This is a genomic window from Streptomyces sp. NPDC001852 (assembly GCF_042891825.1).
GTDB lineage: Bacteria > Actinomycetota > Actinomycetes > Streptomycetales > Streptomycetaceae > Streptomyces.
Map to the genome: position 1 here is coordinate 56469 of NZ_JBIATN010000012.1, position 56851 is coordinate 113319.

General features: G+C 72.4%; 50 protein-coding genes (2 of these 50 only partly in view). 26 read left to right on the forward strand and 24 right to left on the reverse strand.

Annotated features, from left to right (window positions below; genetic code table 11):
• A protein-coding gene (locus ACFYZB_RS21710) for a helix-turn-helix domain-containing protein (RefSeq protein WP_388760975.1) crosses the window boundary here: on the forward strand, nucleotides 1-545 show its 3' portion. It extends 253 nt beyond the left edge of the window; only the last 545 of its 798 coding nucleotides appear in the window; its start codon lies off the left edge, out of view; the stop codon is at nucleotides 543-545.
• 44 nt (nucleotides 546-589) lie between these two features.
• A complete protein-coding gene (locus tag ACFYZB_RS21715) occupies nucleotides 590-1189 on the forward strand; it encodes a 3'-5' exoribonuclease domain-containing protein (RefSeq protein WP_388760977.1) in 600 nt (199 codons plus the stop codon).
• Nucleotides 1190-1252: 63 nt separating this feature from the next.
• Here the strand turns inward: ACFYZB_RS21715 and ACFYZB_RS21720 are convergent, their stop codons facing one another.
• The 8 genes from ACFYZB_RS21720 to ACFYZB_RS21755 all read right to left on the reverse strand — a co-directional run bounded on the left by ACFYZB_RS21720 (nucleotide 1253) and on the right by ACFYZB_RS21755 (nucleotide 7522).
• Entirely contained in the window at nucleotides 1253-2620 is a 1368-nt protein-coding gene (locus ACFYZB_RS21720; RefSeq protein WP_388760980.1) for a nucleobase:cation symporter-2 family protein, read from the reverse strand.
• Between the two features lie 658 nt (nucleotides 2621-3278).
• Nucleotides 3279-4664, reverse strand: coding sequence for an 8-oxoguanine deaminase (locus tag ACFYZB_RS21725; RefSeq protein ID WP_388760983.1), 1386 nt, complete (start codon nucleotides 4662-4664; stop codon nucleotides 3279-3281).
• A gap of 75 nt (nucleotides 4665-4739) precedes the next feature.
• Nucleotides 4740-4868 (reverse strand): hypothetical protein, encoded by a 129-nt coding sequence (locus tag ACFYZB_RS21730; protein WP_351204620.1) that lies wholly within the window; start codon nucleotides 4866-4868, stop codon nucleotides 4740-4742.
• Between the two features lie 64 nt (nucleotides 4869-4932).
• Nucleotides 4933-5856 (reverse strand): factor-independent urate hydroxylase, encoded by a 924-nt coding sequence (pucL, locus tag ACFYZB_RS21735; RefSeq protein WP_388760986.1) that lies wholly within the window; start codon nucleotides 5854-5856, stop codon nucleotides 4933-4935.
• Nucleotides 5857-5860: 4 nt separating this feature from the next.
• Complete coding sequence (uraH, locus tag ACFYZB_RS21740) at nucleotides 5861-6265, reverse strand: hydroxyisourate hydrolase (RefSeq protein WP_388760989.1); 405 nt, start codon at nucleotides 6263-6265, stop codon at nucleotides 5861-5863.
• Nucleotides 6266-6269: 4 nt separating this feature from the next.
• Entirely contained in the window at nucleotides 6270-6782 is a 513-nt protein-coding gene (gene uraD, locus ACFYZB_RS21745; RefSeq protein ID WP_388760992.1) for a 2-oxo-4-hydroxy-4-carboxy-5-ureidoimidazoline decarboxylase, read from the reverse strand.
• Nucleotides 6783-6899: 117 nt separating this feature from the next.
• Complete coding sequence (locus ACFYZB_RS21750) at nucleotides 6900-7211, reverse strand: helix-turn-helix domain-containing protein (protein WP_351204604.1); 312 nt, start codon at nucleotides 7209-7211, stop codon at nucleotides 6900-6902.
• Between the two features lie 47 nt (nucleotides 7212-7258).
• Nucleotides 7259-7522 carry a hypothetical protein gene (locus ACFYZB_RS21755; RefSeq protein WP_351204275.1) on the reverse strand — a complete coding sequence of 88 codons (264 nt, stop codon included), beginning with the start codon at nucleotides 7520-7522 and terminating at the stop codon, nucleotides 7259-7261.
• Nucleotides 7523-7729: 207 nt separating this feature from the next.
• Here ACFYZB_RS21755 and ACFYZB_RS21760 point away from each other — a divergent pair, with 207 nt between their 5' ends.
• The 17 genes from ACFYZB_RS21760 (at nucleotide 7730) to ACFYZB_RS21840 (ending at nucleotide 25219) form a co-directional block, all read left to right on the forward strand.
• Nucleotides 7730-8770, forward strand: coding sequence for a lytic transglycosylase domain-containing protein (locus ACFYZB_RS21760; RefSeq protein WP_388760996.1), 1041 nt, complete (start codon nucleotides 7730-7732; stop codon nucleotides 8768-8770).
• Between the two features lie 117 nt (nucleotides 8771-8887).
• Nucleotides 8888-9886, forward strand: a complete 999-nt coding sequence (locus tag ACFYZB_RS21765; RefSeq protein WP_388760999.1) for an RNA polymerase sigma factor — start codon at nucleotides 8888-8890, stop codon at nucleotides 9884-9886.
• A 109-nt stretch (nucleotides 9887-9995) separates the two neighbouring features.
• A complete protein-coding gene (locus ACFYZB_RS21770; protein ID WP_388761002.1) occupies nucleotides 9996-10925 on the forward strand; it encodes an ABC transporter ATP-binding protein in 930 nt (309 codons plus the stop codon).
• Entirely contained in the window at nucleotides 10922-11692 is a 771-nt protein-coding gene (locus ACFYZB_RS21775; RefSeq protein WP_351204219.1) for an ABC transporter permease, read from the forward strand. Before ACFYZB_RS21770 ends, ACFYZB_RS21775 begins: the two co-directional genes overlap by 4 nt.
• A 3-nt stretch (nucleotides 11693-11695) precedes the next feature.
• On the forward strand, nucleotides 11696-12511 hold the full coding sequence (locus tag ACFYZB_RS21780) for an ABC transporter permease (RefSeq protein ID WP_351204217.1): 816 nt from the start codon (nucleotides 11696-11698) through the stop codon (nucleotides 12509-12511).
• A 5-nt stretch (nucleotides 12512-12516) separates the two neighbouring features.
• Nucleotides 12517-13764, forward strand: a complete 1248-nt coding sequence (locus ACFYZB_RS21785; protein ID WP_388761006.1) for an MCE family protein — start codon at nucleotides 12517-12519, stop codon at nucleotides 13762-13764.
• A complete protein-coding gene (locus tag ACFYZB_RS21790; RefSeq protein ID WP_388761009.1) occupies nucleotides 13761-14801 on the forward strand; it encodes an MCE family protein in 1041 nt (346 codons plus the stop codon). Before ACFYZB_RS21785 ends, ACFYZB_RS21790 begins: the two co-directional genes overlap by 4 nt.
• A gap of 233 nt (nucleotides 14802-15034) precedes the next feature.
• Nucleotides 15035-16036 (forward strand): MCE family protein, encoded by a 1002-nt coding sequence (locus ACFYZB_RS21795; RefSeq protein ID WP_388761451.1) that lies wholly within the window; start codon nucleotides 15035-15037, stop codon nucleotides 16034-16036.
• Complete coding sequence (locus tag ACFYZB_RS21800; RefSeq protein WP_388761012.1) at nucleotides 16033-17142, forward strand: MCE family protein; 1110 nt, start codon at nucleotides 16033-16035, stop codon at nucleotides 17140-17142. Before ACFYZB_RS21795 ends, ACFYZB_RS21800 begins: the two co-directional genes overlap by 4 nt.
• Nucleotides 17139-18413: an MCE family protein gene (locus ACFYZB_RS21805; RefSeq protein ID WP_388761015.1), complete on the forward strand. Its 1275-nt coding sequence runs from the start codon at nucleotides 17139-17141 to the stop codon at nucleotides 18411-18413. The genes ACFYZB_RS21800 and ACFYZB_RS21805 overlap by 4 nt, the downstream gene beginning before the upstream one ends.
• Complete coding sequence (locus tag ACFYZB_RS21810) at nucleotides 18410-19699, forward strand: MCE family protein (RefSeq protein WP_388761018.1); 1290 nt, start codon at nucleotides 18410-18412, stop codon at nucleotides 19697-19699. Before ACFYZB_RS21805 ends, ACFYZB_RS21810 begins: the two co-directional genes overlap by 4 nt.
• Nucleotides 19696-20169, forward strand: a complete 474-nt coding sequence (locus ACFYZB_RS21815; protein WP_388761021.1) for a hypothetical protein — start codon at nucleotides 19696-19698, stop codon at nucleotides 20167-20169. Before ACFYZB_RS21810 ends, ACFYZB_RS21815 begins: the two co-directional genes overlap by 4 nt.
• A 53-nt stretch (nucleotides 20170-20222) precedes the next feature.
• A complete protein-coding gene (locus tag ACFYZB_RS21820; RefSeq protein WP_388761024.1) occupies nucleotides 20223-21008 on the forward strand; it encodes a hypothetical protein in 786 nt (261 codons plus the stop codon).
• A 149-nt stretch (nucleotides 21009-21157) separates the two neighbouring features.
• On the forward strand, nucleotides 21158-21997 hold the full coding sequence (locus ACFYZB_RS21825; RefSeq protein WP_388761028.1) for a TIM barrel protein: 840 nt from the start codon (nucleotides 21158-21160) through the stop codon (nucleotides 21995-21997).
• Between the two features lie 43 nt (nucleotides 21998-22040).
• On the forward strand, nucleotides 22041-22934 hold the full coding sequence (locus ACFYZB_RS21830) for a 2-hydroxy-3-oxopropionate reductase (protein ID WP_388761030.1): 894 nt from the start codon (nucleotides 22041-22043) through the stop codon (nucleotides 22932-22934).
• Between the two features lie 172 nt (nucleotides 22935-23106).
• Complete coding sequence (locus ACFYZB_RS21835) at nucleotides 23107-24570, forward strand: catalase (protein ID WP_388761033.1); 1464 nt, start codon at nucleotides 23107-23109, stop codon at nucleotides 24568-24570.
• 418 nt (nucleotides 24571-24988) lie between these two features.
• On the forward strand, nucleotides 24989-25219 hold the full coding sequence (locus ACFYZB_RS21840; protein ID WP_208898006.1) for a hypothetical protein: 231 nt from the start codon (nucleotides 24989-24991) through the stop codon (nucleotides 25217-25219).
• Nucleotides 25220-25465: 246 nt separating this feature from the next.
• Here the strand turns inward: ACFYZB_RS21840 and gcl are convergent, their stop codons facing one another.
• Nucleotides 25466-27253 carry a glyoxylate carboligase gene (gene gcl / locus ACFYZB_RS21845; protein WP_388761036.1) on the reverse strand — a complete coding sequence of 596 codons (1788 nt, stop codon included), beginning with the start codon at nucleotides 27251-27253 and terminating at the stop codon, nucleotides 25466-25468.
• Nucleotides 27254-27452: 199 nt separating this feature from the next.
• On the opposite strand from gcl, the gene ACFYZB_RS21850 reads away from it, so the two are divergent.
• Nucleotides 27453-28295 carry a hypothetical protein gene (locus tag ACFYZB_RS21850; protein ID WP_388761039.1) on the forward strand — a complete coding sequence of 281 codons (843 nt, stop codon included), beginning with the start codon at nucleotides 27453-27455 and terminating at the stop codon, nucleotides 28293-28295.
• A gap of 334 nt (nucleotides 28296-28629) precedes the next feature.
• Here the strand turns inward: ACFYZB_RS21850 and ACFYZB_RS21855 are convergent, their stop codons facing one another.
• Nucleotides 28630-30222, reverse strand: coding sequence for an AMP-binding protein (locus ACFYZB_RS21855; RefSeq protein WP_388761041.1), 1593 nt, complete (start codon nucleotides 30220-30222; stop codon nucleotides 28630-28632).
• A complete protein-coding gene (locus ACFYZB_RS21860; RefSeq protein WP_388761043.1) occupies nucleotides 30219-31892 on the reverse strand; it encodes an AMP-binding protein in 1674 nt (557 codons plus the stop codon). The genes ACFYZB_RS21855 and ACFYZB_RS21860 overlap by 4 nt, the downstream gene beginning before the upstream one ends.
• A gap of 152 nt (nucleotides 31893-32044) precedes the next feature.
• Here ACFYZB_RS21860 and ACFYZB_RS21865 point away from each other — a divergent pair, with 152 nt between their 5' ends.
• The 3 genes from ACFYZB_RS21865 to ACFYZB_RS21875 all read left to right on the forward strand — a co-directional run bounded on the left by ACFYZB_RS21865 (nucleotide 32045) and on the right by ACFYZB_RS21875 (nucleotide 36849).
• Entirely contained in the window at nucleotides 32045-32875 is an 831-nt protein-coding gene (locus ACFYZB_RS21865; RefSeq protein ID WP_388761046.1) for a LuxR C-terminal-related transcriptional regulator, read from the forward strand.
• Between the two features lie 152 nt (nucleotides 32876-33027).
• The gene (locus ACFYZB_RS21870) at nucleotides 33028-35850 is read left to right on the forward strand and encodes an ATP-binding protein (protein ID WP_388761049.1); all 2823 of its coding nucleotides are present in this window, start codon (nucleotides 33028-33030) and stop codon (nucleotides 35848-35850) included.
• Nucleotides 35851-36057: 207 nt separating this feature from the next.
• Nucleotides 36058-36849 (forward strand): S1 family peptidase, encoded by a 792-nt coding sequence (locus ACFYZB_RS21875; protein WP_388761052.1) that lies wholly within the window; start codon nucleotides 36058-36060, stop codon nucleotides 36847-36849.
• Between the two features lie 150 nt (nucleotides 36850-36999).
• Here the strand turns inward: ACFYZB_RS21875 and dmpI are convergent, their stop codons facing one another.
• The 3 genes from dmpI to ACFYZB_RS21890 all read right to left on the reverse strand — a co-directional run bounded on the left by dmpI (nucleotide 37000) and on the right by ACFYZB_RS21890 (nucleotide 39274).
• Nucleotides 37000-37182: a 4-oxalocrotonate tautomerase DmpI gene (gene dmpI / locus ACFYZB_RS21880; protein ID WP_076090755.1), complete on the reverse strand. Its 183-nt coding sequence runs from the start codon at nucleotides 37180-37182 to the stop codon at nucleotides 37000-37002.
• A gap of 92 nt (nucleotides 37183-37274) precedes the next feature.
• Complete coding sequence (locus ACFYZB_RS21885; RefSeq protein WP_388761055.1) at nucleotides 37275-38141, reverse strand: LysR family transcriptional regulator; 867 nt, start codon at nucleotides 38139-38141, stop codon at nucleotides 37275-37277.
• Nucleotides 38142-38164: 23 nt separating this feature from the next.
• A complete protein-coding gene (locus ACFYZB_RS21890) occupies nucleotides 38165-39274 on the reverse strand; it encodes a winged helix DNA-binding domain-containing protein (protein ID WP_388761058.1) in 1110 nt (369 codons plus the stop codon).
• A gap of 165 nt (nucleotides 39275-39439) precedes the next feature.
• Between ACFYZB_RS21890 and ACFYZB_RS21895 the strand changes: the two genes are divergently transcribed.
• Nucleotides 39440-40288, forward strand: a complete 849-nt coding sequence (locus ACFYZB_RS21895) for a patatin-like phospholipase family protein (RefSeq protein WP_388761061.1) — start codon at nucleotides 39440-39442, stop codon at nucleotides 40286-40288.
• 202 nt (nucleotides 40289-40490) lie between these two features.
• On the opposite strand, the gene ACFYZB_RS21900 is transcribed toward ACFYZB_RS21895, so the two are convergent.
• From ACFYZB_RS21900 to ACFYZB_RS21925, 6 genes are all read right to left on the reverse strand, one after another.
• Nucleotides 40491-41777 carry an extracellular solute-binding protein gene (locus ACFYZB_RS21900; protein ID WP_388761064.1) on the reverse strand — a complete coding sequence of 429 codons (1287 nt, stop codon included), beginning with the start codon at nucleotides 41775-41777 and terminating at the stop codon, nucleotides 40491-40493.
• 23 nt (nucleotides 41778-41800) lie between these two features.
• Entirely contained in the window at nucleotides 41801-42943 is a 1143-nt protein-coding gene (locus ACFYZB_RS21905; RefSeq protein WP_388761067.1) for a hypothetical protein, read from the reverse strand.
• A gap of 197 nt (nucleotides 42944-43140) precedes the next feature.
• The gene (locus ACFYZB_RS21910) at nucleotides 43141-44655 is read right to left on the reverse strand and encodes a VWA domain-containing protein (RefSeq protein WP_388761070.1); all 1515 of its coding nucleotides are present in this window, start codon (nucleotides 44653-44655) and stop codon (nucleotides 43141-43143) included.
• 37 nt (nucleotides 44656-44692) lie between these two features.
• Entirely contained in the window at nucleotides 44693-46996 is a 2304-nt protein-coding gene (locus ACFYZB_RS21915) for a tetratricopeptide repeat protein (protein ID WP_388761073.1), read from the reverse strand.
• Nucleotides 46993-48729: a serine protease gene (locus ACFYZB_RS21920; protein ID WP_388761076.1), complete on the reverse strand. Its 1737-nt coding sequence runs from the start codon at nucleotides 48727-48729 to the stop codon at nucleotides 46993-46995. The genes ACFYZB_RS21915 and ACFYZB_RS21920 overlap by 4 nt, the downstream gene beginning before the upstream one ends.
• Nucleotides 48730-48953: 224 nt before the next feature.
• Complete coding sequence (locus ACFYZB_RS21925; RefSeq protein ID WP_388761077.1) at nucleotides 48954-49592, reverse strand: phosphoribosyltransferase; 639 nt, start codon at nucleotides 49590-49592, stop codon at nucleotides 48954-48956.
• A gap of 162 nt (nucleotides 49593-49754) precedes the next feature.
• On the opposite strand from ACFYZB_RS21925, the gene ACFYZB_RS21930 reads away from it, so the two are divergent.
• Together ACFYZB_RS21930 and ACFYZB_RS21935 are read left to right on the forward strand one after the other, a co-directional pair.
• Nucleotides 49755-50522, forward strand: a complete 768-nt coding sequence (locus ACFYZB_RS21930) for a polysaccharide deacetylase family protein (RefSeq protein ID WP_388761453.1) — start codon at nucleotides 49755-49757, stop codon at nucleotides 50520-50522.
• A gap of 82 nt (nucleotides 50523-50604) precedes the next feature.
• A complete protein-coding gene (locus ACFYZB_RS21935; RefSeq protein WP_388761079.1) occupies nucleotides 50605-51045 on the forward strand; it encodes an SRPBCC family protein in 441 nt (146 codons plus the stop codon).
• A 13-nt stretch (nucleotides 51046-51058) separates the two neighbouring features.
• On the opposite strand, the gene ACFYZB_RS21940 is transcribed toward ACFYZB_RS21935, so the two are convergent.
• From ACFYZB_RS21940 to ACFYZB_RS21955, 4 genes are all read right to left on the reverse strand, one after another.
• On the reverse strand, nucleotides 51059-52210 hold the full coding sequence (locus tag ACFYZB_RS21940; RefSeq protein ID WP_388761081.1) for an XdhC family protein: 1152 nt from the start codon (nucleotides 52208-52210) through the stop codon (nucleotides 51059-51061).
• Between the two features lie 47 nt (nucleotides 52211-52257).
• Nucleotides 52258-53715: an NCS2 family permease gene (locus ACFYZB_RS21945; RefSeq protein WP_351204157.1), complete on the reverse strand. Its 1458-nt coding sequence runs from the start codon at nucleotides 53713-53715 to the stop codon at nucleotides 52258-52260.
• Nucleotides 53716-53925: 210 nt separating this feature from the next.
• Complete coding sequence (locus ACFYZB_RS21950; RefSeq protein ID WP_388761084.1) at nucleotides 53926-56310, reverse strand: xanthine dehydrogenase family protein molybdopterin-binding subunit; 2385 nt, start codon at nucleotides 56308-56310, stop codon at nucleotides 53926-53928.
• Nucleotide 56311: 1 nt separating this feature from the next.
• A protein-coding gene (locus ACFYZB_RS21955; protein ID WP_388761087.1) for a (2Fe-2S)-binding protein crosses the window boundary here: on the reverse strand, nucleotides 56312-56851 show its 3' portion. 45 nt of this gene lie beyond the right edge of the window; the window shows 540 of its 585 coding nt (coding positions 46-585); its start codon lies beyond the right edge, outside the window; its stop codon occupies nucleotides 56312-56314.

Here is a 56851-nt window from a genome sequence, read left to right on the forward strand (position 1 = left end):
CGGGTACGGCCCGGCCCCTGCTGGGCGTTCCGGCCGCCGGGCTGGTCGGCCGGGTCGTGCCGCTGGACGACCTGCCGGGCGCGGCGGCACACCGGCTCGCGCGCGAGCTGCTCCGGCTGGACCCCGGGGAGGCGTTGCCGAGGCTCGCCGAGGTACTGCCCGGGCTGATGTCCGACGCCGTGGATCCGGCCCGGACGGCACTGCTGCGGGCGGGCGTGGCGGCGCTGTCGGTGCGGCTGGACCGGGCCCCCGCGCAGGTCCGGGAGGTCGCCCGGGAACTCGCCGTCAGCGAACGCCAGTTGCGGAACCTCTTCGCCGAGGGTGTCGGGGTCTCCCCCAAGCACTACGCCCGTATCGACCGCGTCCGTACGGTCGTCACCCGGGCCGGGAGCGCCCGCTGGTCCGAACTCGCCGCCGCCACGGGCTACTTCGACCAGTCGCACATGACGTCCGACTTCCGCGCCCTGATGGGGGTGCCGCCCCGGTCGTACGTCACCGGGCGGCTGCCCGCGGTCACACCCTGCCAGGTCGGCCCGCGCGCCTGAATTCGGATGCGCGGCCGTGCCCGTGGCTGCCATGCTGCGGGGCCATGCCCGTACGACGCGTCAGGCCCAGCCGCTGCATCTCCGTCGATGTCGAGGCCGACGGGCCGATCCCGGGGCCGTACTCCATGCTGAGCATCGGCGCGGCCGTGGCCGGCACCCAGGACGCCGAAGGCTTCACCCCGGCCGATCCGGAACAGCAGACCTTCTACCGTGAACTGCGGCCGATCTCCGAGGAGTTCGTTCCCGAGGCACTGGCGGTGGGCGGCCTGGACCGGAACCGGTTGCGGACGGAGGGCAGCGAACCGGCCGTCGCGCTCGCCGAGTTCAGCGCATGGGTGCGGGAGGTGAGCGCGGGCGCGCAGCCGGTGATGTGCGGCTATCCGGCGTCGTACGACTGGACGTTCCTGTACTGGTACCTGATCCGGTTCACCGGCGAGAGCCCCTTCGGGCACTCAGGCTGCCTGGACATGAAGACCCTGTACGCCACCAAGGCCGGGCTGCCGCTGCGGGCGGTGGCCAAGGGCACGATGCCACGCCATCTGCTGTCCCGGCGCCGGCACACCCACCACGCCCTCGACGACGCGATCGAGCAGGCGGAGCTGCTGGCCAACCTCATGGCGTGGGCTGGTCCCGCGACGGGTTGACGAGCTCGGACCGCCGCACGCGCCCGTGCGGGGCACGGTGATCGCCGTGCCCCGCAGGGATGTTCAGTGGGCGGGCGTGAGTTCCTCGCCCGCCTCCATCGGGTGCGTCACGTCCTCGGCCTCCTGGCCCTTGCCGATGTGGTTGAAGAGGAGGTTGAGGACGACGGCCGCCACACAGCCGGTGGAGATGCCGGAGTCCAGGACGATCTTCGCGGTGTCGGGGAAGGCGTGGTAGAAGTCCGGCGTGGTGATCGGGATGATGCCGACCGCGAGGGAGACGGCGACGATCAGGACGTTGTTGTCCTTCTCCAGCCCGGCCCGGACCAGGGTCTGGACGCCGCTCGCGGCGACCGAGCCGAACAGGACGACGCCGGCGCCGCCGAGGACCGGCCGGGGAACGGCCGCGATGAGCGAGGCCGCCATCGGGCACAGGCCCATCAGGACGAGGAAGCCGCCGCCGACGGCGACGACGAAGCGGCTGCGGATCCTCGTCATGGCGACGAGGCCGATGTTCTGGGCGAAGGCGCTGCACATGAAGCCGTTGAACAGGGGGCTGAGGGCGGAGCCGAGGGTGTCGGCGCGCAGGCCGGCCGCGATGACCTTCTCGTCGGAGGGGCGTTCGACGATCTCACCGAGCGCCAGCATGTCGGCGGTGGACTCCGTCATGGAGACGACCATCACCACGCACATCGACAGGATCGCCGCGATGTGGAAGGTCGGGGCGCCGAAGTGGAAGGGGGTCGGGAAGCCGACGGCATCGGCGTGTGCGACGGGGCTGAAGTCGGTGACGCCGAAGGGTATCGCGATGATCGTGCCGATGATCAGGCCGAGCAGGACCGCGATCTGCTTGACGAAGCCGCGGGTGAAGCGGCGCAGCAGCAGGACGATGAGGAGGGTGACGGCGGCCAGGGCGAGGTTCGTCGTCGAGCCGTAGTCGTGCGCGGCGGGGTTCGGCCCCTGGGCCCACCCGAACGCGACCGGGAGCAGGGAGACGCCGATCAGGGTGATGACCGAGCCGGTGACGACGGGCGGGAAGAAGCGGACGGCCTTGCTGAAGAAGGGGGCCGCGATGAAGCCGAGGAGGCCCGCGACGATGACCGCGCCGAAGATCATCGGCAGCGCGTCGGACTTGTCCTTGGCGGTTGCCACGATCGCCGTCATGGGGGCGACGCCGGCGAAGGTCACGCCGTTGACGAAGGGCAGGCGGGCGCCGATCTTCCAGAAGTCGAGGGTCTGCAGGAAGGTGGCGAGCCCGGCGGTGAACAGACAGGCTCCGGTGAGGAAGGTGAGGTCTTTGCCGGACAGGCCTATGGCCGCGCCGACGATCAGGGGTGGGGCGACGACTCCCGCGTACATGGCGGCCACGTGCTGCAGGCCGCTGGTCGCCATTTTGAGGGCGGGGAGTTTCTCGTCAACAGGATGGGCGGCCACGGCGGCTCCTCCGGGCGGGTGACACGTCGTCGTCGACGTGGGTTTCAGGGAGGTGGTGCGTGTGGTCGTGCGGGACCGGGACGGGGGTGGCGCTTGAGCGGGTCGAGCGGTGACCGTTCCGGGGCGCGTGCGTTCACACGCGCCCCGGACGGCTGCCGTGGACCCCGCTCGGGTCCACGGACCCCGGTCGGGAGCCGTCCCTCCCGACCGGAGCGTTCCGGCGAGCCGCCCCCAGGGGGACCACCCACCGCGTCTTCCGGCGCGCCGCCCGTACGGGGCGACCCGCCAAGTCCTCCGGCACGCCGCCCGTACGAGGCGACCCGCCAAGTCCCCGGCGGGCCGGCCGCATGATCCGGCATGCCAGGGCCTCCGGCGGACACCCGCGCGGGCGACCGCCAAGTCTTCCGGCGAGCCACCCGCAAAAGGTGACCGCCAAGTCTTCCGGCGGACCACCCGCAAAAGGTGACCGCCCAGGTGTCCGGCGGGCCGGCCGCATGATCCGGCTCGCCGGGGTTCTTGGCGGACACCCGTGCGGGCGGTCGCCAGGTTGGTCGGCGGGCCGCTGGGGGCGGTCGCCGAGGGGTTCGGTGTCCCCGCTGAGGGGACGGTCCGGTGGGCCGGGCGTAGGCGGAGCCGGCCCACCGGGGTGTGGGTGGGCTCAGGCCTGGGCGCTGATGCGGGCCAGGCGCTGGGCCTCCTCGCGGGTGGTGTGGGCGATGGTGTCCTCGTCCACCGTGAGCAGACGGTTGTTCTCCACGATCTGGCGGCCGTTGACGAAGGACGCCGTGACCGGGGCCGCCGCGCCGAAGACCAGCGCGGTCACCGGGTCGGCGATGGAGGCGTGGGCGAGGGTGTCCATCTTCCACAGCACCACGTCCGCCAGCTTGCCGGCCTCCAGCGAGCCGATCTGGTCGGCCCGGCCGAGGACCTGCGCGCCGCCGTAGGTGCCGAGCCTGAGCGCCTGACGGGCGTTCAGCGCGGCCTCGCGGTGGGCGCCGAGGCGGTTGATCAGCAGGGCGTTGCGCAGCTCGGTGTGGAGTTCGCCGGACTCGTTGGAGGCGGTGCCGTCGACGCCGAGGCCGACCGGGACGCCGGAGGCCAGCATGTCGGGGACGCGGGCGATGCCGGCGGCGAGGCGGGCGTTGGAGGACGGGCAGTGGGCGACACCGGTCTTCGTCCGGGCGAACGCCGCGATGTCGGAGTCGTTCATGTGGACGCAGTGCGCCATCCACACGTCCTCACCGAGCCAGCCCGTGGACTCGAAGTAGTCGGTCGGGCCCATGCCGAACAGCTCGTGGCAGAACTTCTCCTCCTCCACGGTCTCCGAGCCGTGGGTGTGCAGCCGTACGCCCAGCCGGCGCGCCAACTCCGCGCCCTGCTTGAGGAGTTCGGTGGAGACGGAGAACGGGGAGCAGGGGGCCACGGCCACCTGGGTCATGGCGTCGAAGGAGGCGTCGTGGTGCTTCTTGACGGTCTCCTCGGTCGCGGCGAGCGCACCCTCCAGCGTCTCGACGGCGAAGTCCGGCGGCAGACCGCCGTCCTTCACACTGCGGTCCATCGAGCCGCGGGCCAGCGTGAAGCGCACGCCCATCTCGGCGGCGGCCCGGATGATCGAACCGGACAGGTCGCCGGAGCCGTGCGGGAAGACGTAGTGGTGGTCCATGGCGGTGGTGACACCACCGCGGGCCATCATGGCGAGGGACCCCTGCGCGGCCGTGTACGTCATCTGCTCGTCGATGCGCGCCCAGGTGGGGTAGAGCGCGACGAGCCAGTTGAACAGGTTGTGGTCGGTGGCCAGGCCGCGGGTGATCCACTGGTAGAAGTGGTGGTGGGTGTTGACCAGACCGGGCGTGGCCAGATGGCCGCCGGCGTCGATCCGGCGCACCACGTTCTCGAGGCCCTCGGGGGCCCGGCCCGCGCCGATCGACTCGATGCGGTTGCCGGCTAGGACCATGTGTCCGCAGGCGTACTCGGTGTCGTCCGCGTCCACGGTCGCGATGGCACAGTTCTCGATGACGATGCGCTGGGCTGCCGATGGTGCCATGGTGCTTCCTTGTCTTTGAGTGGCGGGCCCGTGAGCAGAGGGAGGGGGATGTCCACGGGAGGGCACGGCAGGACCCTAGGGGGATTTGAGTGCCGGAGCCGGTCTGCCGCTCCGGGTGCCGAGATGATGGAAGAACAGGTTGAGCAGGACCGTGACGAGGGCGCCCGCGCCGATGCCGGCGCCGAGTGCCACGGGCTGTGCCATGGTGTTCCCTCCGGTGTGGCGGGCCCCCGGCCCGGGTGGCGGGACCGGGGACACGCGTCCCGCGTCAGAGGTTGGTCATGTCGACCGGGATCCGCGGCTCGCAGCCGTCCCGGAGGATGGTCGCCTCGATCAGGCCGTAGGGCCGGTCGGCGGCGAAGTAGACCTCGTTGTCGTTCTTGAGTCCGAACGGCTCCAGGTCGACCAGGAAGTGGTGCTTGTTCGGCAGCGAGAAGCGGACCTCGTCGATCTCGCTGCGGTTGTTGATGATGCGCGCACCCATCTGGTAGAGCGTCTGCTGCAGGGAGAGGGAGTACGTCTCGGCGAAGGCCTGGAGCATGTGCTTCTTGACCTGCTCGTAGGACTTCTCCCAGTTGGGCATCCTCTGCTCGTCGTCGGTCCAGTTGAACCGCCACTGGCCGGAGACCTGGGTCGCGAGGATGCGGTCGTACGCCTCCTGCAGGGTCGTGTACTTGTCCTTGACGTAACCCCAGAACTCGGAGTTCGTCGAGTTCATCACGACCAGGTCCTTCAGGCCGGAGACGACCTCCCACTTCTCACCGTCGTAGGTGATCTGGGTGAGCCGGGTCTCCTGGCCCTTCTTCACGAACGAGTGCTTGACCTCGTCCGCGCCGATGAACTTGGAGTTGGCGTCGGAGGTCTCGATCCGCTCCCAGGCGTACTCCTCGATCCGGATCCGGGCGCGGTGGATCGCCGGCTGCGAGGTGACGAAGTGGCGGGCGAGGTGGATGCCGAACTGCTCGGCGGACTCGATGCCGTGTTCCTTGGCCTTCGCGAACACCGTGTTCTTGGTGGTGTCGGTCGGCAGGACGTTGGCGTTGGAGCCGGAGTAGTGGACCTCGTCCATGTCGCCGCTCAGCGCGACGGAGACGTTGAGGTCCTTGATGTGGTGGGTGGCGCCGTCCCGCGTGATCTTTACGACTCGGTTCTCGGCCTTGCCGTACTGGTTCTGTCCCAGGATGGTGGGCATTTAGCTAGCTCCCTCGGTAAACGGAGTAGCCGAACGGGTTGAGCAGCAGCGGTACGTGGTAGTGCTCGCCCGGTACGACGGCGAACGTGATCGCCACCTCCGGGAAGAACACGGCCGGTCCGCTGTCCCGATTCGCGGGGGCGTCCTGCTGCGCATCGGCTTGCTTGTTCTCGAACTGCAAGAAATACGCCTCGACGGCGAAGTCGAGCCGTACGTGTGTGGTCCCCTCCGGCAGTGCCGGCAGGTCCTTGCACCGGCCGTCGGCGTCGGTCGCGGAGCCGCCGAGCGCCTGCCAGTCCTTCTCGCGTCCGGCGCGGACGCTGAGCTGGACGGCGACGCCCTCGGCGGGGCGGCCGATCGAGGTGTCCAGGATGTGTGTGGACACGGAGGCGGTGGTGCTGGTGCTCATGGTGTCAGGCGTCCTCTTCGACGAGTCGGGCCAGTCGGATGCGGTTGATCTTGCCCAGCTCGGTGCGGACGATCTCCCGCTCCTGCTCCGGCGAGTTCCCGATCCGCTCCTTGAGCGCGTCGCGCATCTGCTCACCGGTCCGGCCGGTGGCGCAGATCAGGAACACATGGCCGAACTTCTCCTGGTAGGCCAGGTTGAGTTCGAGCATCTCGGCCTTGAGTGCCTCGGCGGCGCCGGCCATGCCGGCCTGTTCCCGCGCGGAGGTCGGATCCCCGGGCTTGGGGCGCCCGATCGGCGGGTGCCCGGCCATCGCCTCCTCGAGGTCCGCCGTGGTCAGCTCGGCCATGGCGGCGTCACTGGCGGCGTAGAGCGCGTCGGGGGTGGCGCAGGGGCGGGCGGCGAGCAGGCGCCGGGCCCACTCGGTGGAGGCACACGCCTCGTGGAGGGCCGCGAGGGCCGCGGGCTCCTCCAGGTCGTTGAACCGGGCCAGGCCCGGGGGCGTGGAAGTCGAAGTCACGGGAGCCTCCGTGGCCGGATTCGGCCTTCGTGCTGAACGGGCTGCCTGTAGCTAACGCCCTCCGAAACACCACGTCAACACTTTGTTGAAAATTCGGGGTTACGTCCCGAGGGGCGGTCAGCCCTCTTTCTCACGGTTGAGATAGTTGTAGACCGTGAAGCGGCTGACGCCGAGCGCGCTCGCCACCGTCTCCACGCCGTGGCGCACCGAGAAGGCGCCGCGCGCCTCCAGTATCCGTACGATCTCCTGCTTGGACTTGCGGTCCAGTTCGGCCAGCGGCTTGCCGCGCCTGCGCTCCATGGCGGCCAGGATGTGGTCTAGGGAGTCGGCCAGCTGGGGCAGGCGTACGGCGACGACGTCGACGCCCTCCCAGGCCAGGACGACGTCCTCGGGCCCGGCCTCGTCCGGCGGGAGAATCTCCCCGCCCATGGCGTCGACCAGCGGCTTCACGGCCGTGATGAAGGGCTCGTCCCCGCTCACCGCTCGCCCTCCCCGCTGGCGTCCCCGATCACGTTGACCTGGAGCGAGACCCGGGTGGCACCGGCGTCCAGCGCCTTGCGCAGCAGGGCGTCCACGGCGGTGAGGACCGAGTCGGCACCGCCCTCCGCGGTGTTGCCGAACGGGCCGACGTCCACCGCGTCCAGCTTCGCCGCCTCGATGACCTCGCGGGCGACCAGCGCGTGCGCGGGCGCCTCGTCGAGATCGAAAGGCTCGGTCGTGAACTCCACTCTCAGTCTCACTGTGCCCCCATGGCAGCTGTTCCGGCCCGCTGCGTTCCCGCGGGCCGGCGATCGGGGGCGGTGACCGCCCCGACCGCTTGGTGAGACCTTAACGGACACACGTGCCCGATCCGCTCCCCGAGAAGGGCCCTCCCGGATCCGCGCGACGGACCTGCCGTCCGGCCGCGTAGAGCAGACGACGGATTCACTCACGGAGGGGACTGCACAGTGACAGTGCGTGCACGCAAGGGGGCACTGAGGGGTGCGAAGGGTACGGCGGTCGCGGCCGCGGCGATGGCCGCGCTGACCGCGTCGCAGGCGCCGGGGGCGTTCTCGGCCGCGGCCGCGGAGTCCGCGCCGAAGGCGGCGCCCGCCGGGCACGGACCCAGCGTGTCCGGCGACACCCCCTACCGCACCGGTCTTCCGCCGCTGCGGACGCAGAAGAAGGGCTCGGCACGGCAGGTGCCGGGCGGCGGCGCCCTGCCCGCGAGCGTCTTCGCCGCGTACCGGCGTGCCGAGGAGGCGCTGGCGCGCACCGCGCCCGGCTGCCGGCTGCGCTGGCAGTTGCTGGCCGCGATCGGCCAGGTGGAGTCCGGGCAGGCGTGGGGCGGCCGGGTGACCCCCGACGGTACGACCGTGACGCCCATCCTCGGCCCCCGGCTGACCGGCGGCGCCTTCGCCGTGGTGACGGACACCGACGGCGGCGCGTACGACGGGGACACGGTGTACGACCGGGCGGTCGGCCCGATGCAGTTCATCCCGTCGACCTGGGCCCACTGGGGCGTGGACGGCAACGGCGACGGGCGGGCGGACCCGGACAACGTCTACGACGCGGCGCTCGCCGCCGGCCACTACCTCTGTGCGGGCGGCCGGGACCTGTCGAACCCCGCCGACCTGGACCGGGCGATCCTCGGCTACAACCACTCGGACGCCTATCTGCGCACGGTCAGGGCCTGGTACGCCTACTACCTGACCGGACACCGCGTGGTGCCGGACGCCCCCGCCGGGTCCGGCGCCGAGTCCGGGGACCGGCCGGGGCCGTCCCGCCCGAAGGCCCCGAAGCCCTCGCCGAAGCCGTCGGGCGGCGGCAGGCCCGGCCCCGGGCCCTCCCGCACTCCCTCGGCGCCGCCCGCCTCGCCCTCCCCGTCCCCCACGGCAGCCGCCCCGAAGCAGTCCCAGCCGCCGCTGATCCCCGTCCCCCGGCCGACCCTCACACTGCCCGGAGGCGGTGGGCTGCCCGACGCGGGGCCTCTGACCAGCGACGGCTAGGGTCGGCAACGGCTGGAACACGATGCGCGGCTCCCCCTCCACAACCGCGGATACCCGGCGGTAATGTCGCCACCCGTCGGGAGCACAGGACCGGCGGGTGAGCGCAAAGGGGCCCTCATGGCGACGGACATGCCTGCGGACGCAGTGGCCGCCGACGAGCGGTGGCGGCGCATGTGGAGCCACCGCGAGCAGTTGCTCAAGGTGGCCCGGCGGCGCTCGATGAGCCAGGAGGACGCCGAGGACGCCGTGCACGAGGCGATGCTGCGGGCCGCGGAGCGCCCGGACCTCGACGACGAGCGGCTCGGCGCCTGGCTGACGACCGTGACGATGCGGCTGTGCGTCGACCGGTACCGGCAGGTCAACCGCGAGGCCGAGGTGGGCCGCCGCCCCACGCTCGTCGCGCCGGGCCCGGTCCCCGTCGAGGAGGCGGTGTGCGACCGGGCCGAGGCCAGGTGGCTCGCCGTGCGCAGCGGGGAACTGCCCGCCCGGCAGGCGGAGGCGCTGCGGCTGAAGTCCGAGGACCTGGACGTGAGCCAGGTCGCGGTGCGGATGGGGCTCAGCTACCGGACCGTCGAGTCGCTGCTCGCCCGGGCCCGGCGGACGCTGCGCGCCTCGCTCGCCGGGACGCTCGGCCTCGTGCTGTTCCTGATCGGGCACGGGCGGGCGCGCGGCGGCGGCAAGGTGCAGGCCGTGGCGGTCACCTCGACGGCGGCGACCCTGGCGGTGGCCGGGTTCGTGCTGCCGTACGCGCTCGGCGGGGGCGGCGGGTCGGCCCCGGCGCCGCAGCCGACGCAGTCCCGTGGGGTGGCGCAGGTGCTGGGGAACGACAGGAACGACGGGAACGGACGCACCGTGCCGGCACATGCCCCGCGGACGCACCGGCCGCCCGCGGTCCCGAGCCGTACCCCACTCCGGCCGTCGCCCACCGGCGAATCCGCCGCACCCGTCTCCGTGCCGCCCCTGCCGGAGGTCTCGACGCCTCCGCTTCCGGAGCTGCCGGTGAAGTCCGCGGTGCCGTCGGTGCCGTCCGTGCCGTCACTCCCCCCGGTTCCCGCGCTCCCGTCCGCTTCCCTCCCGGTGCACACCCCGAGCGTGCCTGCCGTGAAGCTGCCGTAGCCCGCCGTCGGCGCGTCCGAAAAAAATTTCCCGGTCGCCGCGACGGACGTCCCGCCCCTCCCCGTAGAGCAGGTGTCGGAGCTGCTCCACGGGCGAAGGGTGGGACCGGATGGGTGTGGAGATCTGTGTGGAAGGGCTGACCAAGTCCTTCGGCCACCAGGTCATCTGGCAGGACGTCTCGCTGACGCTGCCCGCCGGGGAGGTCTCGGTGATGCTCGGCCCCTCGGGGACGGGCAAGTCGGTGTTCCTCAAGACGCTCGTCGGGCTGCTGAAGCCGGACCGCGGCTCGGTGAAGGTCGCGGGCCGGGACATCACCCGTCTGCGGGAGCACGACCTGTACGAGGTGCGGAAGTTGTTCGGCGTGCTGTTCCAGGACGGCGCCCTGTTCGGCTCGATGAACCTGTACGACAACATCGCCTTCCCGCTGCGCGAGCACACCCGCAAGCCCGAGAGCGAGATCAGGCGGATCGTCCTCGAGAAGATGGACATGGTCGGGCTGATCGGCGCCGAGGAGAAGCTGCCCGGCGAGATCTCCGGCGGTATGCGCAAGCGGGCCGGGCTCGCCCGCGCCCTGGTCCTCGACCCGGAGATCATCCTGTTCGACGAGCCGGACTCGGGCCTGGACCCGGTCCGCGTCGCCTACCTGAACCAGCTCATCGTCGACCTCAACGCACAGATCGACGCGACCTTCCTGATCGTCACCCACGACATCGCCTCGGCCCGCCAGGTGCCGGACAACATCGGGCTGCTGTTCCGGCGCGAGCTGGTGCTGTTCGGGCCCCGCGAGGAGCTGCTGACCAGCGACGAGCCGGTCGTACGGCAGTTTTTGAACGGCCGGATGCAGGGCCCGATCGGCATGGCGGAGGAGAAGGACGCGGCCCAGGTCGAGCAGGAGCTGGCCCAGATCGACGAGGCGGGTCCGGCCGATGTGCTGACTCCCCGCCTGCTGCCCGGCCCCGGCATCACCCGGCCGCCCCGCTGGGAGGCGATCGCCAGATGCGAGGCCCGGCTGCACGGGAGGGCGGTGAGCGGCGCATGAGACTCTCCCCGACGGGTGCGCTCCGGCACTCGGGCAACCTGTTCGCGATGGCGCTGGACGTGGTCCGGACCCTGCCCCGACGGCCCTTCCAGGCACGGGAGTTCATCCAGCAGGCGTGGTTCGTCGCGAGCGTCACGATCCTGCCGACGGCCCTGGTCTCGATCCCCTTCGGGGCGGTCATCGCGCTGCAGATCGGCAGCCTGACCCGGCAGCTCGGCGCGCAGTCCTTCTCCGGTGCCGCGTCCGTGCTCGCCGTGCTGCGCGAGGCCTCACCGATCGTCACCGCGCTGCTGATCGCGGGTGCGGGCGGCACGGCGATCTGCGCGGACCTCGGGGCGCGCAAGATCCGGGACGAGATCGACGCGATGCAGGTGCTCGGCATCGACCCCATCCACCGGCTCGTCGTACCGCGCGTGCTGGCCTCGATGGTCGTGGCCGTGCTGCTCAACGGCCTGGTGTCGGTGGTCGGCGTCGCGGGCGGCTATTTCTTCAACGTCGTCCTGCAGAACGGCACCCCCGGCGCCTACCTGGCTTCCTTCACCACCCTCGCCCAGCTGTCCGACCTGTGGGCGGCCGAGATCAAGGCGCTGGTGTTCGGGGCGATCGCGGCGATCGTCGCGTCGTACAAGGGGCTGACGGCGCAGGGCGGTCCGAAGGGCGTGGGCGATGCCGTCAACCAGTCCGTGGTGATCACCTTCATGCTCCTGTTCGTGACCAACTTCGTGATGACCGCGGTGTACTTCCAGGTCGTCCCGCAGAAGGGGTAGCCGATGAGACTCCTCGACCGCCCCTTGCGCTCGCTCGAAGAGCTGGGCACCCAACTCTCCTTCTACGGCCGTTCCCTGGCGTGGACGGCCCGTACCCTGCGCCGCTACAAGAAGGAGGTCCTGCGGCTGCTCGCCGAGGTGAGCTTCGGCCGCGGCGCGCTCGCCGTGGTCGGCGGCACGGTCGGCGTGATCGCCTTCCTGTCCTTCTTCACCGGCACCGAGGTGGGCCTCCAGGGCTACGCGGCCCTGAACCAGCTCGGCACCTCCAACTTCGTGGCCTTCCTGTCGGCGTACTTCAACACCCGCGAGATCGCCCCGCTGGTGGCCGGGCTCGCCCTGTCCGCGACGGTCGGCGCCGGGTTCACCGCGCAGCTCGGCGCGATGCGGATCAGCGAGGAGACGGACGCGCTGGAGGTCATGGGCGTCCCGTCGCTGCCGTTCCTGGTGACGACCCGGATGATCGCCGGGTTCGTCGCGGTGATCCCGCTGTACGTGATCGGGCTGCTCTCCTCGTACTTCGCCGCCCGCACCATCACCACCGGCTACTACGGGCAGTCGACGGGCACGTACGACCACTACTTCCAGCAGTACCTGCCGCCGGTGGACGTCCTGTGGTCCTTCGGCAAGGTGATCGTCTTCGCCGTGCTGATCATCCTGGTGCACTGCTACTACGGCTACTACGCGAGCGGCGGTCCGGCGGGCGTCGGCGTCGCGGTGGGCCGGGCGGTGCGGACGTCCATCGTCGCCATCAACGTCCTGGACTTCTTCCTGAGCCTCGCGATCTGGGGCGCCAACACGACCGTACGGATCGCGGGGTGAGAGCAGTGCGCACATGGAGACTCAGGCTGTACGGCATCGCGTTCCTCGCCGTGCTCGCGCTGCTGCTGTCGCTCGCGGTGGCCGTCTACCAGCAGGCGTTCACCTCGGTCGTACCGATCACCCTGCAGGCCGGCACCCTCGGCAACCAGCTGGACCCGCGCGCCGACGTCAAGCTGCGCGGGCTGCTGGTGGGCGAGGTGCGCGAGGTGCACGCCGACGGCACCAGGGCGACCCTCGACATCGCGCTCAAGCCGGAGTACGTCCCGTACATCCCCTCGGACGTGCACGCGCGGCTGCTGCCCAAGACGCTGTTCGGCGAGAAGTACGTCGACCTCGTGGTGCCTGCGCGGTCGTCGGCTCGTCCCATCCACGCGGGAGATGTGATCACCCAGGACCGCACGAAGGTCGGCATCGAGGTGCAGCAGCTGATGAACGACCTGCTGCCGCTGCTGCGGACCGTCCGGCCGGGTGAACTGAACGCCACCCTCTCGGCGTTCGCCACCGCGCTGGAGGGCCGCGGCGAGCGGATCGGCGGCAACCTCGCCCGGGTGGAGGGCTATCTGCGCCGCCTCAACCCGCACCTGCCGTCCCTCGAGGAGGACATCGCGCGCTTCGCCGACGTCGCCGAGGTGTACGGCGACGCCGCACCCGACCTGATGCGGATCCTGCGCAACACCGTCACCACCAGCCGGACGATCGTGGCCGAGCAGGACCGGCTGGCCGCGGGGCTGCGCTCCACCGCGGCCGTGGCGGGCACGGCGAACGACTTCCTGTCCGAGAACGGCGACCGGCTGATCGCCCTGGGCCGGGTGTCCCGCCCCACGCTGGAACTGTTCGCCCGCTACTCCCCCGAGTACCCGTGCCTGCTGCAGGGCCTGGTCCGGCAGGAGAAGGCGTCGGAGGACGCGTTCCGGGGCGGGGAGATGCGGATCACCCTCGAAGCCGTCCGGCCGCAGGGGGCGTACCGGCCCGGTGAGGAGCCGGTGTACGGCGAGCGGTCCGGCCCGGACTGCCGTGGCCTGCCGCATCCTCAGGTGCCCGGCCCGAAACCCCATCTCGACGACGGCACGTCGGCCGGAGACTCCGGCGGCGCGCTCCCCGGAGGTGCCGACGTGTCCGCAACCCGGGCCGAGCAGCGGGCCGTCGGCTCGCTCGTGGCCCCCGTCATGGGCGTCCCCGCGGACCAGGTGCCGCCCGTCGCGACCCTGCTGTTCGGGCCGCTCGCGCGCGGAACGGCGGTGAGCGTCGCATGAGCAGGGCAGGAGCGCGGCAGACCGCCGCCCCGCTGATCAAGTTCAGCCTCTTCGCGCTGGTCACGATCGCGGCGACGGCGCTGCTCGCCGCCACCATCGTCAACATCTCCTTCACCCCGAAGGACACCTACCACGCCGTGTTCACCGACGTGACCGGGCTGGAGACCGGCGACGACATCCGGGTGGCCGGAGTGCGGGTCGGGCAGGTCGAGGACATCCGGATCAAGGACCGGACCCTGGCCGAGGTCACCTTCACCGTCACCGAAGACCGTCCGCTGCTCGCCTCCACGCACGCGGTCGTCCGCTACCGGAACCTGGTCGGGCAGCGGTACATCGCACTGACCGAGGGCGCCGGCGACGCCACCGCGACGCTGCGGCCGGGCAGCACCATCCCGCTGTCCCGCACCCAGCCGGCGCTGGACCTCAACGCCCTGCTGAACGGCTTCAAGCCGCTGTTCGCCGCGCTCAGCCCGAGCGACGTCAACCAGCTCGCCACCGAGATCATCCAGACCCTCCAGGGCGAGGGCGGCACGGTCAACAGCCTGCTCGCGCACACCGCCTCGCTCACCGGCACCCTCGCCGACCGCGACCAGCTGATCGGCTCGGTGATCGACAACCTCAACACCGTCCTGCAGACGCTCGACAAGCGCGGCTCGCGCTTCTCCGGGCTGCTCACCCAGCTGCGCCGGGTGATCTCGGGGCTGTCCGCCGACCGCGGGCCCATCGGGGAGTCCCTGGTCGGCATCGGCGACCTCACGCAGGTCACGGCGGGGCTGCTCAAGGACGCGCGTCCGCCGCTGAAGGACGACATCGCCGGGCTCGGCGAGCTCACCGGAACGCTGAACAAGAACCAGAACACCGTGGAGGGCGTCCTGAAGCGGCTGCCGAACAAGCTGAACAAACTGACCGGAACGGCCTCCTACGGCTCCTGGTTCAACTTCTACCTCTGCGACTTCGACGGCCGGATCGTGCTGCCGAAGACGAAACAGGTGATCACCCCGGAGCTGCACGTGGCGCGGGCGAGGTGTGGCGGATGAGCGCGCGTGTCCCGAGGCGGCGGCGCCCCGAGACCCTGGTGAAGGTACGGGTCCTGCCGCCGAGGCTGCCGAGACCGCCCCGGCTGCTGCCGAGGCGCGAGGCCCGCCCCCAGCCGCTGGTGAAGGTGCGCGTCCTGCCGCCGAGGCTGCCGCGGCTGCCCCGGTCACCGAAGCGCGAGGCCGGACCCCAGCCCCTGGTGAAGGTGCGCGTCCTGCCGCCGAAGCTGCCCACGATCCGGCTGCGGCGCCCACGCCTGAAGCCGTTCCGTGAGCGCAATCCGGTCGTCGTCGGCGCCGTCGGCCTCACCGTCCTCGCCCTGCTCACGGTCGCCGCGTTCAACGCGGACAGCCTGCCGCTGATCGGCGGCGGCGACACGTACAGCGCGGCGTTCTCGGAGGCGGGCGGGCTCAAACCCGGGGACGAGGTACGGATCGCCGGGGTCAAGGTCGGCAGGGTCGAGGGCGTCGACCTGGAGGGCGACCACGTCAAGGTCACCTTCAAGGTGAAGGGCCACCCGGCGTTCGGCACGGACACGGGCGCGGCGATCCGGGTCAAGACGATCCTCGGCGCCAAGTACCTGGCCCTGCGCCCCGACGGTCCCGGTCAGCTGAGGCCGGGCAGCGAGATCCCGCTCCGGCGGACCGTGTCGGCGTACGACGTCGTCCAGGCCTTCAGCGACCTGACGACCACCACCGAGGAGGTCGACACGGACCGGCTCGCGAAGGCGCTGGACACGATCTCCGTCACCTTCCAGGACTCGCCCGCGGAGGTGCGCGCGTCGATCAAGGGCCTGTCGCGGATCTCCCGGACCGTGGCGTCCCGGGACAAGGCGCTGCGCGACCTCCTCGACCACGCGAACGGGGTCACCAAGGTGCTGGCCGGCCACACGAAGGACTTCTCCGCGCTGCTGAAGGACGGCGACGCGCTGTTCCAGGAGATCGGCAGGCGGCGCGCGGCGATCCACACGCTCCTCAAGAGCTCCGCGCTGCTCGGCATCCAGCTGTCCGGCCTGGTCGACGACAACAGCAAGGAGATCGGGCCCGCCCTGCAGAACCTCAACACCTTCCTGAAGATGCTCGAACGCAACCAGGCGAGCCTCGACCGCAGCATCCAGCTGCTCGCGCCGTACGTGCGGCTCTTCACCAACACCCTCGGCAACGGCCGCTGGTTCGACTCCTACGTCCAGAACCTGGTCGCAGCCCCGGTCACGCCACGGACGGGAGGCACCCGATGACCCGCAGACTCCTGGCCCTGTTCACCGCCCTCGCGGTCGTCGCCGGCCTCGCCGTCGTCCTGTGGCCGGGCCCCGACCCGGTCCGCGTGACGGCGTACTTCCCCCGCACCGTCGGCATCTACCCCGGCTCCGACGTCCGCGTCCTCGGTGTCCGCATCGGCGAGGTCAGGAAGATCACGCCGGAGGGCGCCCGGGTGCGGGTGGAGCTGGAGTACGACAGGAGCCGCAGGGTCCCCGCCGACGCGCAGGCCGCCATCGTCAACTCCTCGGTGGTCAGCGACCGTTACGTGCAGCTGCTGCCGGTGTACCGCAAGGGCGCGGTCATGCGGGACGGAGCCGTCATCCCCGAGTCCCGTACGGCCGTCCCGGTCGAGCTGGACCGGATCTTCGACAGCCTGCACACCACCGCCGAGGCGCTCGGCCCGAACGGCGCCAACAAGAAGGGTTCGCTGTCCCGGCTGCTCGGGGTGAGCGCGGACAACCTCCGGGGCCAGGGCCAGAACCTCAACCAGACGGTCCAGGACCTGTCCCAGGCGGTCGCCACGCTGTCCGACGGCCGCGGCGACCTGTTCGGGACGGTACGGAACCTCCAGGTGTTCACGGCCGCACTGGCGGCGGACGACCAGAGCGTGCGGTCCTTCGACACCGACCTCGCCGGCGTGGCCGCCCAGCTCGCCGGGGAGCGCAAGGACCTCGCGGCCGCGCTGAAGTACCTGGCCGCCGCCCTCGCCGACGTGTCGGGCTTCGTGAAGGGCAACAAGAAGACGCTGACCTCGGACGTGCAGGGCCTGGCCCAGGTCACCAAGGTGCTCGTCACCCAACGGGCCGCACTGGAGGAGTTGTTGACCGTCGCCCCCACGGGCCTGTCGAACCTGCAGAACGCGTACAACCCCGCCGCCGGCACCCTCGACACCCGCAACAACGCGCAGACCCCGCAGGATCCGGCGTCCCTGCTGTGCTCGGTCCTGAAGACGACCGGGGACGACCACGACGGCTGCGCGGGCCTGAGGAAACTCTTCGGCTCCCTGCCAGACCTGCCATCGGCTCCCGCGACGACGGGCACGGTCGACAAGACCCTCGGCGGAATCCTGGGGGCACCGGCATGAGCGGGCGGCGCACGATGCGGGCGGCCGCCTGGACGGTGGCCGGCTCGCTGCTGCTGACGGGCTGCGAGTTCAACGGCTGGTACGACGTCCCGCTCCCCGGCGGCGCCGCCTCCGACGGCCACGCCTACCACGTCACCGTCGAGTTCCGGGACGTACTGGACCTGGTGCCGCAGTCGGCGGTGAAGGTCGACGACGTCACCGTGGGCACGGTCGAGAAGGTGCAGCTGGACGGCTGGCACGCGCGCGTGCGGCTCAGGATCGCCGACTCCGTGAAGCTGCCCGGCAACGCGGTCGCCGACATCGAGCAGACCAGCATGCTCGGCGAGAAGTACGTGGCCCTGTCCGCGCCGGCGGGCACGCGGCCCGTCGGACGGCTCCGCGACGGCGACCGGATCCCGCTCTCCCGCAGCGGCCGCGACCCGGAGGTCGAGGAGGTGCTGTCGGCCCTGTCCGCACTGCTCAACGGCGGCGGCGTGGCCCAGCTGAAGACGATCACCGTCGAGCTCAACAAGGCCCTCAGCGGCCGCGAGGACCGGGTCAGGTCCCTGCTGAAGCAGCTCGACACCTTCCTCGGCGGCCTCGACGACCAGCGGGCGGAGATCGTGCGCGCCCTCCAGGGCGTCGACCGGCTCGGCAAGCGGCTGACGAAGGAGAAGACGACGATCGCCCAGGCCGTCGACACCATGCCGCCCGCCCTGAAGGCCCTCGCCGACCAGCGCAGGGATCTGACGAAGATGCTCACCGCCCTGTCCCGGCTCGGCACGACCGGCACCAGGGTGGTGAACGCCTCCCGGGACGACACCGTCGCCGACCTCGAGAGCCTCCGGCCCATCCTGCAGCAGCTGAACAAGGCGGGCGACGACCTGCCCAACTCCCTGGAGATCCTGACCACTTACCCCTTCCCGCGCAACGCCACGGACGCGATCAAGGGTGACTACGTCAACCTGAGGATCACCGCGGACCTGGACCTGGCCGACCTCTACGGGAACGTGGCCGGCAAGCCGGGCAAGGGCAGGAAGTCCCCGGCGCCCAAGCCGCCGGGCCTGCCCGGCGTCCCCACTCCCACCCCGCTCCCGTCCCTGCCGGCTCCTCCGACCCTTCCCGGCACCCCGTCCGTGCCGCCCGTGCCCTCGAAGCCCTCCGGCGGCAGCACCCTGCTGTGCCCGCCGGTGTGCACCGCGGCCTACGGCACCGGGGACGGCCCGGGTCGCCTCCCGGCCGGGATCGACCTCGGCCTCGCCGAGCTGATGCTGAAGGGGATACTGCCGTGATCACACGTACGGTCAGGGCCCAGCTGCTCGCCTTCGCGACCGTCACCGCCCTCGGGGTGTCGTACGTCGGCGCCCGCTACACGGGCCTGGTGGACGACGTCCTGCACCGCGGGTACACCGTGCGGGCCGACTTCGCCGACTCCGGGGGCGTCTTCCCCGGCGCCGAGGTCACCTACCGCGGTGTGCCGGTGGGCCGCGTGGGCGATCTGCGGCTGACCGGCTCCGGGATCTCGGTGGCCCTCAAGATCGAGAACGGTGCCCCGAGGATCCCGGCCGACACGCTCGCGGTGGTCGCCGACCGTTCGGCGGTGGGCGAGCAGTACGTCGACCTCCAGCCGCGCCGGTCGGGTGGCCCGTACCTCATGGACGGCAGCCCGATCCCGCGCAGCCGCACCCGGACCCCGCTGCCGGTCACCGACCTGGTCCTCAGCCTCGACCGACTGGTCAACTCCGTCGACAAGGACGATCTGCGGGTCACCGTCGACGAGCTGGGCAAGGCGTTCTCGGGCACCGGACCGAACCTGAGCCGGCTGGTGGACTCCGGCAACGCGCTGGTGGAGTCGGCGTCCGCATCGCTGCCGGAGACGACCTCGCTGATCGAGGACTCGCGGAAGGTGCTGAAGACCCAGGCGGAGCAGGGCTCGGCGATCAAGTCGTTCTCCCGTGACCTGGCCACGTTCACCGAGCAGCTGAAATCGAGCGACGGGGATCTGCGCCGACTGATCGGCAACACGGTGCCCGCCACGCAGGAGCTGGACTCCCTGCTGAAGTCCACGCGGCCGCAGGTGCCGGTCCTGCTGGCCAACCTCGTCAGCGGCGGCCAGATCACCCTCGCCCGGCTGCCCGGCGTCGAGCAGGCCCTGGTCACCCTCCCGCTCACCGTGGCGGGCAGCTACACGGTGATCCCCGGCGACGGCACCACCCACTTCGGGCTGACCGTGAACGCCGGCGACCCGCCCGCGTGCACCCAGGGCTACGGCACCCGGCGTCGCGACCCCGCCGACACCGGCACCCGCCCGGCGAACACCCGGGCGCGCTGTACGGCACCGCGCGGGAGCAGGACCTCGGTGCGCGGCGCCCAGAACGCCCCCGGCGCGACGACCGGCTCGGGCGGCGCGAACCAGGCCGCGTTCGTGGCCCCGTACGACCCGGAGACCGGCACCGCGACCGGCCCGGACGGCACGCCCGTCGAGATCGGCTCGACGGGCGGCGAACAGACCGTGTTCGGAAAGGAGTCGTGGCAATGGCTGCTCGTGGGACCGATGTCAGGGCAGGACGGCGCATGAGGCCGCTGTCGGCGGCGCTCGTCGCCGCGACCGTGCTGGCGGGCGTGCTGTGCGGCTGGCTGGGCCTGAAGCTGTCCGACCAGCGCGCGGCCGACCAGCGCCGTCAGGACATCCTGGCGGCGGCCCGCCAGTCGGCGCTGAACTTCACCTCGCTCGACTACCGGCACTACGACCGGGACAGCCGCACCGTGCTGAGCGGTGCCACCGGCGACTTCAAGAAGCAGTTCGCCGCGCAGACCCGGCAGTTGACCAAGCTCGTCGCGCAGAACAAGTCGGTGTCCGAGGGGCAGGTCCTGGAAGCGGGCATCGTGCGCTCCGACGAGCGCTCGGCCCAGGTGCTGGTCGTCGCCGACAGCAAGGTGACCAACACCGCCGCGCCCGACGGCCAGGCGCGCACCTACCGGCTCCAGCTCGGCCTGGTGCGCGTGGCCGGCCGCTGGCTGACCTCCGACGTCGAGTTCGTCGGCTGACCCCGTGAGGCTCAGTGAGCCGTCAGTGAGGCCATGAAGTGAGGAGAGACACCGTGGCGAACCCGACCACCCGCACCCGCGGCACCGGCTCCCCGGCCCGCCGCACCCTGACCGCGGCCGCCCGCGCGGCGGCCAAGCGCGCCGGGCGGCCGGTGCGCCCCGAGCGCGGTGCCGGCCCGGAGGAGAAGGCCTCCACCGGACGCACCGAGCTCATCGAGCCCCCGGCGGACGGCGGGGAGGACCCGCCGGAGCCCGAGGCCACGGAGACCTCCGGCGCCTCCGCGGTCTCCGAGGCTTCCGGGACGGAACCGGAGGAGAGCGCATCTCTGCGCCAGGCCGGGCGGCGCGCGCTCACCGCCGTGCTGGGCGTCGTCCTCGTGGCGGCGCTGGTGGTGGCCGCCGTACTCGGGTGGCAGTACCGGCAGGGACGGCAGGCGGAGCAGGCCCGCGGCGCGGCCCTCGCGGCCGCGCGGAAGGCGGCGCCGGTCGTGCTGTCGTACGACTACCGGCACCTGGAGCGGGACTTCTCCCGGGCCCGCGCCCTGCTGACCGGGCACTTCCGCGACCAGTACGGCAGGACCACGAGGACGGTGGTCGCGCCGACCGCGACGAAGTACCACGGCGTGGTGAGGGCGACCGTGGCCACGCCCTCCGACGGCGGCGCCCCGGCGGCCTCCGTCGTGTCGGCCACGCCGGACCGGGCCGTCGTCCTGCTCTTCGTCAACCAGGTCACCGAGAGCACCCAGGCCCCGGAGCCCCGCCTGGACCTGAACCGGGTGCGGATGACGCTCACCCGCACCTCCGACGGCTGGAAGGTGAGCGGCGTCGACGCCCTCTGACCAGGCCTGCGTCAGTGCCCCCGCGCCACAGGCGCGGGGGCACTTTTTCGTGGGCTCTCTTGACAGCCCTGCCCCCTCACAGGCACTCTTCCATTAAGCAGAAACCAACTTCCGCAATGTGGAATTACAGGGAAGGGAGCGCGGCCCCCGTGGGATTCGCAGACCAGCGCTTCAACGTCAACCTGTCGATCCTCTTCACGGAACTCCCGCTCCTGGAGCGTCCCGCGGCCGCCGCCGCGGCGGGCTTCACGGCGGTCGAGCTGTGGTGGCCCTGGATCGACTCCCCCACCCCCGAGCAGTCCGAGCTCGACGCCCTGAAGAAGGCGATCGAGGACGCGGGCGTCCAGCTCACGGGCCTGAACTTCTACGCCGGACAGCTGCCGGGCCCGGACCGCGGCGCCCTGTCGGTCCCGGGCGAGGAGTCGGAGAGGTTCCGCGCCAACATCGACGTGGCCATCGCCTTCGCCGGGTCCCTCGGCTGCACGACGTTCAACGCCCTGTACGGCAACCGCGTCGACGGCGTGGACCCGGCCGAGCAGGACGCGCTCGCCCTGGAGAACCTGATGCTCGCGGCCCGTGCCGTCGGCCAGGTCGGCGGGACCGTCCTGATCGAGGCCCTCAACCAGCCCGAGTCGCCGAAGTGCCCGATCGTGAGCGCGCCCGCGGCGATCGAGATCATGGACAAGGTCAACGAGGCGACGGGCCTCGGGAACGCCAAGTTCCTGATGGACCTGTACCACCTGTCCATGAACGGCGAGGACCTCCCGTCGGTGATCGAGAGTTACGCGGCCAGGACCGGTCACGTGCAGATCGCCGACAACCCCGGCCGCGGCGCCCCCGGGACGGGTTCGCTCCCGCTGGAGGAACTGCTCGACCAGCTGAAGAAGGCCGGTTACGACGGCTGGGTCGGCCTGGAGTACAAGGCCGGCGACCGCCCGAGCGCCGAGGCCTTCGACTGGCTCCCGCGCGAAGCCCGCGCGGCTCGCTGAACACCCCTGACTTTGCAAGGCAGTTGAGAGAGGCACCCCCAACATGAGCAGCAACCTTCCCAAGATCGCCTGGATCGGCCTCGGCATCATGGGCTCCCCCATGTCCGAGAACCTGATCAAGGCGGGTTACCAGGTCACCGGCTTCACCCTGGAGCAGGACAAGCTGGACCGCCTGGCCGCCGCCGGCGGCACCGCCGCCGCCTCCATCGCCGAGGCCGTGCGCGACGCCGACGTGGTCATCACCATGGTGCCCGCGTCCCCGCAGGTCGAGGCCATCTCCTACGGCCCCGACGGCATCCTGGAGAACGCGAAGCAGGGCGCGCTGCTGATCGACATGTCCTCGATCACCCCGCAGACCTCCGTCGACCTGGCCGCCGCCGCCAAGGACAAGGGCATCCGCGTACTGGACGCCCCGGTGTCCGGCGGTGAGGCCGGCGCCGTCGAGGCCGTGCTGTCGATCATGGTCGGCGGCGAGAAGGCCGACTTCGACCAGGCCAAGCCGATCTTCGAGGCGCTGGGCAAGACCATCGTGCTGTGCGGCCCGCACGGCTCCGGCCAGACCGTGAAGGCCGCCAACCAGCTGATCGTCGCCGTGAACATCCAGGCGTGCGCCGAGGCCGTGGTCTTCCTGGAGAAGTCGGGCGTGGACCTGCAGGCCGCCCTCGACGTCCTCAACGGCGGTCTGGCGGGCTCGACCGTGCTGACCCGGAAGAAGGACAACTTCCTCAACCGCGACTTCAAGCCGGGCTTCCGCATCGACCTGCACCACAAGGACATGGGGATCGTCACCGACGCCGCCCGCAACGTCGGCGCCGCCCTGCCGGTCGGTGCCGTGGTCGCCCAGCTGGTCGCCTCGCTGCGCGCCCAGGGCGACGGCGGCCTGGACCACTCGGCCCTGCTGCGGGCCGTGGAGCGCCTCTCCGGCGCCCAGGTCTGACCGGCCCCTCCAGACTTCCGGGCCGCGGCGCCGCTGACACCTGTCCTGTCGCGCCCAGGCGGCGCCGCGGCCCGGAATCGACTTCAACAAACTGTTGACGCTCAGACCACCCCCTCTTAGGCTCCACAAAGCGGAAACAGGTTTCCGCTGACACCCGCACGGAAGGTCCACGATGTCGAAGCGCGTGCTCACGACAGAGTCCGGCGCACCGGTCGCCGACAACCAGAACTCCGCCTCGGCCGGCGTAGGCGGCCCGCTCCTTCTCCAGGACCAGCAGCTCCTGGAGAAGCTCGCGCGCTTCAACCGCGAGCGCATCCCGGAGCGCGTGGTGCACGCCCGTGGCTCCGGCGCGTACGGCCACTTCGAGGTGACCGACGACGTCACCGGCTTCACCCACGCCGACTTCCTGAGCGAGATCGGCAGGCGCACCGAGGTGTTCGTGCGCTTCTCGACGGTCGCCGACTCCCTCGGCGGCGCCGACGCCGTCCGTGACCCGCGCGGTTTCGCGGTGAAGTTCTACACCGAGGAGGGCAACTACGACCTCGTCGGCAACAACACCCCGGTGTTCTTCATCAAGGACCCGATCAAGTTCCCCGACTTCATCCACTCGCAGAAGCGCGACCCGTTCACGGGCCGTCAGGAGGCGGACAACGTCTGGGACTTCTGGGCGCACGCCCCCGAGGCCACGCACCAGGTGACCTGGCTGATGGGCGACCGCGGCATCCCGGCGTCGTACCGGCACATGAACGGCTACGGCTCGCACACCTACCAGTGGACCAATGCCCAGGGCGAGGCCTTCTTCGTCAAGTACCACTTCAAGACGAACCAGGGCATCCGCTCCCTGAGCAGCGAGCAGGCCGCGGAGCTCGCGGGCACGGACCCGAACTCCCACCAGACGGACCTGCTGCAGGCCATCGAGCGCGGGGTGCACCCGTCGTGGACCCTGTACGTCCAGCTGATGCCGGCGGCCGAGGCGGCGGACTACCGCTTCAACCCGTTCGACCTGACCAAGGTCTGGCCGCACAAGGACTACCCGCTGCAGCGCGTGGGCCGCCTGGTGCTGGACCGCAACCCGGACAACGTCTTCGCCGAGGTCGAGCAGGCCGCGTTCTCCCCGAACAACTTCGTGCCGGGCATCGGTCCCTCCCCGGACAAGATGCTCCAGGGCCGCCTGTTCGCCTACGCGGACGCGCACCGCTACCGCCTGGGCGTCAACCACACCCTGCTCGCCGTGAACGCCCCCAAGGCGGTGCCGGGCGGGGCGCAGAACTACGGCCGTGACGGCTTCATGGCGGTCAACGGCCAGGGCCGCGGCGCCAAGAACTACGAGCCGAACTCCTACGACGGCCCGGCGGAGACCGGCCGCCCGCTGTCGGCGCCGCTCGCGGTGTCGGGCCACACGGGCAACCACGCCGCGCCCCTGCACACCAAGGACGACGACTTCTACCAGGCGGGCGAGCTGTACCGGCTGATGTCGGAGGAGGAGAAGTCCCGCCTGGTCGCGAACATCGCCGGCGGCCTGTCGCAGGTCTCCCGCGACGACGTGATCGAGAAGAACCTGGCCCACTTCCACGCCGCCGACCCGGAGTACGGCAAGCGCGTGGAGGAGGCGGTCCGCGCCCTGCGCGAGGACTGAGGCCGGTAACCCGAAAGCAGCGTACGGAGTCTGACGGGAGGTCAGTCCGCACGCGGCCCGCGCGACACGCCGGACGGCCCGGATGAGGGGTGGTCGTACGGCGGTGGGCGCGGGCAGGGCGAGGACCGTGGCGGCGTGTGAGCCAGTGCGGTGGTGAAGGACCGAGTCCCCTTCTCGACCAGAGGGAAGGGCACCCGGCTCCGTCGCACCCGCCACGGTCCCCACCCAGCCCCCCGTCTCGGGGGCCACCAGCTCCGTCCGGCGGCGCGAACGACCTGTCGCGCCCAGCCTCGCGCCGTCGGACGGTCACCACATGGACACGAAGCGCTCCCCCGGTCAGGGGGAGCGCTTCGTGCCGTCCGGGCCCGGAACCGTGTTCCGGCGTGCGGTCGCGCCGTATCCGCAGGACGCTGAAGCCATGGGCAATACGCAGTTCCCGCACATCGTGGTCCACTCCCCCGCCCTGGACGGATCGCGGCGGGTCACCGAGGGGGACGTGACGCTGGGGATCGCCTCGCATCTGGACGATGTCGTGGAGATCCTGCGGCTGGCCGATCTGGACCGGATCGAGGTGGAGGAGAGCGATCTCATCGAGTGGCAGGGCGGCGGGCCGGACGACTGGCCCGGACTGTCGGAGCACGAGCTGTGAGGGCCGGTGTACGGCAGCGGTCGTAGGCGGGCTACGCCATCCTCAAATGAAGCTCTGAAGACAGGACCGGAGGCTTCAACCGCCCCCGCGGCAGGGCAGATTACGTGCACCAGGGGCCCGCCGGCACGGGGGCGGCGGGCCCCCGCACGGGGGAGTACGACGGGGGACGTCACGGGGGACGCGAAAGGGCGGCCCGTCCTTGTGGACGGGCCGCCCTTGGTGTGCGCGGCGGTGTGGGTGGCGCCGTCAGACCTTCAGCGGCTTGATCGACGTCGGCGCGTGGCCGGGCTCGGTGGCCAGCTCCTCGAACTCGGAGATGTCGCTGATGTCCATGGTGCGGCTCATCGAGATGTTGGTGATCCGCTCCAGGATCGCCTCGACGACGACCGGCACCCGGTACTCGGCGGCCAGCTTCTTCGCCTGCTCGAACGCCGCACCCAGCTGGTCCGGCTCGGTGACCCGGATCGCCTTGCAGCCAAGGCCCTCGGCCACCTTGACGTGGTCGACGCCGTAGACGCCGATCTCCGGAGTGTTGATGTTCTCGAACTCCAGGTTCACCTGGAAGTTGATGTCCAGGCCGATCTGCGCCTGCCGGATCAGGCCCAGGTAGGCGTTGTTCACCAGGACGTGGACGTAGGGGATCCGGTGCTGGGCGGCGACCGCCAGCTCCTCGATCAGGAACTGGAAGTCGTAGTCGCCGGAGAGCGCGACGACCGGGCTGTCCGGGTCGGCCTTGGCGACGCCGATCGCGGCCGGGATGGTCCAGCCGAGCGGGCCGGCCTGGCCGCAGTTGATCCAGTGGCGCGGCTTGTAGACGTGCAGCATCTGCGCGCCGGCGATCTGGGAGAGGCCGATGGTGGTGACGTACCGGGTGTCCGGGCCGAAGGCCTTGTTCATCTCCTCGTACACGCGCTGCGGCTTCATGGGCACGTTGTCGAAGTGCGTGCGGCGCAGAAGCGTCGCCTTCCGCTCCTGCGTCGAGGCGACCCAGTCGGCACGGTCGGGGAGCTTGCCCGCGGCCTTCAGCTCCTTCGCCACCTCGATGAACAGCTCCAGAGCGACCTTGGCGTCGGAGACGACACCGTAGTCCGGCGGGAAGATCTTGCCGATCTGGGTGGGCTCGATGTCGACGTGGACGAACGTGCGGTCGCCGCGGTAGACGTCGAGCTTGTAGCCGGTGTGGCGGTTGGCCCAGCGGTTGCCGATGCCCAGGACGAAGTCCGACTCCAGGAAGTTGGCGTTGCCGTAGCGGTGCGAGGTCTGGACACCGACCATGCCGGCGTTCAGCTCGTGGTCGTCGGGCAGCGCGCCCCAGCCCATCAGGGTCGGGACGACCGGGGTCTGGGTCAGCTCGGCGAACTCCACCAGCAGGTCGGCGGCGTCGGCGCCGAGGATGCCACCGCCGGCCACGATGACCGGGCGCTCCGACTCCAGAAGAAAGGTGATCGCCTTCTCGATCTGGGCGCGGGTCGCGGCCGGCTTGTAGACGGGCAGCGGCTCGTACGTCTCCGGGTCGAACTCGATCTCGGTGAGCTGGACGTCGATCGGCAGGTCGATCAGGACCGGGCCGGGACGGCCGGAGCGCATCAGGTGGAAGGCCTGCTGGAAGACGCCCGGGACCTGCGCGGCCTCCAGGACGGTGACCGCCATTTTGGTGACCGGCTTGGCGATCGAGGCGATGTCGACGGCCTGGAAGTCCTCCTTGTGGATCACACTGGTGGGCGCCTGGCCCGTGATGCACAGGATCGGGATGGAGTCACCGATGGCCGAGTACAGGCCGGTGATCATGTCGGTGCCGGCCGGGCCGGAGGTGCCGATGCAGACACCGATGTTGCCCGGCTTGGTGCGGGTGTACCCCTCGGCCATGTGCGAGGCGCCCTCGACATGGCGGGCGAGGGTGTGGTTGATGCCGCCACCCTCCTTGAGCGCCTTGTAGAAGGGGTTGATCGCCGCGCCCGGCACACCGAAGGCGTCGGTGACGCCCTCGCGCTTGAGGATCTCAACTGCCGCGCGGGCAGCGGTCATACGAGCCATCGAGTACTCCTGCTTCGGCTTCTCGGATGCGTACTCCCGTCGCGCCCCGCGGTGAGCACAGTCTCCAGATTGTCAAACTTCCGCAATGCGGAAATTAACTTCTACTATCTGAAAACAATGTAGAAGCGCGCACCAACCGTCGTCAAGAGAGGTGGAGACAGGGCCAAGCGCCGGACAAGCGGGGTGGGTCAGGAGGACCATGGGAGCCGCCGTCCCGACGCGGCTGTTCCGACGTGACGCCTGGGGGTGGGCCATGCCCGAGAGCGTGCCGGTGCGCTGCCCGGCCTGCCGGCGCGAGCACGTCTACACCGCGCCGTCGTATCCCTGCGCGTGTGGCGCGCCCACCGCCCCGCGGCTGGATCCGGCCACCGCACCGTCCGTGGCCGCCCGCCGGGCCTGGGACGACGAGTGGATCTCCGTGCCGTGCACCGCCTGCGGGCGCCTGGGCCAGTGGCCGCACCCGGAGCTGGGCTGCTCCTGCGGCACGGTGCTGCGCATCCCGGTGGCGGTGCCGCCTCCGTCCGGCAGCGGTATGCCGTCGCCGGGCGACGGCATGCGGTCGGCAGGCACTGGTATGCACGACCGTGTGCGGTCGCCGGTGGCCGGGCCGGAGTCCCCCGCCCACCGCCCCGCCTTCCAGCCCCGTGCCATCCGCACCGCCCGCGACGCCGTCACCGTCGCCGCGCTCTATCTGCGCTGGCTCGGCTACCGGGACATCCGCCGCGCCGACCAGCGGCCCCCGAACGGCATCGGGCTCGCCGCGCACGGGCTCCTCGCCCAGGTGGACCCGACCGTGCGCCCGGCGGCGCCGCGGGACGTGGAGTGCCTGTGGCTGACGGCGATGACGGAGTCCGCGGACTGCGTGTACTTCTCCCTCGCGGGGTACACCGACGACGCCCGGGCCCGCGCGAACGCCCTCGGCATCCCCCTCTTCGTCCTGGACCTCGCGGGCGTCCCTCAGCCGGTGAACGACCACGCCGACACCCTGGACGCCGAGGGAGCACCCGAACCGGGGCCCCGGCCGCGGGACCGACGCAGCTGACCCTCCCGGGACGGGCTGGACGGCGTGCGCAGGTTCCCCCGCCGGCCGGACCGGGATGCCCGCGGCGGGACGTGGAGGGGCGGTGACCGGAGGCCGGCGTCGACCGCCTGCGCGATCTCCTCCGCCCGCACGGTGGGCTCGGCCTGGACGCCGCACGCACGGCGGGTTCCCACGCGCTCCCCGGTACTCCTGCTCGCCCCCCGGAGCCCGCTGGACCACGGCCGGACGGTGCGGGCGGGGCCGCCTCGACGGGTCCCGGTCGAGCGTGCCGCCGACAGCGCGCTCTTCCAGGACCCGTCTCCGGGCATCTACCGGATGCTCGGTTCCGGCCGTCTCACACCCGGTACTTCTCCCGCAGTTCGACCTTGCGCACCTTTCCGGACACCGTCATCGGGAAGGAGTCGAGGATCTGCAGCCGGCTGGGGATCTTGTAGTGGGCGAGCCGGCCCCGGCAGAAGGCGTGGAGTTCCTCCAGCGTGAGCGGGTCGGCCACGTCGTGGGGGATCACACAGGCCAGGACCTCCTCACCGTACTTCTCGTGCGGCACCCCGACGACCTGGACGTCCCTGATCTTCGGGTGGGCGTAGAGGAACTCCTCGATCTCGCGCGGGTAGATGTTCTCGCCACCCCGGATGATCATGTCCTTGATCCGGCCGACGATCTCGACGTACCCGTCCTCCCGCATGACCGCGAGGTCCCCGGTGTGCATCCAGCGGCCCGCGTCCACGGCCTCGGCGGTCTTCTCGGGCTCGTTCCAGTAACCGAGCATCACGCTGTAGCCGCGGGTGCACAACTCCCCTGCCGTGCCACGCGGTCGGGTCACCCCGGTGGCCGGGTCGACGACCTTGACCTCCAGGTGCGGCAGGACGCGGCCGACGGTGCCGGTGCGGTGCTCGAGATCGTCGTCCCGGCGGGTCTGCAGCGACACCGGGGATGTCTCGGTCATGCCGTAGCAGATGGAGACCTCCGCCATGTGCATCTCGGCGACGACCCGCTTCATCACCTCCACCGGGCACGGCGAGCCCGCCATGATGCCGGTGCGCAGGGACGTGAGGTCGTAGCTCGCGAAGTCCGGGAGGTTCAGCTCCGCGATGAACATGGTCGGGACGCCGTAGAGCGAGGTGCAGCGCTCCTGCTGGACGGCTTCGAGGGTGGCCCCGGGGTCGAAGGACGGCGCGGGGATGACCATGCAGGCGCCGTGCGAGGTGGCGGCCAGGTTCCCCATGACCATGCCGAAACAGTGGTAGAACGGGACCGGGATGCAGATCCTGTCCTGCTCGGTGTAGGCGACCGACTCCCCCACGAAGTAACCGTTGTTGAGGATGTTGTGGTGGGAGAGGGTGGCCCCCTTGGGGAAGCCCGTCGTGCCCGAGGTGTACTGGATGTTGACGGGGTCGTCGCAGGACAGCGGCTCGTACCGGGCGTCGGGCGTCGCCCGTCCCAGCAGCGCCTCCCAGCTGGGGTCGCCGATGTAGACCGTCTCCCGCAACTGCGGGCACCTTCCGCGTACTTGCTCGACCATCGCGCGGTAGTCGCTCGTCTTGTGGCTCAGGGACGCGAACAGCACGGAGATCCCGGCCTGGCCCAGGACGTACTCCACCTCGTGCGTGCGGTAGGCCGGGTTGATGTTCACCATGATCGCGCCGATGCGGGCGGTGGCGTACTGGACCAGGACCCACTCGGGACAGTTGACCGCCCAGATCCCGACCCGGTCGCCCTTGACCACCCCGCTCGCCAGCAGCGCGGACGCCAGCCGGTCGACGTCCGCGGCGAATCGGGCGTACGTCCAGCGCCGCCCGGAGGGCACGTCGACCAGCGCCTCGCGGTCCGGCCAGGCGGCCACGGCCCGGTCCAGGTTGGCGCCGATGGTGTCGCCGAGGAGCGTGGTGGGTCCCGTCCCGTGGGTGTACGACAGCTGTGCGCTCACCGGAAGTCCTCCTCGCGGTACTCGTTCTCGGAGCCCTGCGCCGTCGCCTCGCGCAGTTCGATCCGGCGGATCTTGCCGGACACGGTCTTGGGCAGCGCGCCGAACTCCAGTCGGCGGATGCGCTTGTAGGGGGCGAGCATCTGGCGGGAGTGCTCGAAGAGGACCTTCGCGGTGTCCGGGCCGGGATCGTACCCCTCGACGAGGACGACGTAGGCCTTCGGCACCGCGAGCCGCAGCTCGTCCGGCGCGGGCACGACGGCGGCCTCGGCCACCGCCTCGTGCTCCAGCAGCGCGCTCTCCAGCTCGAACGGGCTGATCTTGTAGTCGGATGCCTTGAAGACGTCGTCCGCGCGGCCGACGTACGTCAGATAGCCGTCCGCGTCGCGGGAGGCGATGTCCCCGGTGCGGTAGTAGCCGCCCGCCATGGCCTCGGCCGTGCGGTCCGGATCGCCGTGGTAGCCGGTCATCAGGCCGACCGGGCGCTCGGACAGGTCGAGGGCGATCTCGCCCTCGGCGGCGCCGGGCGCGCCGGAGACCGGGTCGAGGAGCTCGACGCGGTAACCGGGGCTCGGGCGGCCCATGGAGCCGGTCTTCAGCACCTGCCCGGGGCTGTTGGAGACCTGTACGGCGGTCTCGGTCTGCCCGAAGCCGTCCCGGATGGTCACTCCCCAGGCCCGCCGGACCTGCTCGATGACCTCGGGGTTGAGCGGCTCGCCGGCGGCCACCACCTCGCGGGGCGGGGTGGCGAGGAGGCCCAGGTCGGCCTGGATGAGCATGCGCCACACGGTCGGCGGGGCGCAGAAGGTGGTCACGCCCGCCCGGTCCATCTCGGCCATCAGCCGGGCCGCGTCGAACCGTGTGTAGTTGAAGAGGAAGACGGTCGCCTCGGCGTTCCACGGCGCGAACAGATTGGACCAGGCGTGCTTGGCCCAGCCCGGCGAGGAGATGTTCAGGTGCACGTCCCCGGGTTTCAGGCCGACCCAGTACATGGTGGCCAGATGCCCGATCGGGTACGAGGTGTGGGTGTGCTCGACCAGCTTGGGGCGGGCGGTCGTACCGGAGGTGAAGTAGAGCATCAGCGGGTCGTCCGCCAGGGTGGGGCCGTCGGGCAGGAAGTCGGCGGCGGCGCGGTAGGCGTCCTCGTACTGCTCCCAGCCCTCCTCGGGCGGGCCGCCGACCGCGATCTTCGTGTACCCGCCGGGCACCTCGGCGAACTTCGCGGTGTCCTCGGCCCGTACGACCACGTGCCTGACCCGGCCCCGGTCCACCCGGTCGCGCAGATCGGCGGGGCCGAGCAGCGGGGTGGCCGGGATGACCACGGCGCGCAGCTTCATCGCGGCCAGCGCGGTCTCCCACAGCTCGGCCTGGTTGCCGAGCATGACCAGGATCCGGTCCTCGGCGGCGACGCCACGGGCCCGCAGGTGGTTCGCGACCCGGTTCGACCGCTCGGACATCTCGGCGAAGGACAGCCGCGTCTCGCCGCCGTCCTCCTCGACGATGTGCAGCGCGGTCCGGTCGTTGCCGGCGGCGATCACGTCGAACCAGTCCAGCGCCCAGTTGAAGTGCGCGGGCCGCGGCCAGGTGAAGCCGTCGTAGGCGGCGGCATAGTCCTCTCGGTGCGCCAGCAGAAAGTCCCGGGCCTCACGGAACGACTCGGTCACCGTCGTCATCACACACTCCTCGCGTCACCGGCGCGCCCTGGGCCTGCGGCTCACTCCCGCTGTTCCGGACCATTGCCGGGCGGCTCTCTGGCATCGTCTAATCCGTGATGCAGGTCTCACTACCCCCGAACGGGGGTGGGGACGGCAGAAGGGGCGAGGACGTGACGGCAGACGCGGCGGGGACGGTGGAGATCGGCGGCGCACTGGCCCGGCTGCGGCGTGCCACGGGGCTCCCCGTCGTCTTCGGCGGCCTGGTCGAGTCCGGCCGGCCGCAGATCCGGATCAGCGAGCTGAGCGGCACGACCACGACCGCCCTGCGCGCGCTCGCGGTGACCTCCGGCAGCGGGCTCGGCGGCAAGGCGGTGGCGCTGGCCCGCCCGTGCGCGGTGACGGACTACTCCAGCTCCCGGCAGATCAGCCACGAGTACGACGTCCCGGTGGCCGCGGAGGGCATCCGCTCGATCGTCGCGGTGCCGGTGGTGGTGCGGCGCCGGGTGCGCGGCGTGCTCTACGGCGCGCTGCGCTCGGCCCAGCCGCTCGGCGACCGCACGCTGGGCGCGGCCATGGCCGTCGCCCGCGACGTGGAGCAGGCGCTGGTGGTGCGGGACGAGGCGCGGGGGCTGCTGGCGGCGGCCCGGCCGGAGTCCGCCGGCGGCGACCAGGGCGCCGCCTGGGAACAGGTGCGCGAGGCGCATGCGGCGCTGCGGGCGCTGGTCCCCCGGATCGCCGATCCGGACCTGCGGGCCGAACTGCTCGCGGCCTGCGGACTGCTGACCGCCCCGGCACGGTCCGGCGGCGTGACCCTGGCGCCGCGCGAACTGGACGTGCTGTCCTGGGTGGCGGCGGGGGCGACCAACGCGGCCGTGGCCGAGCGGCTGGGACTGCGTGCGGAGACGGTGAAGGGCTATCTGCGTTCGGCGATGCGGAAGCTGGGCGCGCACACCCGGGGGGAGGCGGTGACCGAGGCCCGCAGGGCGGGGCTGCTGCCGTGACGGCGGGCGGTGGGGAAACCTGTTCATTCAAGCGGCGACGCCTTGAATTTCTCTATGCTTGCCCCTTTGTTATTTCCCTCACCACGGCTTCCGCCCGAATTTCAGGGATCGTTGCCTAGAATTTGGCCCGGACACGACACACGAGGGGAGCGGTGACCGTGCGACGGGACTTCCAGGAGCCTGCCAGGTGCCGCCCCGACCTGGTCATCGGCCGCGAGGACCTGTTGGCCGGCGCTCGTGACCAACTCGCCTCGGGCGGCAGTGTGTTGCTCCACGGTCCCGCCGGAATAGGGAAATCCACCGTCCTGCGGGCATTGGCCGAGGAATACGGCGCCACCGCCCGCACCGTCCTGCGCTGCTCCGCCACCGAGTCCGAATCCCATCTGCCCTTCCTGGCCCTCGCCGACCTCCTCGGCCTGGTCCTCGACGACGTCTCCCCCCGGCTGCCCCTCGCCCAGCGCACCGCCCTGGAGTCGGCGCTCACCGGTCGCGGCGAGTCCAGCCTCCAGCGCGACGGACTCGCCCTGCGCCTCGCGGTGCTCTCCGCGCTGCGCGCACTGGCCGCGCACGGCGGTGTCCTCGTCGTCGCCGACGACCTGCAGTGGCTCGACCCGGCCAGCGCCGAACTGCTCGGGTTCGCCGCCCGCCGCCTGGAGGGCACCCCGGTGCAGCTGCTGTGCGCGGTACGCACCGAGGGCCAGGAGAGCCAGGAGTACGACCGGCACCTGCGCTCCTGCCCGCCGGGCACCCTCGCGGTCCGGCTGGGCCCGCTCTCCCGCACCCAGGTCGCCCAGTTGCTCGACCACCGCGGCCACGGCACCCTGCCCCGCTCCACCGTCCGCGAGATCCACCGCACCAGCGGCGGCAATCCGCTGTTCGCCCTGGAACTCGGCCGCGCCCTCGCCGACAGCCCCACCCCGCCCCGGCCGGGCGAGCCACTGCCGGTGCCGACCAGCCTGCGCGCCCTGGTGCTCAGCCGGCTGGACATGCTGTCGGTCGAGGCCCGCCGCACCCTGCTGGTGGCCAGTGCCGGCGCCCGCCCCACCCCGGCGCTGCTGCACGCGGCCGGCCGGGAGAACGCCGAGGCCGAGTGCGCCCAGGCCGCCGAACTCGGGCTGCTGGCCACCGAGCCCGACGCCCCCGCCGTACGGTTCGCGCACCCGCTGATATCGGCCGCGCTGTACGCGGAGGCACCCGTGCCCGAAAGGCGCGCCGCGCACGCGGCCCTGTCCACGGCCGCCTCCGACCCGATCGAACGGGCCCGGCACCTGGCCCTGGCCACCACCGGCACCGACCCCGAGGTCGCCGCCCGGCTCGCCGAGGCCGCCGCCCTCGCCCGGGACCGCGGCGCCCCCTCGGTCGCCGCCCACCTGGGGCTGCTGGCCGCCCGGCACACCCCCGCCGACGGAACGCCCAGCCCCGAGGAGCGCCGGCTGCAGGCCGCCGAGGACGCGATCACCGCGGGCGAGATCGACCTGGCCCGGGACATCGCCCGCGAGGTGCTGGCCCGGGCGACCGTGCCGGCCGACCGGGTGCGGGCCTGGATCATCGTCATCGACAGCGCGGGCCACACGATGGCCGAGGTCGACGCCGTCTTCCCGCAGGCCCTCGCCGACGCCGGCGACGACCCCCGGCTGCTGGGCCTGGTGCACTACCAGCTGGCCTGGCGGGCGCTGATCGTGGAGGGCGACTTCACCGAGGCCCGCGAGGCCGCCGCGCACGCCGCCGAGCTGGCCGCGCAGGGCAGGGACCGGCGCACCGAACTGCTCTCCCTCGCCTTCCAGGCCCAGACCGAGACCCTGATGGGCCACCCCGAGGCGCCCCGGACCATCACACGCGCCCTGAAGGAGCCTCAGGACCCCCGGGTGGCCTGGCACCACAACGGGGCGAGCAGTGCCCGGTTCCGCTGGCTGGTCATGGGCGACCAGCTGTCCGAGGCCCGCGCGACGGTCACCGCGCTGCTGCGCGAGGTGCGCCGGCGCGGCTCGGTGGAGAGCGAGGTGCACTTCCTGCGCGGCCTCGCCGAGACCGAGCTGCGCGCCGGGCACTGCGGACGCGCCCTGGAGCTGGCCCGGGAGAGCCTGCGCCTCGCCCGGGACTCCGGGATCGGCGAGACCGCCTCGGCGATGCTCACCTCGCTCGCGGAGGCCTCCGGCGGGGACGTGGACCGGGCCCTCGCGCTCGCCCGGGAGGCGGTGGACCACGCCGAGGAGGACGGCGACCAGATGTACCTCTCCCGCGCCCTGGGCGCGCTCGGGTACGCCCAGCTGGTCGCCGGGGACCCGGCGGGCACCGTGCGCTCCCTGCGCCGGGTGCGGACGCTGGAGCTGGGACTCGGGATCACCGACCCCGCGCGCGGCCGCTGGCAGGGCGATCTCGCCGAGGCCCTGGTCCGGATCGGGGAACCGGCCGAGGCACAGGACGTCATCGACGCCGGCCGCGAGCACGCGCTGCGGCTCGGCCGGGAGAGCGTCCTCGCCGTCCTCGACCGCTCCGAGGCCCTGGTGCGGGCCGCCCGGGGCGAGCTGGAGGCCGCGGTCACCCAGCTGACGTCCGCTCAGGACCGGCTCGGCAAGCTCGGCTACGGACTGGAGGAGGCGCGGGCGGCACTCGCGCTGGCCCGGCTGCAGGGCGGCCGGCGCCCCGGTTCGTCCGCGTACGACGAGGCCACCCGGATGTTCCGCCGCTGCCGGGCACTGCCCTGGCTGCGCCAGGTGGACGAATCCCTCACCGCCCCCGAAGCGGAGCCCGCGCTCGCCGCGCCGGCCGCCCTGGACGCACTGGACGTGCTGGCCGCGATGGAGCGTCAGGTCGCCGCGCTGGTCATGGAGGGTGCCACCAACCGGGAGATCGCCGCCCGGCTGTTCATCAGCGTCAAGACGGTGGAGGCGACCCTGACCCGGGTCTACCGCAAGCTGGGGATCCGGTCACGGGTGGACATCGTCCGATTGGCGGCGGCTCGACGGGCGCGCTGAGCACCCCTCTTGTTAACTGAACCGGACCGAGGGTTTTCCCTCACCCAACCCCCTAGGGGGTTCCCTCATTGGGAGCCGAGGGTTCCGGGTCCTAGCGTAAAGGGCGTGCCGCTCGCCCGGGCACATGGGGGTCGGTCCCGCGACCCCCATGCACAACCCCCACGCCCGTGCGATCCCCCACCGGTGCAACCCCCACTGAGGAGACTCATGTCCGGGTCCAGACGTGCAAGAAAGACCACCGCGACCGTGGTGGCCGGTGCCGCCGCCGCGGCGACCGCGCTGTTCGCCTCCCCCACGGCGAGCGCCGCCCCGCAGCCCATCGTCGGCGGTACGACCACCACGACGGCGGCGTACCCCTTCGTCATGCAGATCACCGACGCGTCCGGCAGCCAGTTCTGCGGTGGCACCCTGGTCGCCGCCAACAAGGTCGTGACGGCCGCGCACTGCATGGCGGGCGAGTCCGCCGACAATGTCCGTGTGGTCGGCGGCCGGACCAATCTCAACGGCACCGACGGCACCGTGAGCAAGGTCAGCAAGATCTGGGTCAACCCGGACTACACGGACGCCACCAACGGCCATGACGTGGCCGTGCTGACCCTGGCGACGTCGATGCCGTACAAGCCGGTGTCGTACGTCTCCGCCTCCCAGACGGACGTGTACGCGGCCGGCGCCACGGCCCGGATCCTCGGCTGGGGAACCACCTCGGAGAACGGCAGCTCCTCCAACCAGCTGCGGACCGCGACCGTCCCGCTCGTGTCCGACTCCAGCTGCAAGAGCTCCTACGGTACGGACTTCGTCCAGTCCGACATGGTTTGCGCCGGATACTCGTCCGGCGGCGTAGACACCTGCCAGGGCGACAGCGGCGGTCCCCTGCTCATCGGGGGCGTCCTGGCAGGGATCACTTCCTGGGGCGAGGGGTGCGCGGAGGCCGGTTACCCGGGTGTGTACACCCGGCTGACCACCTTCTCGGACCTCGTGACCGCGCAGGTCGGCTCATGACCGCGCAGGTCGCCTCGTAACCCGGAAGAGGGACACCTGAGCACCCCTCAGGTAGATGCCAGGGGGGCGCTGCGAGCCACCACGAGCGGCCCGCAGCGCCCCCCTCTCCACGTTCACCCCCGCGGAACGCGGCGGCGTGGTGGGTGCGGACTACTTGTCGGCCGTGAGCTTCCCGGCCGCGCCCCAGCTGTCCGCCGGGACCTCGTGGATCCACACCTGCACGGTCTCCGCCGGGATCCGGTACGCGTCGACGAACGCGTCGGTGACCCGCTTGACCAGCTCCCGCTTGAGCTCCACATCGCGCGGGCCCTGCTGGATGGTGACGATCGGCATGGCTGAACTCCCTCGGTCGGTGTTCCCGTTCGGTGGGTCCAGTCCATCGCGCCGCCCGCTCCCGGCCAAGGAGCAGTCCGCGACCGCAGCGATCAGCTTTCGTGATCACCGCAGGCCAGGAGCAGTTTCTCCAGGTGCGCGGAGGGGTCGGCAGCGGGCACCGCGAGTCCGGTGGCCAGGGCGAGTCCGGGTGCGCGGAAGGGGACGTACGCCACCCGGGGCGTGGCCAGCACGCGCGCGTGCGAGGCGTAGACGACCGTCCACAGGGGGCGGGCGCCGATGGTGGCGAGGGTGTCGTGCAGGGTGCCGCCGGCCCGTCCGGGCACCGGCTCGAACCCGGCCGCGTGGCAGGCGCCGAGCACCAGGTCGACCAGGGCGGGGTTGGCGCTGCGCGGGGCGAGCGCGAGAGGCAGACCGGCGAGGTCGGCGAGGTCGATCTCGCCCTGCCGCGCGAGCGGATGCGTGGCCGGCAGGGCGGCGACCAGCGGATCCGGCCACAGCGGCACCACCCGTACGCCGGCCGGGGGTTCGGCCGAGCGCACGAACGCGGCGTCCAGCAGGCCCGCCGCGACCCGGGCGAGCCGCTCGCCGGCCGGCAGCGAGACCAGCTCCACCGGCACCTCGGGCGCCCGCTCGGCGAAGGCGGCCAGCACCCGGTCCAGATGCGCGCCCAGCCCGGTGCTGGTGCCGAGGCGCAGCCCGGCGGACGCCGCCACCGAGGCCCGCGCCTTGTCCGCCGCCGCGAGCACCGCCCGCGCCTCGGGCAGCAGCCGCTCCCCCGCGCCGGTCAGCCGCACCCGGCGCGGCGACCGGTCGAACAGCTCCGCGCCCAGCTCCCGCTCCAGCCGCTGTATCTGCTGGCTGACCGCGGACTGCACGATGTGCAGCCGCTCGGCGGCCCGCCCGAAGTGCAACTCCTCGGCGACGGCGACGAAATAGCTGAGCTGGCGGAGTTCCATGCGCCGACTGTAGAGGGTGTCGATCAGGGCCGTACGACCGTCCCGAACCGGATGTCGTACGACGCCTCGGGGTGCAGGACGCGCAGCATCCGCTCGCCCTCCGCGGTGACCTCCTCCCGCTGGACCGTGGTGAGCCCGGTGAAGGGCTCGATGACCAGGGCGTCCGGGTCCAGCTTCCACACGCCCGCCAGGAAGCCGTCGACCAGGAGGGTGCGGTAGGCCTGGTTGCCCCGGAAGTGGCGGCCCCGGTGCTCGGGCGGTATGACGCGACTGCGGTCGGCGTGGGAGAGCAGGAGGTTGTCGAACTCGGGCAGGAAGCGGGGCGGCGCCGGGGTGTCCGGGTCGGGACGCGGGGCGTCGGGGAGGTCGAAGAGCTCGGTGCCGTTCGGGTCCCGGAAGGTCAGCAGCCGGGGGCGGAGCCGCTCGAAGGCGTCCCTCAGGCGGGTCAGTCCGGCCCAGGTCTGCATGTCCTTCACGGATGCGGGGCCGAAGGCGGCGAGATGGCGCAGGACCACGGAGTCCGGCTCGGGGGCCGGTCCGGCCGGGCGGCCGAGCCAGTGTTCGGCGGTGGTGAGGGCGACCTGGCCGCTCCTGCCCCACAGTCCGCGCGGGGTGACCTGGACCAGGGGCAGCGTGCAGCGGGCGGCCACGGCGAGAGCCCGCGGGTCGGCGTCCGGCCACCTTGCGCTCAGCGTCTGCCGCAGCTGGGCCATCGTCCGCGGCTCGGCCTCGACCAGCTCGCGGGCGTGGCGGGCCAGCAGGTCCAGGTCGACACCGGTCAGGCCCGCGCGGAACGCGCCCAGCTCGCGGTACCGGGCCGGCTGGACGAAGGGCCGCAGGGTCAGGCAGTCCTCGGCGGTGTGGGTGTGCAGGGTGGAGCGCAGGGTGACGATCCGGGCGACCTCGCGGTCGGCCATGAGCGCGGACAGCGCCTGCGGTGCGAAGCCGTCGAGGCGGGCGGCGAGGGCGTAGTACGGCGGTTGGACGTTCTGCGCCTGGAGACCGAGCAGATGCCCCACGGCGGCGCGCGCGGACAGCGCCGAGCGGCGCAGCAGCAACTGGCGTTCCAGCGTGGCTCGGTTGAGGGCACGGACCTCCAGGAGGGGGGCCTTCGTCGCACTGCTCTGTGTCATGACCGCACGCTAACCGGGATCGCGGACACCTGCTGTCCGCGACTCCCACCGCTGAGGGGCGTGGTCTTCAGGAAGCGGGACTCGCTGTAACCGGGAATGCGGGCACCGCGGAGGACGTCTGCACTGGTGATCACCGACTGGACGACGACTGTTCGAGGAGTGGGGATGACCGAGGCACTGGTGCTGGGCGGCGGTGGTGTGGGCGGGATCGCGTGGATGACCGGGCTGCTCACGGGGCTCGCGGATGCCGGGCAGGACGCCGGCGGGGCCGGGCTGCTGGTGGGGACCTCCGCCGGGTCCGCCGTGGCCGCCCAGCTGGGCAGCGGGCTGAGCCTCACGGAGTTGTACGCGCGGCAGACGGACCCCGCGCTGCAGGCTGCCGAGATCATGGCCGAGCTGGATCTGGAGTGGTTCGCGGCGGAGCTCGGCGCCGCGACGGGCTCCGCCGCCTCCCCGCCGGAACTGCGGCGCGCGATGGGGCGGATCGCACTCGGGGCGCGGACCGTGTCCGAGGCGGCGCGGCGCACGGTGATCGAGTCGCGGCTGCCGTCGCACGGCTGGCCGGAGCGTGCGCTGAAGATCGTCGCGGTGGACGCGGAGAGCGGTGAGCCGGTGGTCTTCGACCGTGCCTCGGGTGTACCGCTGGTGGACGCCGTCGCGGCGAGCTGTGCCGTGCCGGGCGTGTGGCCGCCGGTGACGATCGGCGAACGCCGGTACGTCGACGGCGGGGTGCGCTCCGTCGCCAACGCCGACCTCGCCGCCGGCGCGGACCGGGTGCTGGTGATCGTGCCGCTCGGCGCCACCGAGCCGATCCCCAGCGAGTACCCGCTGGAGCGGTCGGTGGAGCAACTGCGCGGCCAGGGCGCCGAGGTGGTGGTCATCGCGCCCGACGAGGCATCGGCGACGGCGATCGGCGGCAACCCCCTGGACCCCGCCACCCGCGGCCCGGCGGCCGAGGCGGGCCGCGCGCAGGGCAGGGCGCTGACCTTGCCGTGGAAGCGGCCGGCGAACTGACCGGCTCGCGTTGCCGAGTTGGGGGTGGCCCGCGTCCCGCGGTGCGCGGGCACCCTCCGGGGAGCGACGGCCCTCTGACCGGGCAGCCCCGCCGCCGAACCCGGCCACCCGCGCCACCCAGGCCTGCACGGTCGCGCGCAGAGCGGGACGCCGCAGACCGCCCACCGAGCGACCACGGCGCCGGGTCCGGCGCCCGCGCCTGTCACGGCGTGCGGTCGCACACCGAGGGGAGCCAGGTCAGGCCCTGGCTGTGGCTGAGGGTGTCCAGGGAGGCCAGCAGGGCGTTCAGGTGGTCGGGATGCGCGAGGAACTCGATCGTCGCCTCGGCGAACGCGTCGCGCACCGAGGGCGGCATCGCGTCGGAGGCGTCGAAGCAGTGCACGGCCCGGTCGTCGAGGAGGGTCGCGGCGAGGGACCGGTGCCAGGCCGCACCGCCGTCGGAGGGCGCCGGCTGTGCCGCGGGACTGACGGAGAAACCCGACTCCTCGGCGTTCCAGGCACGTTGGGCGCCCGCCGAGGCGAGGTGACGGATCAGCGTCTTGGCCTGCGGGGTGTCGTGCAGCAGGGCGACCAGGTCACCGGAGACCTCCCAGGCGTCGCTCGCCCTGGCCCCGGGGATCCGCCGGGCCGAGGGCTCGTAACGGCCGTCCACGCGTTTCCAGGAATCCTGGTTGCGGATGAAGGACGCCTGGTGCTCCAGGGTGCAGCCGCGCGGGTGGCCGGCAACCGGTTTCGACGCGTCCTGGTACGGCGTCTTCAGCGCCCGCCGGACCAGGTCGCGGTCGCCGCCGGCGCCGACCAGGCGCCCCCAGGTCGTCCAGGCCGACCGCACCGCCCCGGAACGCCAGGGCAGTTCGCCGCGCGCCCAGCGCTGATAGGTGGCGGGGCCGTACTGCTGGAGCAGGATGTCCTCGATCCAGTCCGTGCCGGGCCAGCCGCTCGTCGCCCCGGAGCCCATGCCGACGCACCACTGGCCGGGCCGGCCCGCCGCCTCGGCGCGCTGCCGCTCGCTCGTGCCGGCCGGGTACCAGACGATGGACTTCAGGTCGGCCTTGAGCGGGAACCAGTACACGTGCCCGTCCAGCGGCGTGGTCCAGGACGCGCCGAAACCGCCCCGCGGCACGAGGTCGTCGAGCGGTTTCAGCTGTCCCTGCCGGGCGTAGTCCGCGAGTTCACCGGGTCCGGTCAGCACCACCACGTCCGGTGGCGTCCCGGCCTCCACGTCGGCGCCGAGCACCTGGCTCTCGGCGGAACTGCCCTGGTAGTCGACGTGGATGTGGTACTTGCGCTCGAAGGGCTCGATGACCGACTCCCGGAAGTTCCGCTCGTCGGTGCCGGTCCAGTTGGCGAGCAGCGTGACGGTCGGCTCCTGGCCGAGGGCCCGTACGGCGAACACGACGGCCGCCGCCAGCAGGACCAGGCAGCTCACCACCACGGTCAGGGCGCGGATGCGGCGGGAGTGGCGCGGGTGAGGGGCCGTGACCGTCACGGGCCCGCCGCCGTGTGGGGCGCTCACCGGGGCCTGAACCGGTAGTCGTCGATGTGCCGCCGCAGTCCCGTCTCGGCGAGGGCCATGAGCAGGATGCCTCCTATCAGGATCCACACCGCGGCCGAAGCGCGGAAGCCGGTGTGTGCGAGGTACGCCGCGGTGTGCCGTCCGGCGTCGGTGATGAGCCGCCCGGTCAGCGGGCGGTCGAGCAGGTCGCGGGTGTCCGCCATCCCCTGGTGCGTCCAGACCGTGAACAGCAGCGTGGCGGCGAGACCGGCCGCCAGCAGGGCGCCCGCCGCGAGCAGGCCGCGGTTGTACCGGCGGCGGAACCGCCGGCGCAGGAACAGCTGGGTCTCCAGCAGGGCCGCGCCGAGGGCGAGGGCCAGCAGCAGGGTCGCGGTCCAGCCGAGCCACAGCAGCGGGCCGAACGAGGTCTGCCGGTGCACCGCGGCGCGCTGCTGCTGTTGCAGGGCCTTCAGCCGGGCCTGGATGCCGGAGCCCTGGTCCGTCAGCACGCTGGTGGCATAGCTGAGGTAGGCCTCGCGCAACACGCTGTCGGCGGGCTGGAGTTGGGCCTGCTGGACCTTGACGGCGTACACCGTGATCAGCCCGGCGACCGTCTGCAGGGCCTGCCGGCCCGCCGGGCCCCCGACATCGTCCCCGGCGGCGGCCGCGAGGCTCTGCGCGGCGACCGAGATCTGTTTCTGGAAGTCGCTGGTCGGCGCCGCCGCGCCGGCGTCCCGCTGGGCCTGGCCGAGGGCGTACAGCGCGGTGTCGAGGGACAGCACGGCCGGGGCGCTGGAGGTACGCAACGGGTTCGCGCCCCCGTGCACACCCTCGTAGGACAGGAACAGCGACAGCGTCAGCAGCGCGGACAGCGCCAGCAGCAGGCGATGGCGTACGGCGAGGTCGTGGGCGGTGGTACTGCCGCCACCCACCGGACGCCGACCGGGAGGGAGCAGCCGGCGCAGGAGGATGGTCGGCTCGCCGGCGGGGGTGTGGCGGTCGGTGGGGGCGGTGGTGGGTGCGGGGCGGGGGGCGGTGAGGTGGGGTGCCGTGCCGTGGGCGCCGGGGTGCCGGGCCGGGGAGGGGGTTTCCGGGCGCGTGCGCTGACCGGCGGCGGGGACGGCGTGCGGGGTGCCGGGCACCGCGCCATCGCCTGTCACGCCCCGACCGGGCTCGCCGAGATGCCCGGACGGACCCGGCTCGCCTGCTTGCGCGCCCTGCCCGGGGTCCCCCGTGCCCCCACCGGGGGCACCAGCCTGGTTGCCGTGAGCCCGCCCGCCGCCCTGTCCGCCCCCGCCCGAGGCGCCCGCGTGCGGCCCACCGCCGCCGGGGCTCGTGTGCGGGGCGTTGGCGGGGGTCATGAGGCCTGCCCGGTCAGGGGGCGGCCGCAGGTGCCCCCGCAGTAGACGGAGTCGGCCGGGCCGAGCCACTTGCAGTGGGGGCACTCGATCAGCGCGTCGGTGCCGGAGGGGGTGGCGGGGTCTGCCTCGGCCGGTGGGCCGGGGCTGGGCGGCTGTGGTGGGGTCGTCATGGCGCTGGAGAGGATCAGGTGCTGCCAGTCGACGTCCTTGAGGCCGGCGCGTACCCGGCCGGTGCCCGATCCGGCCTGCCCGTCCTCGATCCGCCGCAGCGCGCGCAGGAGCTGGGCGTCGTCCAGCTCGGCGGCGAGGGCCAGGGCGCGCGTCAGGTGGCGGTCCGCGTCGGCCCGGCCGTCGGTGCCGCGCAGCCAGGCCTGGTAGGCCCCCGCGACGGCGGCGGTCGCCTGCTGGTACAGCTCGTACCGGCGGACTCCGGGATGCCGCCGGGAGGCGTCGAGCGGGTTGTCGGTCCAGCGGACCAGCACGGGCCGCGGCGCGGGCAGCCGTACCGGGCGCCCGAAGTCGGGTACGGCGACCTCCACGGCGGCGAGCTGAAGGTCCTCGCCCCTCTCGCGGCCGGCCGGGTCGGCGGTGAGGACGACCTGGTAGTGCCGTGTCTCGTCGCCCCAGGCGCGGGTGACGTACTCGGTGCCGCGGCCGCCGGAGCCGGCCGGAACGGCGGGCAGTTCCTGCTCGCCCGGCACCACCTGCTTGACCCGGCGGATCACGGTGCCGGGGGTGGGGGTGATCCTGATGCGCAGCTCGGGGATCGCGGTGCCGAGCAGTCCGGTCACCAACTCCTCGTACGCCTCGGTCAGTTCGGACTCCTCACGGACCGCTCCGGCGCGGCCGTGCAGCCGCCGGGTGATGCGCAGCAGCAGTTCGGCGTCCCAGTCGTCGCCGATGCCCCAGGCGTCGCAGACGAACCGGCCCTCGCAGGCGTCCAGGGCGGTGTCCAGCGACATGGCGGCCCGGTGGTCGTGCTCGTTGCGCCCGTCGGTCAGGAGCAGGACGTGCTTGACGGGGGCGGGCTGCTCCTTCAGCAGCCGCCGGGCGAGGTCGAGCCAGGTGCCGAGGGCCGTGCCGCCGTCCGCGTCCAGGATCCGTACGGCCCGCTCGGCGGCCGCCCGCTCGGCGGGCCCGGCGACGGCCATCGGGGCCCGGCCGGGTCCGGGATGGACCACGGTGGCGTCGAACCGCCCGGACAGCACGGCGAACGCGGTGCCGTCGGGCAGCAGCCGGACCGCGGCGGCGGTGGCGTCCTTCGCCGCGTGCAGTTTGGCGGCGGGGTGGAGCATGGAGCGGGAGGTGTCGACGATCAGCACCTCGGCGAGCGCGGGGCCCGCACCGTGCGCGGGGGCGGCGCCGGATCCCGGGCCGCCGGGGCCGCGGACGCCGATCTCCAGGATGGCGTGCATCTCCCGGTCGGCGGACTGCCCGGGCGCGGCCACGGCGGGCAGTTCCCTCTGCTGGCCGACCGCGAGTGTCACCTCGATCTCCTCGGCCACGGTCATCGTGTGTCCCCCAGGTGGTCACGGGCGGGTACGGGCGTCAGAAGGTGGTGATCGGCCGGACCGCGTGGGCGAGGTCCAGCAGCCGGCCGTGCTCCCCCGCGGTGCGGGCCTGCGCGGCCAGCAGGCGGAACGAGTGCTCGAGCAGGCGGCGCAGGCCGTCCTCGTCACCGGGTCCGAGGAGGTCCCCGGCGGGGAACTCCGGCCCCCAGCCCTGTTCCGGCCGGCAGCGCAGGGTGTTCTCGCGGACCTCGGCGACCAGCCGGGCCCGGGACTCGCCGTCGGCGGCGCCGCCGTCCAGACGCAGCTCGGGCAGCCGCCGGGCGGCGTCCCGCAGGTCGGCCGGTGCGGGCGGCTCGCCGCGCAGGATGCCGGCGCGGACCCGGACGGCCGCGATCCGGGCGGCGTCGTGGTGGCGGGAGGTGGCGGGCACGTCGTCGAGGACGCGGACGGCGGCGTCCCGGTCACCGCCGGCCAGATGGCCGCGGGCCAGCCCGAAGGCTGCGGCGGTGTGCGCGAAGTCCCGCTTCCAGACGGCCTCGTAGAACCGCATGGCCCGCGGGATGCGCTGCGGTCCGGGCACCTCGGACTCGTGTTCCGTGCAGTAGGCGAGGGCGAGCTTGGGCACGTACTCGCCGGGCAGGGCCCGGTAGACGGCGTCGAAGCGGGCGCCGGCCTGACGCACTTCACCTCTGCTGAGGTGGAGCACGCCGCGGTGCCAGGCGATGCGCCAGTCGTGCGCGGCGGCGCCTTCGCCGAGCAGGGTCTCGGCCTCGGCGAGCCAGCTCTCGGCCCGCTCCCGCTCGCCCTGTCCGAGATAGGCGCGGCACAGCCACAGCGCGGTCTCCGGGGTGCCGAGGCGGGATTCACGGTGCCACTGCTCGTCGACCCGGTCGGGGGCGTCGGGCGGGAAGGTGTCCAGCAGCAGGGCGGCTCCGTCGTCGGGGTCGGGGACCGGTTCCGGGAGGGCGCCGGCGACCTCGGCGGCGGCGGGCGGGGAGACGTCGAGGCCGGGCGGCTGTCCGCCGGGGCGGGCGGTGAACCGGTCCAGGGCCGGGATCGCACCGAGCCCGGCGTCGAGGCTGGCGCCGGTGGCGCGGAACCGGGTGGAGCTCTCCGGCAGCTGCTCGCCGAAATGGAGGGACCGGAACTCCCGCAGTACTTCCCAGAGTTGCCGGGACATCTCGGCCGCCGAGCGGAACCTGGCGCGCGGCTCCGGGTGGGTGGCGCGGTCGATCAGCCGCCGGAAGGAGTCCGGGGCGAGACCGCGGGCCGGTTCGGTGTCCCGGGCCAGCGCCTGGAGGGTCGTGCCGACGGTGTAGAGGTCGCTGTCGACGTGCCAGCCGCGCCGGTCGATCTCCTCCTGGGGCGGGGCGAACGCGGCCGTGCACACGTGGGCGGAGGTGCGGTCGCCGATGGCGCGGACGGCGCCGAGGTCGATGACCTTGACCGCCCGGCCGAAGTGGATGACGTTGGCGGGCTTCATGTCGCAGTACAGCAGCCCGCGTTCGTGCATGTACTGCAGGGCGCCGAGGATCTTGCAGCCGTAGGTGAGGACGTGGTCCAGGCGGGGGCGGCCGTGGAAGATCCGTTCGACGTCGTCGGCGTCGAACAGCTGCTGCAGGGAACGGCCGCCGATGTAGTCCATGACCAGGTAGCCGGTGGGCGGACGGCCGGGGACGTGGTGGTCGGCGTAGGTGATGAGCCGGACGATGTCGGGGTGGTGCAGGTCGGTCAGGGAGCGGCGCTCCTCGACGGCGTTGCGGCGGGCGAGCGCGTCGTGGACGTCGATCTGGCCCTTGAGGACGACCCGGTACCCGTCGGCGCGGGTGTCCTCGGCGAGATGGATCCAGCCGAGCCCGCCCCCGCCGAGCAGGCCGAGGACGCGGTAGTGGCCGGCGACCACATCGCCCTTGTTCAGCTGGGGCAGCAGGGAGTAGGGCGTGCCGCAGCGGGGGCAGTGGCCGGTGGCGGGGGCGGGCCGGCCGCCGTAGCCGATGCCGATGGTCATGGTGCAGCCGCCCGCGCCGCAGCGGCGGCCGCCGGTGGGCGGGTGGGGGTCGGTCACGAGCACGTCGTCGGGGGCGGGCACCTCGGGCAGCACGACCAGTCCGTGCTGGTCGAGGTCGCCGACCCCGGCGACGGCGTGCACGGCCGGCGGGCCCGGGCTCTCCTCGGCCGGGCCGCCCGGGAGCGGGGTGCGCGGTGCGGTGCGCGGTGCGACCGGTGACGGTGGCTCCGGACGCGGTGCGGTGTGCGGCTCGGCGTGGCGGCGGCCGCAGGTGTCGCAGTAGCCGGTGCGCATGATGTGGCCCGCGCAGCCGGGCCGGATGCACGAGGTCACGGTGCGCTCTCCTTCCGGGATGCGCCGGGTGCGGCGGGTGCGGCGGGTTCCGTCGGCCCGGCCGGGGTGGACGGTGCCGGGGCCGAGCAGAAGTCGACGAAGCGCTCGACGGCGGCCTCGGCGCGCTCGAGGTCGCAGGGGGTGTGCCGCAGCAGGGACAGGGCGTGCTCGTAGAGCCGGTAGGCCTCCATGACCCGGTCGCCGTGCGCGGCGGCCCGGGCGCGGCACAGCGGCCACTCGGCGCCGACCCGGCCGAGGAGTTCCTCGCGGCGGCGCAGCCGGGCGTCGAGGACGCCGATCGCCTGTTCCAGGCGCTGTCTTCGGCGGTCGGCGGCGTCCTCGAAGGTGAACAGCAGGTCGGCACGGCCGGGTTCGCGCTCCCGCTCGGGGCTGTGGGCGACCCAGGAGCGCAGCATCCGGGTGCGCCGTACGCCCGCCTCGGCCTGCTCCACCAGCTGCCGGGTGGCGGGGCCGGGCAGGACACCGTCCCGGAGCCGGTCGAGGCCGGGTCCCAACTCGTCCACGATCCGGTCGAGTTCGGCGTGCAGCCGGCTCCAGCGGTCGTGCAGCGGGCGGCGTACGAGGGACTCGGCGGCCTGTTTCCCGCGTTCGCTCCGGCGGCGGAACACCAGCAGCAGCCGGGCTCCCTGCCGGGCGAGCCGGTCCAACAGGCCGAGCAGGGCGTCGGGTTCGGCGGCCTGGTCGACGCCGACCAGGACGGCGGCGAGCGGGACGCGCAGGGCGCCGAGCCGTTCGGGCCGGGGGTCGTCGCGCAGACCGAGGCGCTCGGCGATCCGGTCCGTGACCTGAGCGGCCGTCAGTCCCTTGATGTCCAGGGCGAGATCGTGGGCACCGGCCGGGGGGACGGTCTCGGGCGGGTCGTGGTGGTAGGCGCTGGTGTTGCGGTGGGTGCGCAGTTCCCGGTCGGCGAGGGTGACGGCCCGCTCGAGGGTGAAGGCGCGGTCGCCGCGGGCGGGAACGACGGTGACGAGCACCGGCCAGCCCTCGCCCCGGAACCAGCCGGCGAGTTCGGTGGCGAAGTCGATGTCGAGCCGGCCGGCCCGGCCGGGGGTGCCGGTGCGCAGCCGGGGATCGACGGCTTCGGCGCCGTCGCTCCAGTCGGCGACCTGCGGCAGATGGCTGATGATGGTCTCGGTGGGGCTCATGTGGGTGAAGACGGAACCCGGCCCCCGGTCCACGCTGAGGACGATGCCGATGACCCGGTCGGTGGCGTGGTCGACCACTCCCCCGCCGCTGAAGCCGGGGGCGGCCAGTTCGCCCGTCGTGACCGGACGCAGCTGCACCCGGCTGTCCCGGCCGCGGGCGGCGAGCAGGGTGGCGTCGTGCCAGCGGCCCTCGTCGTGGCCGTCCGGAAAGCCGTACATGCTCACGGGGCCGTGCGCGGTGGCGAGCCGGTAGAGCCGGGTGGCGTGCTCGGCGGGCAGCGGCTCGGCCAGCCGCAGCAGGGCGAGGTCGCCGCTGCGGCCGCCGAGGCCGTCGTCGTGGTCCGGCACGTGCTCGTCGGCGCGCACCGTGGCGGCGACGGCGCCGGGCACGCCGACCAGCCGGACGACATAGCGCGGGCCGGGGCGGACGACATGGGCCGCGGTGAGCACCCGGTCGCGGGCGAGCAGCACCCCCGCGCCGAGCACCTGCCCGTCCGACGCCTCGATGCGTGCGATCCACGTCGGTGTCCGTAACGACTTGACGGCTCGCTCCCCCGTGCGCGTCATGGCCCCGAGGTTACTCCGCGTGCCGACCCGGTACTACTGGTGTGCACGGGGCCGTTACCAAAGAGCGGTGACCGGGACGACCGAGGGGCAGCTGTGCAGGTTACGCCGGCGCAACCGGCCAAGGGGCGAGGGGCTGTGTCGATGTGCGGCTCCGCCGCGTGAGCGCGACGAGCCACGACGCCGCCGCACCCGGCAACGGCCGGAGACCCCGGCGGCGCCACCCGTCACCGCCCCAGTGCGGCCAGCACCTCCGCATCGGAAAGCTGCTGGAAGTCCTCGTACCACTGCCCCACCGCGCTGAACCCGGCGGGCTGATGCGGGCACACGACCAGGTCGGCCTCGCCGGAGAGCCGGTCGACGGAGTCCGGCGCCCCGACGGGAACGGCCAGGACGAGCCGCGCGGGCCCGTGCCGCCGCACATGGCGCAGGGCCGCCCGGGCGGTGGCGCCCGTGGCCAGCCCGTCGTCGACGACGATCACCGTACGGCCCGCGGGGTCCGGCGCCGGCCGGCCGCCGCGGTAGCGCTCCTCACGGCGCCGCAGCTCCCGCCGCTCGCGTTCGACCACCGGGGCCATGGACTCCTCGGTCAGGCCGAGCCGGTCCAGGGAGCCGGTGTTGAAGAGCGGCGGATCGTCGCCGACCAACGCGCCGACGGCGAACTCCTGGTGGTGCGGGGCGCCGATCTTGCGGACGATGAGCACGTCGAGCTGGGCGTCGAGGGCACGGGCGACGGGCTCGGCGACGGCGATGCCGCCGCGTGGCAGGGCGAGGACGAGCGGATCGACGAGGGCGCCCTGGTCGCGCAGGTCGCTCAGCAGTCCGGCGAGTTCCCGTCCGGCTTCGGCACGGTCCCGGAAGCGCATGGCCGTCCTCCTCCGCGGTGCCTCTCCTCCCATGGTGCTCCCGGTCGGGCGTTCCCGGGGCATCCCCGCACTCGAACACCAGATCTACACACTGAGTGTATAGTCGCCCGCATGCCTCTTTCGACCGACACGATCCCGACGCCGAAACCCGCGACCAGGAAGATGTGCCGAGCCGCCCGGAGGTTGCGTCCGGCCTCGCTCGCCCCGGCCGCGGTCGGCCTGGCGCTCACGCTGTCCGGCTGCGCGCAGGTCGACACGACCGCACCGAGCACCGTACGGGCCGCGGCGGCGCACGGGGCTCCGGCGGGGTTCGGCACCGTCGACTGCCGGGAGGCCAGGTGCATCGCGCTCACCTTCGACGCGGGGCCCAGTGAGAACTCGGCGCGGCTGCTCGACATCCTCAGGGCGAAAAAGGTCCCGGCGACCTTCTTCCTCCTGGGCAAGAACCACATCGAGAAGTACCCGCAGCTGGTCAAGCGGATGGCGGCCGAGGGGCACGAGGTCGCGAGCCACACCTGGGACCACAAGATCCTCACGCGGATACCGGACGCACAGATACGCGAGGAGCTGAAGCGGCCGGACGACGCGATCGAGCGGCTCACCGGACGCAGGCCCACGCTGATGCGCCCGCCGCAGGGCCGTACGGACAGCAACGTGCACAAGATCGCCAAGGAGATGGGCCTGGCGGAGGTGCTGTGGAGCGTGACCGCCAAGGACTACACGACGAACGACTCCGGGCTCATCACCCAGCGGGTCCTGGACCAGGCGTCCCGGGACGGGATCATCCTGCTGCACGACATCTACCCCGGCACCGTGCCCGCCGTACCCGGCATCATCGACGCGCTGAAGGCGCGCGGATACGTCTTCGTGACGGTTCCTCAGCTGCTGGCGCCCGGCAAGGCGGAGCCGGGCAAGGTCTACCGGCCCTGATTCCGCCCCGGGTCGGTCCTCCGTGCGGTGGAGCGGGGCCCGAACGCCCCGCTGACCGGCGCCCATTGCCTACGATCGTGCCGTGCCGATCTTCTCCTTCGCCCGTACGGCCCCGCTCCCCCTCGACGAGGCGTGGCGCCGGCTCACCGAGTGGCCCCGCCACGCCGACGCGGTCCCGCTGACCCGGATCAGGGTGCTCACCGACGGGCCCACCGACGTGGGCACGCGCTTCGTGGCCCGTTCCGGCGTCGGTCCGCTGGCCTTCGACGACGTCATGGAGGTCACTCTCTGGCGCCCGCCCGCCGACGGCGAGGGCGGGCTGTGCCGCCTGGAGAAGCGCGGCCGGGCGGTGCGGGGCTGGGCGGAGATCGAGGTCAGTCCCGGGCCCGGGGGCCGCAGCCGGGTGGTGTGGCGGGAGGAACTGCGGGTGAGGTTGCTGCCGCGCGCCTTCGACGGCGTACTGGAACGCACGGCACGCGCGGTGTTCGGCCGGGCGGTCAACCGCCTGCTCCGGCGGGCGTGAGCCGGGGCCGGCCTCAGGCCACCGACCCGATCCTCCCGGCCGGGAGCGCGGCCAGGTCGCGGTGGATGGGGGTGTGCGCGCCGGTGAGCGAGACGCCGCTGCCGCCGCGCCGGTTCGCGACGATCTCCGCGCCGATGGACAGGGCCGTCTCCTCCGGCGTACGGGCGCCGAGGTCGAGGCCGATCGGCGAGCGCAGCCGGGCCAGTTCGAGTTCGGTGACGCCCACCTCGCGCAGCCGCTCGTTGCGGTCGAGGTGGGTGCGGCGGGAGCCCATCGCGCCGACGTAGGCGACCGGCAGCCGCAGGGCCAGCGCGAGCAGGGGGACGTCGAACTTGGCGTCGTGGGTGAGGACGCACAGGACGGTGCGGCCGTCGACCTCGGTGCGCTCCAGGTACGTGTGCGGCCACTCGACGACGATCTCGTCGGCCTCGGGGAAGCGGGTCCTGGTGGCGAACACCGGGCGGGCGTCGCACACCGTGACGTGGTAGCCCAGGAACTTGCCGACGCGGACCAGCGCGGCGGCGAAGTCGATCGCGCCGAAGACGATCATCCGGGGCGCCGGGACGGAGGACTCGACCAGGACGGTGAGCGGGGCACCGCAGCGCGAGCCCTGTTCGCCGATCTCCAGGGTGCCGGTGCGGCCCGCGTCCAGGAAGGCGCCGGCCTCGGCGGCGACGGTGCGGTCCAGCCCGGGATGGCCGCCGAAACCGCCGGCGAAGGAGCCGTCGGGGCGGACGAGGAGGGCCCGGCCCCGCAGCTCGGCCGGGCCCTCCACGATCCGCGCGACCGCCGCCGCCTCCCCACGGGCGGCGGCGGCCAGCGCGGCGGCGAGCACCTGCCGGGCGGGACCGTCCGCCCGGACCGGTGTGACGAGGATGTCGATGACGCCGCCACAGGTCAGGCCGACGGCGAAGGCATCCTCGTCGCTGTAACCGAAGCGTTCGAGCACGGTTTCCCCGTCCTGAAGCGCCTGTCGGCACAGCTCGTACACGGCGCCCTCCACGCACCCGCCGGAGACCGAGCCGACGGCCGTGCCCTCGGCGTCCACCGCGAGGGCGGCGCCGGGCTGGCGCGGTGCACTGCCGCCGACGGCCACCACGGTGGCGACGGCGAAGTCACGGCCCTGCTCGACCCACCGGTGCAGCTCCTCGGCGATGTCCAGCATCTGTCGGTCTCCTAACGGGTGTGCGGGGAAGGGGCGTTCACCCGGCGCTAGTGCACGCCGAGCCAGCCCTCGATGGGATGCAGGGCGAAGTACACCAGGAAGATGACCGTCAGGCCCCACATGAAGGCACCGATCTCGCGGGCCTTGCCCTGGGCGACCTTGATGGCGGTGTAGGAGATGACACCCGCCGCGACACCGGAGGTGATGGTGTACGTGAAGGGCATCAGGACGACGGTCAGGAAGACCGGGATCGCGGTGGCGCGGTCGGCCCAGTCCACGTGCCGGGCGTTCATCAGCATCATCGCGCCGATGACCACCAGGGCGGCGGAGGCGACCTCCTGCGGGACGATCGCGGTGACCGGGGTGAAGAACAGACAGGCCGCGAAGAACAGGCCGGTGACGACGGAGGCGAGACCGGTACGGGCGCCCTCACCGACGCCGGTGGCGGACTCGATGAACACCGTCTGGCCGGAGCCGCCCGCCACACCGCCGATCGCCCCGCCGGCGCCGTCGATGAACAGCGCCTTGGACAGGCCCGGCATCCGGCCCTTGTCGTCGGCGAGTTCGGCCTCGGTGCCGACACCGATGATGGTGGCCATCGCGTCGAAGAAGCCGGCGAGCACCAGGGTGAAGACGATCATGCCGATCGTCATCGCGCCGACCTTGCCCCAGCCGCCGAACGCCACGTGCCCGAAGAGCGAGAAGTCGGGCATCGAGACCGCGCTGCCGTGCAGTTCGGGAGCGCCGTTGGCCCACTGCTTGGCGTCGATGACACCGAGGCCGTTGAGGACGGCGGCGACGATCGTGCCGGAGACGATGCCGATCAGGATGGCGCCGGGGATGTTGCGCGCCTGGAGCATGAAGATCAGCAGCAGGGTGCCGGCGAAGAGCAGCACCGGCCAGCCGGTGAGCTGGCCCGCCGGGCCGAGGCTGAGCGGGGTGGCCTCGCCCTTGTGCACGAAGCCGGACTTGTAGAGACCGATGAGCGCGATGAACAGGCCGATGCCCATGGTGATGCCGTGCTTGAGCGCGAGCGGGATCGCGTTCATGATCATCTCGCGCAGGCCGGTGACGACGAGCAGCATGATGACGGCGCCGTACATCACACACATGCCCATGGCCTGCGGCCAGGTCATGTTGGGGACGACCTGCGAGGACAGGACGCCGGAGACCGACAGGCCCGCGGCGAGGGCGAGCGGCACCTTGCCGACGAAGCCCATCACCAGCGTGGTGAAGGCCGCCGCGAACGCGGTGGCGGTGATCAGCGCCTTCTGGCCGAGCGTGTCGCCGTGGATGTCCTTGCCGGACAGGATGAGCGGATTGAGCAGGAGGATGTAGGCCATCGCCATGAACGTGGTGATGCCACCGCGCACCTCCCTCGCGACCGTCGATCCTCTGTGGGATATGTGGAAGTACCGGTCGAGCCAGGACCGGCCGGCCGGGACGCGGCTGCCATCACCGGCGTCGTCGGCTGCGGTCCTGGGCTCCACTGACTGCTGGGTCATGGGCCAACTCCCAAGGTTCAAAGGGGCACCCGCGCAACCCGCCTTGCGGGCACGGGATTTGGGAATGGACGACCCGGGGGACGGCCCGAGACGAACGAATTTCCTGGTACTTCAAGGACCGCGAGCGGTGCGGAACTCAAAGGGGGTTCCTCCGGGCGGCGCGGCGGAGTGTGTGACGTTCCCGGCGCCGCCCGGAGAGCTGTGGGGTTGTTACGCGGTTCCCGTGAGGTGCTCGGGCCGCACCGGCGTGCGGTTGAGCTCCAGCCCGGTCGCGTTCCGGATCGCCGCGAGGACGGCCGGGGTGGACGACAGGGTCGGGGCCTCGCCGATGCCGCGCAGCCCGTACGGGGCGTGCTCGTCGGCGAGTTCGAGCACGTCGACCGGGATGGTCGGCGTGTCGAGAATCGTGGGGATCAGGTAGTCCGTGAAGGAGGGGTTCCTGACCTTGGCGGTCTTCGGGTCGACGATGATCTCCTCCATCACTGCCACGCCCAGGCCCTGGGTCGTACCGCCCTGGATCTGGCCGATGACGGAGAGCGGGTTGAGCGCCTTGCCGACGTCCTGGGCGCAGGCCAGTTCGATGACCTTGACCAGGCCGAGCTCGGTGTCGACCTCGACGACGGCGCGGTGCGCGGCGAAGGAGTACTGGACGTGGCCGTTGCCCTGGCCGGTGCGCAGGTCGAAGGCCTCGGTCGGCCGGTGCCGCCACTCCTCCTCGATCTCCACGACCTCGTCCTCCAGGACGTCGACCAGGTCGCCGAGGACCTCGCCGCCGTCGGTGACGACCTTGCCCCCCTCCAGCAGGAGTTCGGCGGTCGCCCAGGCCGGGTGGTAGGAGCCGAACCTGCGCCGGCCGATCTCCAGGACCCTCTCGCGCACGAGCTCGCAGGCGTTCTTCACGGCGCCGCCGGTGACGTACGTCTGCCGGGAGGCCGAGGTGGAGCCCGCCGAACCCACCTGGGTGTCGGCCGGGTGGATGGTCACCTGGGTGACGCCGAGCTCGGTGCGGGCGATCTGCGCGTGGACGGTGACACCGCCCTGGCCGACCTCCGCCATCGCGGTGTGCACGGTTGCGACCGGTTCACCGTTGATGACTTCCATGCGCACCTTGGCGGTGGAGTAGTCGTCGAAGCCCTCGGAGAAGCCGACGTTCTTGATGCCGACCGCGTAGCCGATGCCGCGTACGACGCCTTCGCCGTGCGTGGTGTTGGACAGACCGCCGGGCAGTTGCCGTACGTCGGCGCCCTCGCTGGACTCCCACTGGCGCTCCGGCGGGAGCGGCATCGCCTTGACGCGGCGCAGCAGTTCGGCGACCGGGGCCGGGGAGTCGACCGGCTGCCCGGTCGGCATGACGGTCCCCTGCTCCATCGCGTTCAGCTGCCGGAACTCCACCGGGTCCATGCCGAGCTTCTTCGCCAGCTTGTCCATCTGCGCCTCGTAGGCGAAGCACGCCTGGACCGCGCCGAAGCCGCGCATGGCGCCGCAGGGCGGGTTGTTGGTGTAGAGGGCGATGGCCTCGATGTCGACGTCGTCGATCACGTAGGGGCCCACCGACAGGGACGAGGCGTTGCCGACGACCGCCGGGGAGGCGGAGGCGTAGGCGCCGCCGTCCAGGACGATCCTGCACTTCATGTGCGTGAGCTTGCCGTCCTTGGTGGCACCGTGCTCGTAGTACAGCTTCGCCGGGTGCCGGTGGACGTGCCCGAAGAAGGACTCGAACCGGTTGTAGACGATCTTGACGGGCTTGCCGGTGCGCAGGGCCAGGAGACAGGCGTGGATCTGCATCGACAGGTCCTCGCGGCCGCCGAACGCGCCGCCGACGCCGGCCAGCGTCATGCGCACCTTCTCCTCGGGCAGGCCGAGGACGGGCGCGATCTGGCGCAGGTCGGAGTGGAGCCACTGGGTGGCGATGTAGAGGTGGACGCCGCCGTCCTCCTCGGGGACGGCGAGGCCGGACTCGGGGCCGAGGAAGGCCTGGTCCTGCATGCCGAAGGTGTACTCGCCCTCGACGATCACGTCGGCCCGCTTGCGGGCCTCCGCCACGTTGCCGCGGATGATCGGCTGGCGGTGCACGATGTTGGGGTGCGGGACGTGCCCGATGTGGTGGTCGTCGCGGTTCTCGTGGACGAGGATCGCGTCCGGGGCCAGGGCCGACTTCTCGTCGGTGATGACCGGGAGTTCGCGGTACTCGACCTTGATCTTGGCGGCGGCGCGGCGGGCCGTCTCCGGGTGGTCGGCGGCGACCAGCGCGACCGGCTCGCCGTGGTGGCGTACCTTGCCGTGCGCGAGGACCGGGGTGTCCTGGATCTCCAGGCCGTAGTTCTTCACCTCGGTGGGCAGGTCGTCGTACGTCAGCACCGCGTAGACGCCGGCCGTGGCCAGGGCCTCGGAGGTGTCGATCGAGACGATCTCGGCGTGGGCGACGGTGGAGCGCAGGATCTGGCCCCACAGCATGTCCTCGTGCCACATGTCGGACGAGTACGCGAACTCGCCGGTCACCTTGAGGGTGCCGTCCGGGCGGAGCGTGGACTCGCCGATGCCGCCCTTGGTCTGCGAGCCCTGCGTGATCTTCGTAGGAGCGCCGTTGGCCGGCATGTCAGGCCCCCTCGGACTGGCGGGCGGCCGCCAGGCGGACCGCGTCCATGATCTTCTCGTAGCCCGTGCAGCGGCACAGGTTGCCCGACAGCGCCTCGCGGATGTCCGCGTCGGTCGGATTCGGGTTGCGCTCCAGGAGTTCGTCGGAGGCGACGAGCAGACCCGGGGTGCAGAAGCCGCACTGGACGGCGCCGGCGTCGATGAACGCCTGCTGGACGGGGCTGAGTTCGGCGCCCTCGCCGGTCTGGGAGTCGGTGCCTTTCGCCTGCCATCCCTTGGCCTCGTCGAGCGAGGTGCCGCAGGTGCCGGTGGCGCAGCCGCCGTGCTCCTCGCGCTGCTTGGCGTAGTCCGCCAGGCCTTCGACGGTCACCACGTCGCGGCCCTCGACCTGACCGGCCGCGACCAGGCAGGAACACACCGGCACGCCGTCCAGGCGCACGGTGCAGGAGCCGCACTCGCCCTGCTCACAGGCGTTCTTCGAACCCGGCAGGCCCAGGCGCTCGCGCAGGACGTACAGCAGGCTCTCGCCCTCCCAGACGTC

What these genes read in the sequence shown, in the direction of transcription:
- ACFYZB_RS21715 (WP_388760977.1), top strand. Translation starts at nt 590, where the DNA reads ATGCCCGTACGACGCGTCAGGCCCAGCCGCTGCATCTCCGTCGATGTC.
- ACFYZB_RS21725 (WP_388760983.1), bottom strand. Translation starts at nt 4,664, where the DNA reads ATGGCACCATCGGCAGCCCAGCGCATCGTCATCGAGAACTGTGCCATC.
- ACFYZB_RS21730 (WP_351204620.1), bottom strand. Translation starts at nt 4,868, where the DNA reads ATGGCACAGCCCGTGGCACTCGGCGCCGGCATCGGCGCGGGCGCCCTC.
- pucL (WP_388760986.1), bottom strand. Translation starts at nt 5,856, where the DNA reads ATGCCCACCATCCTGGGACAGAACCAGTACGGCAAGGCCGAGAACCGA.
- uraH (WP_388760989.1), bottom strand. Translation starts at nt 6,265, where the DNA reads ATGAGCACCAGCACCACCGCCTCCGTGTCCACACACATCCTGGACACC.
- ACFYZB_RS21750 (WP_351204604.1), bottom strand. Translation starts at nt 7,211, where the DNA reads ATGGGCGGGGAGATTCTCCCGCCGGACGAGGCCGGGCCCGAGGACGTC.
- ACFYZB_RS21765 (WP_388760999.1), top strand. Translation starts at nt 8,888, where the DNA reads ATGGCGACGGACATGCCTGCGGACGCAGTGGCCGCCGACGAGCGGTGG.
- ACFYZB_RS21770 (WP_388761002.1), top strand. Translation starts at nt 9,996, where the DNA reads ATGGGTGTGGAGATCTGTGTGGAAGGGCTGACCAAGTCCTTCGGCCAC.
- ACFYZB_RS21775 (WP_351204219.1), top strand. Translation starts at nt 10,922, where the DNA reads ATGAGACTCTCCCCGACGGGTGCGCTCCGGCACTCGGGCAACCTGTTC.
- ACFYZB_RS21780 (WP_351204217.1), top strand. Translation starts at nt 11,696, where the DNA reads ATGAGACTCCTCGACCGCCCCTTGCGCTCGCTCGAAGAGCTGGGCACC.
- ACFYZB_RS21790 (WP_388761009.1), top strand. Translation starts at nt 13,761, where the DNA reads ATGAGCAGGGCAGGAGCGCGGCAGACCGCCGCCCCGCTGATCAAGTTC.
- ACFYZB_RS21800 (WP_388761012.1), top strand. Translation starts at nt 16,033, where the DNA reads ATGACCCGCAGACTCCTGGCCCTGTTCACCGCCCTCGCGGTCGTCGCC.
- ACFYZB_RS21805 (WP_388761015.1), top strand. Translation starts at nt 17,139, where the DNA reads ATGAGCGGGCGGCGCACGATGCGGGCGGCCGCCTGGACGGTGGCCGGC.
- ACFYZB_RS21815 (WP_388761021.1), top strand. Translation starts at nt 19,696, where the DNA reads ATGAGGCCGCTGTCGGCGGCGCTCGTCGCCGCGACCGTGCTGGCGGGC.
- ACFYZB_RS21830 (WP_388761030.1), top strand. Translation starts at nt 22,041, where the DNA reads ATGAGCAGCAACCTTCCCAAGATCGCCTGGATCGGCCTCGGCATCATG.
- ACFYZB_RS21835 (WP_388761033.1), top strand. Translation starts at nt 23,107, where the DNA reads ATGTCGAAGCGCGTGCTCACGACAGAGTCCGGCGCACCGGTCGCCGAC.
- ACFYZB_RS21840 (WP_208898006.1), top strand. Translation starts at nt 24,989, where the DNA reads ATGGGCAATACGCAGTTCCCGCACATCGTGGTCCACTCCCCCGCCCTG.
- gcl (WP_388761036.1), bottom strand. Translation starts at nt 27,253, where the DNA reads ATGGCTCGTATGACCGCTGCCCGCGCGGCAGTTGAGATCCTCAAGCGC.
- ACFYZB_RS21850 (WP_388761039.1), top strand. Translation starts at nt 27,453, where the DNA reads ATGGGAGCCGCCGTCCCGACGCGGCTGTTCCGACGTGACGCCTGGGGG.
- ACFYZB_RS21860 (WP_388761043.1), bottom strand. Translation starts at nt 31,892, where the DNA reads ATGACGACGGTGACCGAGTCGTTCCGTGAGGCCCGGGACTTTCTGCTG.
- ACFYZB_RS21875 (WP_388761052.1), top strand. Translation starts at nt 36,058, where the DNA reads ATGTCCGGGTCCAGACGTGCAAGAAAGACCACCGCGACCGTGGTGGCC.
- dmpI (WP_076090755.1), bottom strand. Translation starts at nt 37,182, where the DNA reads ATGCCGATCGTCACCATCCAGCAGGGCCCGCGCGATGTGGAGCTCAAG.
- ACFYZB_RS21885 (WP_388761055.1), bottom strand. Translation starts at nt 38,141, where the DNA reads ATGGAACTCCGCCAGCTCAGCTATTTCGTCGCCGTCGCCGAGGAGTTG.
- ACFYZB_RS21890 (WP_388761058.1), bottom strand. Translation starts at nt 39,274, where the DNA reads ATGACACAGAGCAGTGCGACGAAGGCCCCCCTCCTGGAGGTCCGTGCC.
- ACFYZB_RS21895 (WP_388761061.1), top strand. Translation starts at nt 39,440, where the DNA reads ATGACCGAGGCACTGGTGCTGGGCGGCGGTGGTGTGGGCGGGATCGCG.
- ACFYZB_RS21910 (WP_388761070.1), bottom strand. Translation starts at nt 44,655, where the DNA reads ATGACCGTGGCCGAGGAGATCGAGGTGACACTCGCGGTCGGCCAGCAG.
- ACFYZB_RS21920 (WP_388761076.1), bottom strand. Translation starts at nt 48,729, where the DNA reads ATGACGCGCACGGGGGAGCGAGCCGTCAAGTCGTTACGGACACCGACG.
- ACFYZB_RS21925 (WP_388761077.1), bottom strand. Translation starts at nt 49,592, where the DNA reads ATGCGCTTCCGGGACCGTGCCGAAGCCGGACGGGAACTCGCCGGACTG.
- ACFYZB_RS21930 (WP_388761453.1), top strand. Translation starts at nt 49,755, where the DNA reads ATGTGCCGAGCCGCCCGGAGGTTGCGTCCGGCCTCGCTCGCCCCGGCC.
- ACFYZB_RS21940 (WP_388761081.1), bottom strand. Translation starts at nt 52,210, where the DNA reads ATGCTGGACATCGCCGAGGAGCTGCACCGGTGGGTCGAGCAGGGCCGT.
- ACFYZB_RS21945 (WP_351204157.1), bottom strand. Translation starts at nt 53,715, where the DNA reads ATGACCCAGCAGTCAGTGGAGCCCAGGACCGCAGCCGACGACGCCGGT.
- ACFYZB_RS21950 (WP_388761084.1), bottom strand. Translation starts at nt 56,310, where the DNA reads ATGCCGGCCAACGGCGCTCCTACGAAGATCACGCAGGGCTCGCAGACC.